Annotated in this window: 39 protein-coding genes and 1 riboswitch (1 of these 40 running past the window's edge); of the genes, 27 read left to right on the forward strand and 12 right to left on the reverse strand. The window is 65.2% G+C overall.

The window, feature by feature from the left end:
• Nucleotides 1-16: 16 nt before the first annotated feature.
• Together ACNEOT_RS15310 and ACNEOT_RS15315 are read right to left on the reverse strand one after the other, a co-directional pair.
• The gene (locus ACNEOT_RS15310; protein ID WP_415974873.1) at nt 17-829 is read right to left on the reverse strand and encodes a thioesterase family protein; all 813 of its coding nucleotides are present in this window, start codon (nt 827-829) and stop codon (nt 17-19) included.
• Complete coding sequence (locus ACNEOT_RS15315; RefSeq protein WP_415975216.1) at nt 826-1722, reverse strand: PD-(D/E)XK nuclease family protein; 897 nt, start codon at nt 1720-1722, stop codon at nt 826-828. The genes ACNEOT_RS15310 and ACNEOT_RS15315 overlap by 4 nt, the downstream gene beginning before the upstream one ends.
• A gap of 298 nt (nt 1723-2020) precedes the next feature.
• Between ACNEOT_RS15315 and ACNEOT_RS15320 the strand changes: the two genes are divergently transcribed.
• Nucleotides 2021-2905 (forward strand): tRNA (adenine-N1)-methyltransferase, encoded by an 885-nt coding sequence (locus ACNEOT_RS15320; RefSeq protein WP_415975218.1) that lies wholly within the window; start codon nt 2021-2023, stop codon nt 2903-2905.
• 37 nt (nt 2906-2942) lie between these two features.
• On the opposite strand, the gene ACNEOT_RS15325 is transcribed toward ACNEOT_RS15320, so the two are convergent.
• The gene (locus ACNEOT_RS15325) at nt 2943-3293 is read right to left on the reverse strand and encodes a hypothetical protein (RefSeq protein ID WP_415974874.1); all 351 of its coding nucleotides are present in this window, start codon (nt 3291-3293) and stop codon (nt 2943-2945) included.
• Between the two features lie 334 nt (nt 3294-3627).
• On the opposite strand from ACNEOT_RS15325, the gene arc reads away from it, so the two are divergent.
• The 5 genes from arc to prcA all read left to right on the forward strand — a co-directional run bounded on the left by arc (nt 3628) and on the right by prcA (nt 9067).
• Nucleotides 3628-5391: a proteasome ATPase gene (arc, locus tag ACNEOT_RS15330; protein ID WP_415974875.1), complete on the forward strand. Its 1764-nt coding sequence runs from the start codon at nt 3628-3630 to the stop codon at nt 5389-5391.
• 78 nt (nt 5392-5469) lie between these two features.
• Complete coding sequence (gene dop / locus ACNEOT_RS15335; protein WP_415974877.1) at nt 5470-6969, forward strand: depupylase/deamidase Dop; 1500 nt, start codon at nt 5470-5472, stop codon at nt 6967-6969.
• A gap of 195 nt (nt 6970-7164) precedes the next feature.
• Nucleotides 7165-7359, forward strand: coding sequence for a ubiquitin-like protein Pup (locus ACNEOT_RS15340; protein ID WP_415974878.1), 195 nt, complete (start codon nt 7165-7167; stop codon nt 7357-7359).
• Nucleotides 7356-8297: a proteasome subunit beta gene (gene prcB / locus ACNEOT_RS15345; protein WP_415974879.1), complete on the forward strand. Its 942-nt coding sequence runs from the start codon at nt 7356-7358 to the stop codon at nt 8295-8297. Before ACNEOT_RS15340 ends, prcB begins: the two co-directional genes overlap by 4 nt.
• A complete protein-coding gene (prcA, locus tag ACNEOT_RS15350; RefSeq protein WP_415974881.1) occupies nt 8294-9067 on the forward strand; it encodes a proteasome subunit alpha in 774 nt (257 codons plus the stop codon). The genes prcB and prcA overlap by 4 nt, the downstream gene beginning before the upstream one ends.
• A 30-nt stretch (nt 9068-9097) precedes the next feature.
• Here prcA and ACNEOT_RS15355 read toward each other — a convergent pair whose 3' ends face one another.
• A complete protein-coding gene (locus ACNEOT_RS15355) occupies nt 9098-10567 on the reverse strand; it encodes a bifunctional phosphatase PAP2/diacylglycerol kinase family protein (protein ID WP_415974882.1) in 1470 nt (489 codons plus the stop codon).
• 97 nt (nt 10568-10664) lie between these two features.
• Between ACNEOT_RS15355 and pafA the strand changes: the two genes are divergently transcribed.
• The 7 genes from pafA (at nt 10665) to ACNEOT_RS15390 (ending at nt 19395) form a co-directional block, all read left to right on the forward strand.
• The gene (gene pafA / locus ACNEOT_RS15360; protein WP_415974883.1) at nt 10665-12023 is read left to right on the forward strand and encodes a Pup--protein ligase; all 1359 of its coding nucleotides are present in this window, start codon (nt 10665-10667) and stop codon (nt 12021-12023) included.
• A 58-nt stretch (nt 12024-12081) separates the two neighbouring features.
• Nucleotides 12082-13074 carry a helix-turn-helix transcriptional regulator gene (locus tag ACNEOT_RS15365; RefSeq protein WP_415974884.1) on the forward strand — a complete coding sequence of 331 codons (993 nt, stop codon included), beginning with the start codon at nt 12082-12084 and terminating at the stop codon, nt 13072-13074.
• On the forward strand, nt 13071-14066 hold the full coding sequence (locus tag ACNEOT_RS15370) for a helix-turn-helix transcriptional regulator (protein WP_415974886.1): 996 nt from the start codon (nt 13071-13073) through the stop codon (nt 14064-14066). Before ACNEOT_RS15365 ends, ACNEOT_RS15370 begins: the two co-directional genes overlap by 4 nt.
• Nucleotides 14067-14152: 86 nt before the next feature.
• Complete coding sequence (gene tatA, locus ACNEOT_RS15375; protein WP_415974887.1) at nt 14153-14416, forward strand: Sec-independent protein translocase subunit TatA; 264 nt, start codon at nt 14153-14155, stop codon at nt 14414-14416.
• 107 nt (nt 14417-14523) lie between these two features.
• On the forward strand, nt 14524-15495 hold the full coding sequence (gene tatC / locus ACNEOT_RS15380) for a twin-arginine translocase subunit TatC (RefSeq protein WP_415974888.1): 972 nt from the start codon (nt 14524-14526) through the stop codon (nt 15493-15495).
• A 27-nt stretch (nt 15496-15522) separates the two neighbouring features.
• Entirely contained in the window at nt 15523-18336 is a 2814-nt protein-coding gene (locus ACNEOT_RS15385; RefSeq protein ID WP_415974889.1) for a DEAD/DEAH box helicase, read from the forward strand.
• 141 nt (nt 18337-18477) lie between these two features.
• Nucleotides 18478-19395 (forward strand): DUF4333 domain-containing protein, encoded by a 918-nt coding sequence (locus ACNEOT_RS15390; RefSeq protein ID WP_415974890.1) that lies wholly within the window; start codon nt 18478-18480, stop codon nt 19393-19395.
• A gap of 18 nt (nt 19396-19413) precedes the next feature.
• Here the strand turns inward: ACNEOT_RS15390 and ACNEOT_RS15395 are convergent, their stop codons facing one another.
• Complete coding sequence (locus ACNEOT_RS15395; RefSeq protein WP_415974891.1) at nt 19414-20391, reverse strand: 5'-3' exonuclease; 978 nt, start codon at nt 20389-20391, stop codon at nt 19414-19416.
• Nucleotides 20392-20418: 27 nt separating this feature from the next.
• On the opposite strand from ACNEOT_RS15395, the gene ACNEOT_RS15400 reads away from it, so the two are divergent.
• Nucleotides 20419-21558, forward strand: coding sequence for a M24 family metallopeptidase (locus ACNEOT_RS15400; RefSeq protein ID WP_415974893.1), 1140 nt, complete (start codon nt 20419-20421; stop codon nt 21556-21558).
• Nucleotides 21555-22139 (forward strand): nucleotidyltransferase family protein, encoded by a 585-nt coding sequence (locus tag ACNEOT_RS15405; RefSeq protein ID WP_415974895.1) that lies wholly within the window; start codon nt 21555-21557, stop codon nt 22137-22139. The genes ACNEOT_RS15400 and ACNEOT_RS15405 overlap by 4 nt, the downstream gene beginning before the upstream one ends.
• Here ACNEOT_RS15405 and ACNEOT_RS15410 read toward each other — a convergent pair.
• Nucleotides 22136-22552 carry a TIGR03618 family F420-dependent PPOX class oxidoreductase gene (locus tag ACNEOT_RS15410; protein WP_415974896.1) on the reverse strand — a complete coding sequence of 139 codons (417 nt, stop codon included), beginning with the start codon at nt 22550-22552 and terminating at the stop codon, nt 22136-22138. The two genes, ACNEOT_RS15405 and ACNEOT_RS15410, sit on opposite strands and share 4 nt — an antisense overlap.
• A 45-nt stretch (nt 22553-22597) precedes the next feature.
• Here ACNEOT_RS15410 and ACNEOT_RS15415 point away from each other — a divergent pair, with 45 nt between their 5' ends.
• From ACNEOT_RS15415 to ACNEOT_RS15425, 3 genes are read left to right on the forward strand one after another with little or no spacing between them, the layout of a single operon-like run.
• Complete coding sequence (locus tag ACNEOT_RS15415; RefSeq protein ID WP_415974897.1) at nt 22598-23356, forward strand: SDR family NAD(P)-dependent oxidoreductase; 759 nt, start codon at nt 22598-22600, stop codon at nt 23354-23356.
• The gene (cbiE, locus tag ACNEOT_RS15420; protein ID WP_415974898.1) at nt 23329-24621 is read left to right on the forward strand and encodes a precorrin-6y C5,15-methyltransferase (decarboxylating) subunit CbiE; all 1293 of its coding nucleotides are present in this window, start codon (nt 23329-23331) and stop codon (nt 24619-24621) included. Before ACNEOT_RS15415 ends, cbiE begins: the two co-directional genes overlap by 28 nt.
• Nucleotides 24564-25364 (forward strand): cobalt-precorrin-6A reductase, encoded by an 801-nt coding sequence (locus ACNEOT_RS15425; RefSeq protein ID WP_415975219.1) that lies wholly within the window; start codon nt 24564-24566, stop codon nt 25362-25364. Before cbiE ends, ACNEOT_RS15425 begins: the two co-directional genes overlap by 58 nt.
• Here the strand turns inward: ACNEOT_RS15425 and ACNEOT_RS15430 are convergent.
• Genes ACNEOT_RS15430 through cobG form a run of 3 tightly spaced genes read right to left on the reverse strand, consistent with a single transcriptional unit; the run spans nt 25347 to nt 28663 of the window.
• Entirely contained in the window at nt 25347-26855 is a 1509-nt protein-coding gene (locus tag ACNEOT_RS15430) for a precorrin-2 C(20)-methyltransferase (RefSeq protein ID WP_415974899.1), read from the reverse strand. The two genes, ACNEOT_RS15425 and ACNEOT_RS15430, sit on opposite strands and share 18 nt — an antisense overlap.
• Nucleotides 26852-27478 carry a precorrin-8X methylmutase gene (locus ACNEOT_RS15435; protein ID WP_415974900.1) on the reverse strand — a complete coding sequence of 209 codons (627 nt, stop codon included), beginning with the start codon at nt 27476-27478 and terminating at the stop codon, nt 26852-26854. Before ACNEOT_RS15435 ends, ACNEOT_RS15430 begins: the two co-directional genes overlap by 4 nt.
• 54 nt (nt 27479-27532) lie before the next feature.
• On the reverse strand, nt 27533-28663 hold the full coding sequence (gene cobG / locus ACNEOT_RS15440) for a precorrin-3B synthase (protein ID WP_415974901.1): 1131 nt from the start codon (nt 28661-28663) through the stop codon (nt 27533-27535).
• 82 nt (nt 28664-28745) lie between these two features.
• Nucleotides 28746-28824, forward strand: a riboswitch (cobalamin riboswitch).
• 73 nt (nt 28825-28897) lie between these two features.
• On the opposite strand from cobG, the gene cobN reads away from it, so the two are divergent.
• From cobN to ACNEOT_RS15455, 3 genes are all read left to right on the forward strand, one after another.
• A complete protein-coding gene (gene cobN, locus ACNEOT_RS15445; RefSeq protein ID WP_415974902.1) occupies nt 28898-32503 on the forward strand; it encodes a cobaltochelatase subunit CobN in 3606 nt (1201 codons plus the stop codon).
• Nucleotides 32504-32521: 18 nt separating this feature from the next.
• Nucleotides 32522-32902, forward strand: a complete 381-nt coding sequence (locus tag ACNEOT_RS15450; RefSeq protein WP_415974903.1) for a PPOX class F420-dependent oxidoreductase — start codon at nt 32522-32524, stop codon at nt 32900-32902.
• Nucleotides 32903-32984: 82 nt separating this feature from the next.
• Nucleotides 32985-33410, forward strand: coding sequence for a VOC family protein (locus ACNEOT_RS15455; RefSeq protein ID WP_415974904.1), 426 nt, complete (start codon nt 32985-32987; stop codon nt 33408-33410).
• 5 nt (nt 33411-33415) lie between these two features.
• Here the strand turns inward: ACNEOT_RS15455 and ACNEOT_RS15460 are convergent, their stop codons facing one another.
• Genes ACNEOT_RS15460 through ACNEOT_RS15470 form a run of 3 tightly spaced genes read right to left on the reverse strand, consistent with a single transcriptional unit; the run spans nt 33416 to nt 37130 of the window.
• The gene (locus ACNEOT_RS15460) at nt 33416-34828 is read right to left on the reverse strand and encodes a metallopeptidase TldD-related protein (protein ID WP_415974905.1); all 1413 of its coding nucleotides are present in this window, start codon (nt 34826-34828) and stop codon (nt 33416-33418) included.
• Nucleotides 34825-36351: a TldD/PmbA family protein gene (locus ACNEOT_RS15465; protein ID WP_415974906.1), complete on the reverse strand. Its 1527-nt coding sequence runs from the start codon at nt 36349-36351 to the stop codon at nt 34825-34827. Before ACNEOT_RS15465 ends, ACNEOT_RS15460 begins: the two co-directional genes overlap by 4 nt.
• A gap of 11 nt (nt 36352-36362) precedes the next feature.
• Nucleotides 36363-37130, reverse strand: a complete 768-nt coding sequence (locus ACNEOT_RS15470; RefSeq protein ID WP_415974907.1) for a TSUP family transporter — start codon at nt 37128-37130, stop codon at nt 36363-36365.
• A 17-nt stretch (nt 37131-37147) separates the two neighbouring features.
• On the opposite strand from ACNEOT_RS15470, the gene ACNEOT_RS15475 reads away from it, so the two are divergent.
• From ACNEOT_RS15475 to ACNEOT_RS15500, 6 genes are all read left to right on the forward strand, one after another.
• Nucleotides 37148-38308 carry a sensor histidine kinase gene (locus ACNEOT_RS15475; protein ID WP_415974908.1) on the forward strand — a complete coding sequence of 387 codons (1161 nt, stop codon included), beginning with the start codon at nt 37148-37150 and terminating at the stop codon, nt 38306-38308.
• A 16-nt stretch (nt 38309-38324) separates the two neighbouring features.
• Nucleotides 38325-38981 carry a response regulator gene (locus tag ACNEOT_RS15480; protein ID WP_415974909.1) on the forward strand — a complete coding sequence of 219 codons (657 nt, stop codon included), beginning with the start codon at nt 38325-38327 and terminating at the stop codon, nt 38979-38981.
• An 82-nt stretch (nt 38982-39063) separates the two neighbouring features.
• A complete protein-coding gene (locus ACNEOT_RS15485; protein WP_415974910.1) occupies nt 39064-39597 on the forward strand; it encodes an FxsA family protein in 534 nt (177 codons plus the stop codon).
• A gap of 59 nt (nt 39598-39656) precedes the next feature.
• A complete protein-coding gene (locus ACNEOT_RS15490; protein ID WP_415975220.1) occupies nt 39657-41210 on the forward strand; it encodes an amidohydrolase in 1554 nt (517 codons plus the stop codon).
• Complete coding sequence (gene lnt, locus ACNEOT_RS15495) at nt 41200-42792, forward strand: apolipoprotein N-acyltransferase (RefSeq protein WP_415974912.1); 1593 nt, start codon at nt 41200-41202, stop codon at nt 42790-42792. Before ACNEOT_RS15490 ends, lnt begins: the two co-directional genes overlap by 11 nt.
• 659 nt (nt 42793-43451) lie before the next feature.
• Nucleotides 43452-57671, forward strand: partial view of a non-ribosomal peptide synthase/polyketide synthase gene (locus ACNEOT_RS15500; RefSeq protein WP_415974913.1) — the 5' portion only. Its footprint extends 12540 nt past the window's final position; the window shows 14220 of its 26760 coding nt (coding positions 1-14220); its start codon is at nt 43452-43454; its stop codon lies beyond the right edge, outside the window.

Raw genomic sequence — 57671 nt, forward strand, 5'->3', positions numbered from 1 at the left:
CTCCTGCCCTGACTCGTCAGCTGCGACGCCGCACCAACACCGTCTGAGCGATGCGTCCGACCGGGCCCAGTTCGTCGCTGAGCGTGCCCGCACACATGGCGATGCCGTCCGGGCCGGTGGAGGTCTCGGCCGACACCCCGATCCATTCCCCCTGCGGCACTCTGAACACGTGCACCGTCAGATCGGTGTTGAGGAAGGTCCATTCGTCGATCGGAAGTTTCGCGCCGATTCCGTTTGCGATGTCGGCAATCGAGAACAGTCGCTCGAGCGGCGTCATCGATTCACCGTGCACCAGAGCAGGTTTCGGCCTTGCCCACACCTGCCCCGGGCCCGGTGCACCGAGTTCGGTGAGGAACTTGAACGCGACCGCATCGAGGTAGCCGGACGCCCACAGCCCGCCGAAGGTGTTGTCGACACCGTCGCTCACCGGTTGCATCACAGGATCGCCGGACTGCGCAACGTCCTCGGTCGGTGTGGTGCGCATCCGCCATGCGCTGCCGCGGGCCACCGCCCGCGCCACACCCGACGTGCCGTCCGCCCAGAGTTCCGCGACCACCAGTTCGATGTTGGCACCGGGACGCTCGGTCCACGCCCGAATCTCGATGTCCGCCACCGGAACCGGGCCTAGAATGTCGACCGCGACGCGGCTGATGCGGGTGTCCTCTCTGGCGTCGACCCGCTCGAGCGCGCGGACGAGCAGGGCGGACGGCGGAGCGCCGTGCTGCATCGTCGGTGCCCACAGGCTGACGGTGTGCTCGGTGGCGGTCACCCTCTCGTGGCCGTTGCTGCTCACACCGGCGGGCACGAAGAATGCGTCGGGAACGGTCACAGCTCGGCCTCCGGTTGTTCTGCAGCGCTTTTCGGCCAACCCGGGTACGGCGGGGGAGTACCACCGAATTCTGGGCACAGTGCCTGATGGTCGCACCACTTGCACAACGCACCACGCTTGGCTCGAAAGTCGCCGGTCTCACCGGCTGCAAGAATTGCTTTCCAGATGGCCGAGAGCATGCGCTCGAATCTGCGCAGTTCCCCCTCGTCGGGAGCGTAGGTCAATTGTTGTTTGTCGGCCAGATACATCAACTTCAGTTGTGCTGGAACGACTCCGCGCATGCGCATGATCATCAGGGCGTAGAACTTCATCTGGAACAGCGCCTTGGATTCGGTGAACTCGCGGGGCGCGCGACCGGTCTTGTAGTCGACGACGCGAATCATGCCGTTGGGCGCGACGTCGATGCGATCGATGAAGCCGCGAAGCGGGGTGCCGTCGTCCAGATCGATCTCCACCCGCTGCTCGCACGACTCGGGGTCGAAGTGAGTGGGGTCTTCGAGCTCGTAGTATCCGGCAACCAGGGCTCGTGCTCGGTCGAGAAAAGCCTGCCGATCCTCGGGCGGAACCAACGACTCGACTGCGGGCGACTGCGCAACCACCCGCTCCCACGCCGGATCCACCAAGTCGCGCGCAGTGTCCGGCACCCGATCCTGTGCGGGTAACGCATACAGGGCTTCGAGTGCGGCATGCACCACAGTTCCTTTGACCTGAGCTTCGGTGGAGACCTCGGGAATTCGGTCGACTGCACGGAAGCGATAGAGAAGGGGGCACTGCTTGAAATCGCCTGCGCGCGAGGGCGACAACGCCGGTGTGCTGCGGGCGACGGAAGACGAGCGCGGCGGCTGCACACTCTCGCCGAGATCGAGTAGAGGCAAGTCGATGGGTGTCGACACGGAAATACTCACGACTGCGAGACTATGCCGCCGGTCCGACATCTTCGGTCAAGGCCGTAGTCTGGCACGTCGAGTCGTCCCAGACACCGAACCGAACAGGTCGGGCGTCGAACAAGCAACGAAAGCAGGTTCCGCTGTGCCGTCCGGTGATGCTGTGTCCTTCGGTGATTCCGCGTCCGAGTCGACCGACGGGTCCGAGGTCGACGCGCTCGTCGATGGCCTGGTTCCCAGCGCGGACGTTCCCAGCGCGGACGAGGTGGTCACCGCAGCCGTCGACGAGATCGAACTCGACGAAGCCCTGACGACGGATGCCGACGTCCCCGTCGACCCACTGCCGACCGGGCCCGCTCGCAGCGGACCGTTCCGCGTCGGAGACCGGGTGCAGCTCACCGACGGCAAGGGCCGCCACTACACGGTGGTGCTCGAGGCGGGCAAGGAATTTCACACCCACCGGGGCGGAATCACCCACGACAAACTGCTCGGTGCCGACGAGGGCAGCGTCGTCACATCCGTCAACGGCACCCCGTACCTCGCCCTCCGACCGCTGCTGACCGACTACGTGCTCTCGATGCCACGCGGAGCGCAGGTCATCTACCCCAAGGATGCAGCCCAGATCGTGCACGAGGGCGACATGTTTCCCGGGGCTCGCGTACTCGAGGCCGGTGCCGGATCGGGCGCACTGACGTGTTCGCTCCTACGCGCCGTCGGTACCACCGGAACGGTCATCTCGTACGAGATTCGCCAGGATCATGCCGACTACGCGATCAAGAACGTCGAGACGTTCTTCGGTGAGCGGCCGTCCAACTGGCACCTGACGGTCGCAGATGTCGATCGGTTCGGTGTGGATCGCCCGGGCGAGCAGGTCGATCGGGTCGTCCTCGACATGCTCGCGCCGTGGGACGCACTGCCTGCTGTCTCGAAGGCTCTGGTTCCCGGCGGCGTGCTGCTGGTCTACGTCGCCACGGTGACGCAGCTGTCCAAGGTCGTCGAAGCGCTACGGGCACAGGAGTGCTGGACCGAACCCCGCTCGTGGGAGTCGATGGTCCGCGGTTGGCATGTCGTCGGATTGGCCGTCCGCCCCGAGCACCGCATGCAGGGCCACACGGCATTTCTCGTCAGTGTCCGACGCCTCGCCGAGGGCACCGTCACGCCGAAGCCGCAGCGCCGGTCCGGCAAGGGCTGACTCGACGCGAGTGCGCTCCGACTCGGTCACACTCGGTTCAGGAGCAGGGCGCCTGGCCCATGGCGAGAATCTGGCAGGTGCTGGCGTCGGAAAGCTTCCACGTGCCGTCGATGAGCACCCAGGTCTGCGGTGACGGAGCAGCTGTACCCCTCGGAGTGGCGATCGCGACGTCCGCGGTGGATGTCTGACCCTCGACGGTCGGGTCGGCAACCTCGAAGGTGATCGCGCCGTAGTTCGCCAGAGCCGCGGTCATGGTTTCGAGGTTGGTCAGGCGCGCCTGACCGTTCTCCACGGTGGCCGCCTTCGTCGCTGCGTCGACATTCGGCGCCACCAACTGCTGCAGCGATGCCTCCAGTTCGGTGACGGTCGGTGCCGCGACAGCGGGCACGTCGGTTGTCGTACCGGAGGTTGCCGTGCCGGTGTTTTCGGAGGCCGACGTCGAATTGTGATCGGCGTGATCGGATTCATCGGACGAGCTGCACCCAGCCAACGAAATCGCTGCTGCAACAACTGCGACACCTACCGAAAAACTGCGCATATTCACTGGTGGAGCCCCTGATTCCGTCGTCTGGCCACTGCCTGGTCAGGTGAGGCTAACATGAACTGCATCGGCGCAAGGGTGGGGTCGAGACAGGCAGGCGCCGGTCCCGATCGTGGTGTCGGTCCACACTTCCGGGCCGGTGCCGGTAGCGTTGATAGATCGTCACTGGGAGGAGTCGCTCATGAGCTCAACAGACAATCCGGATGTGGCCGCGGCCAGAGCCGAACTGGACGCCGTGCGAGCCGAAGCTGCTTCACTGCGCCGTCAACTGGGGGAGTCCCCCGAACAAGTACGCGAACTCGAAGGTCGCGTCGACTCTCTTGCACTGCGCAACGCGAAGTTGATGGACACCCTCAAAGAGGCTCGACAACAGCTCATCGCACTCCGTGAAGAAGTGGACCGCCTCGGCCAGCCGCCCAGCGGGTACGGCGTTCTGTTGAGCGTCTTCGAGGACGGAACGGTCGATGTGTTCACCTCGGGGCGCAAGATGCGACTGACGTGCTCACCCAACATCGAGGCGGACTCGTTGTCACCGGGACAGACGGTGCGGTTGAACGAGGCCTTGACCATCGTCGAGGGATGCACATTCGACCAGGTCGGCGAGATCAGCACTCTGCGTGAGCTTCTGGGCGACGGATCGCGTGCACTCGTAGTCGGACACGCCGACGAGGAGCGCGTCGTGTGGCTGGCCAAGCCGTTGATCGACATGGTCAACGACGACGGGCCCATCGACCCCGACGAACCGTCTCGCAAACTCCGACCCGGCGATTCCCTCCTGGTCGACACCAAGGCCGGCTACGCCTTCGAGCGAGTCCCCAAGGCCGAGGTGGAAGACCTGGTTCTGGAGGAGGTCCCGGACGTCGGCTACGAGGACATCGGCGGCCTCGGTCGCCAGATCGAGCAGATACGCGACGCCGTCGAACTGCCGTTCCTGCACAAGGATCTGTTCCGTGAGTACTCGTTGCGTCCACCGAAGGGTGTGCTGCTCTACGGCCCTCCCGGTTGCGGAAAGACGTTGATCGCCAAGGCCGTCGCCAACTCGCTGGCCAAGAAGATCGCCGAGGCTCGCGGGCAGGATGCCAAGGAAGCCAAGTCGTTCTTCCTCAACATCAAGGGTCCCGAGCTGCTCAACAAGTTCGTCGGTGAGACCGAGCGTCACATCCGCATGATCTTCCAGCGCGCCAGGGAGAAGGCGTCCGAGGGCACGCCGGTCATCGTGTTCTTCGACGAGATGGACTCGATCTTCCGCACCCGAGGCTCGGGTGTGTCGTCCGACGTCGAGACCACGGTCGTTCCGCAGCTGCTCGCCGAGATCGACGGAGTCGAAGGACTCGAGAACGTCATCGTGATCGGTGCATCGAACCGCGAGGACATGATCGACCCCGCGATCCTGCGCCCCGGTCGCCTCGACGTCAAGATCAAGATCGAGCGTCCCGACGCCGAATCGGCTCAGGACATCTTCTTGAAGTACCTGACCGACTCGCTTCCGGTCAACGCCGACGACGTCGCAGAGTTCGGCGGCGACCGTGCGGCGTGCATCCGAGGGATGATCGACCGCGTCGTCGAGCGCATGTACGCCGAGAGCGACGACAATCGATTCCTCGAAGTGACGTATGCCAACGGAGACAAGGAGATTCTGTACTTCAAGGATTTCAACTCCGGTGCCATGATCCAGAACATCGTGGACCGCGCGAAGAAGTACGCGATCAAGTCGGTCTTGGAAACGGGCAACGGCGGTTTGCGAATTCAACACCTCTTCGACTCCATCGTCGACGAGTTCGCCGAGAACGAGGATCTGCCGAACACCACGAACCCGGACGACTGGGCTCGCATCTCCGGCAAGAAGGGCGAGCGGATCGTCTACATCCGCACGCTGGTCACCGGTAAGAACGCCAGCGCAAGCCGGGCAATCGACACCGAGACCAACACCGGCCAGTACCTGTAGGACATTCACAGACGGTTCGGGGCGCGTCCGCACAGGGCGCGCCCCGAACCGTCTGCGTCCGCCGTCTAGGCTCGGGATATGCAGCGCATCATCGGTATCGAGGTCGAGTACGGCATTTCTTCGCCCACCGAACCCACCGCCAACCCGATCCTGACGTCGACCCAGGCGGTTCTGGCCTACGCCGCAGCAGCCGGGGTGCCGCGCGCCAAGCGCACCCGATGGGACTACGAGGTCGAGTCGCCCCTGCGCGATGCTCGCGGATTCGACCTCGGACGGTTCAGCGGCCCGGCCCCGGTCATCGATGCCGACGAAATCGGCGCGGCCAACATGATTCTCACCAACGGTGCGCGCTTGTACGTCGATCACGCTCACCCCGAGTACTCGGCTCCCGAGGTCCGTGACCCGTTGGACGCGGTGATCTGGGACAAAGCAGGCGAGCGCGTGATGGAAGCTGCCGCCCGCCACGCCTCCAGCGTGCCGGGAGCGCCCCGCCTGCAGCTGTACAAGAACAACGTCGACGGCAAAGGCGCGTCGTACGGCACCCACGAGAACTACCTCATGTCCCGCGAGACGCCGTTCTCTGCGGTCGTTGCCGGCCTGTCGCCCTTCTTCGCATCGAGGCAGGTCATCACGGGATCAGGACGCGTCGGGATCGGCCAGTCGGGCGACGACGCAGGGTTCCAGCTCTCGCAGCGAGCAGACTACATCGAGGTGGAGGTCGGGCTGGAGACCACACTCAAGCGCGGAATCATCAACACGCGCGACGAACCCCACGCGGACGCCGACAAATATCGACGACTGCACTGCATCATCGGCGATGCCAACCTCGCCGAGATGTCGACCTACCTCAAGGTCGGCACCACCGCCCTCGTGCTCGACCTCATCGAAGCCGGAGTCGACCTCTCGGATCTGCAGCTGGCTCGGCCGGTCACCGCCGTCCACCAGATCAGCCACGATCCGACTCTGCGCAAGGCCGTCGCTCTCGCCGACGGCCGCGAATTGACCGGGCTTGCGCTGCAGCGGATCTACCACCAGCGTGTCGCCAAATTCGTGGCCGCCGAGGGCAGTGACGACGCGCGGGCCCTGGATGTACTCGACAAGTGGGCAATGGTGCTCGATCTACTCGAACGCGATCCGATGGAGTGTGCCCACCTGTTGGACTGGCCGGCCAAACTGCGGCTGCTCGAAGGTTTCCGACAGCGGGAGGGGCTCGGTTGGTCCGCACCGAGGCTGCATCTGGTCGATCTGCAGTACTCCGATGTGCGGCTGGACAAGGGCCTCTACAACCGACTGGTCGCTCGTGGGTCCATGGACCGCCTGGTGACCGAGCAGCAGGTTCTCGATGCCGTCGGCAACCCGCCGGAGGACACGAGGGCGTACTTCCGCGGCGAGTGCCTGCGAAAGTTCGGTGCCGACATCGCCGCAGCGAGCTGGGATTCCGTCATCTTCGACCTCGGCGGCGACTCGCTCGTTCGGATCCCGACCCTCGAGCCGCTCCGAGGAACCAAATCGCACGTCGGTGCTCTGCTCGAGTCGGTCGACAGTGCCGCGGAACTCGTCGATCAGCTCACCAACTGACGCACTCGATGACCGATGCCTTCACGTTCGCGGTGTCTTGCCAACCGGCAGGCCCGGTCTGTCGGTAGGGTAAAGGTCCGTGCACTTTCGGCGGAACGTTCGGTTGCACTTGCACATCCACGTCGGTGCACCTCGGATGGATCGGTGAGCGTGCAGTAGATCTGTTTTCTCGAAACACGGAGGAGGTCGGCGACTATGGCACAGGAGCAGACACGGCGCTCTGGCGGCGGCGACGACGATGAAGGCCAAGGCGACACCGGAGCCGGTGGCCAGGAACGGCGCGAGAAGCTGGCCGAGGAGACCGACGACCTTCTCGACGAGATAGACGACGTGCTCGAGGAAAACGCCGAGGACTTCGTCCGCGCCTACGTTCAGAAGGGCGGCCAGTGACGGTGGATCGTTCGGACCCACGGTCGGTCGGCGACGCGATGGCGATCCCACTCGGGTCGAGCAGCTCGTCGTTCTCCGATTACCTCCGTCAGCACGCCCCTCATCTGCTGCCCGAGAGCGGTATCGCCGCCGATCTGGCGTCGCATGCTGCGGGCGGTGCCTCGGACAAGTCCGGAATCGCTCCGCACGGGACCACGATCGTCGCCCTGACCTACGCCGGCGGCGTGCTCATCGCCGGTGATCGGCGTGCCACTCAGGGCAACCTGATCGCGAACCGCGACATGCAGAAGGTCTACGTCACCGACGAGTACTCCGCGGCCGGTATCGCCGGAACCGCAGGTATCGCGATCGAGTTGGTACGGCTCTTCGCCGTCGAGCTCGAGCATTACGAGAAGATCGAAGGCGTCCCGCTCACCTTCAACGGCAAGGCCAACAAGCTGTCGTCGATGGTGCGGAGCAATCTCGGTGCCGCGATGCAAGGACTCGCCGCCGTCCCGCTGCTGGTCGGATTCGACATCGACATCTCGGATCCGGATCGTGCCGGACGCATCGTGTCCTACGACGTGGTCGGTGGACGGTACGAGGAACGTTCGGGCTACCACGCCGTGGGGTCGGGATCGCTGTTCGCCAAGTCCGCACTCAAGAAGCTCTATCGCCCCGGCATGTCCGAGGACGAGGCAATTCGTGCCGCGGTCGAGTCGCTGTACGACGCCGCCGACGACGATTCGGCGACCGGCGGACCCGATGTCACCCGCGGGATCTACCCGACGGCTGTCGCCATCACCAGTGTCGGTGCGGACGACGTTGCGCACGAACGGATCTCGGCAGCAGCACGGTCCGTTCTCACGGAACGGACCGAGAGCGCCGCGCACACCGGCGGGGCCGAGCATCACACCAGGGCCGGCCAGCAAGTGAGCGAAGGGGGTAGCGCGCTATGACGATGCCGTACTACGCATCCGCCGAACAGATCATGCGCGATCGTTCGGAGTTGGCGCGCAAAGGAATCGGCCGCGGCCGCAGCGTCATCGTGTTGACGTACGCGGGCGGGGTCCTCTTCGTGGCCGAGAACCGTTCGACAGCGTTGCACAAGGTGAGCGAGCTCTACGACCGCATCGGCTTCGCGGCCGTGGGCAAGTACAACGAGTTCGAGAACCTGCGCAAGGCCGGCATCCAGCACGCCGACATCAAGGGGTACACCTACGACCGACGTGATGTGACCGGCCGTTCGCTCGCGAAAACGTATGCGCAGGCACTCGGAACGATCTTCACCGAGCAGCTCAAGCCCTACGAGGTCGAGATCTGCGTCGCGGAAGTGTCACACCAGGACGAGCCGATTGCGACGCAGCTCTACCGCATCACCTACGACGGGTCCATCGTCGACGAACAGGACTTCGTCGTCATGGGCGGAACGACCGAGCCGATCGTGGCAGCGCTCAAGGACACCTACCGTTCCGGTCTCGACCTGGCCGACGCCGTTCGTATCGCAGTCGACGCGCTCACGGCGGGCCCGGCCACACCGTCCGCTGCGGGCGGCGAGACGGAGAAGAAGGTCCTCGAGGTCTCGGCGCTCGAAGTTGCCGTGCTGGACCAGGGACGGCCGCGACGGGCGTTTCGACGCATCGCCGGAGCAGCCTTGGAAGACATGCTCCCGGCTTCGGCTCCAGCGGCGGAGCCGGCGTCCGACTCCGATGGGGCAACGCCCTCGTAGCAGGTCGGCCTGAGGCACGTGCCTCGTGCTCTACCGCTTTCGGTAAAGCACGAGGCCGTTCTTGTCACTGGCGAACTGGAACCACGTTCCGTCGCCCACCACTTCACCGTCGGCTGCAAGAGCAACGGGGGCACCCTCCACCTCGACGGTCAGTTCCTTCACCTCTCGACGGACGTACACCGGCGACGAGCCGAGGGTGCCGGTCAACGTTGCCCACAACAGTCTCGTTCTGGACGCCTTCGGCTTTGACGGAAGGAACCGCACATCGAGGGTCCCGGTGTGAATACTGCTGCGCGACATGGGAACCTGGTCGGCCGGTACGTAGGTTCCGTTGCCGACGAACAACATCCACACCGAGTGCGCGGTGCCGTCGAGTCCGATGTTCAGTGGTGCCGCGGCTGCGAGCACTCTTGTCATGGCGATGGCGGCGGCCGGCCACTTGCCGATTCGGCGCTGCAGCTTCTGACGCAGGCGTACCGAGTCGGGATAGCCACCGAACGTGGCGGTGTTGACGAACGACACGCTGCGTCCGTCGACCGACACCTCGGCGATGTCGACGAGTTCGGCGGTGCCCGCCTCGATGGCGGCGGCGGTGTCCGCCACCACGGTCAGGCCGGTGTCTCGGGCGAAGTGGTTGAGGGTGCCGCCTGGGAATGCAGCGAGCGGTAAGCCGTTGCGCGCTGCCGATGCGGCGACGCTCACCACCGTTCCGTCGCCGCCACACACGCCGAGAGCACGCGGGGACGTGTCCCGGATTCGCTGCTCCAGTTGCTCGTTGAAGTCCTGGTCGGGGACCGGTACGAACAGTTCGGCATCGGGCAGAGCTCGACGGATCGCGTCGGGCACCGATTCCGAGCTGTCGCCCGATGCTGGATTGACGAGCACCAGCAGTCCTCGACCGCTCGGGAGGGGCTCGACGTCGACCGGTGAACCGAGCTCGGCAGGCTTGTCCGATCGCACAGCCCACCAACGGCGAGTGGACATCGCGATCGCCGAGCCGAGGGCGGCGCCGGCGAGAACGTCGGTGGGCCAGTGCACGCCCACGTGAACTCTGGAGTAGCAGACTGCGGCCGCAACGGGTGCCAGAAGAATTCCTGCTACCGGAGATTCGATCGCCACTGCCGTGACGAACGCGGCCGCCGACGCCGAATGACCGGAGGGAAACGACGAGGACACCGGGGGAGCGAGCACCTGGCGCAGCACAGGAACGGACTCCGAATCCGGCCGAGTCCGCGGGAACAACGGTTTGAGCAGCCCGTTGGCCGCCGCGCTGGCGCCGGCCAACGCGACGAGCCCGCGAACTCCGCCGCGTCGGGATGGCCCACCTGCGGCAATCAGAAAGGCGGCAGCACCGAGCCACAGACGACTGTGATCGGCCGCCGTACTCAACGCACGTAGGCCTGCGTCCGCTCTGCTCTGTCGCAGAGCCGCGCTCCGTGCCACCAGCGACAGGTCCCACGCATGAACGGCAGTCGAGATCGAAGTTCGCGTGGATGTCATGACGCCACCTTATGCACGGGCGACGGCATCTTCACGGACGGACGACATCGGGGCGCTCCGACGCATCGATACGTGGGTTGCGTTGTAGTGTCGAAGTGTGCAGCGACGAATTATGGGCATCGAGACAGAGTTCGGTGTCACATGTACTTTCCACGGACATCGACGCCTCAGTCCGGACGAAGTGGCTCGTTATCTGTTTCGCCGAGTGGTGTCGTGGGGACGCAGCTCGAATGTGTTCCTTCGCAACGGCGCTCGCCTGTACCTCGACGTCGGCTCACATCCCGAGTACGCCACCGCCGAGTGCGACTCTCTGCTGCAGTTGGTCACCCACGATCGCGCAGGCGAACGGGTACTCGAAGACCTGCTGATCGACGCCGAACAGCGCCTGGCCGAAGAGGGCATCGGCGGCGACATCTACCTGTTCAAGAACAACACCGACTCGGCGGGCAACTCCTACGGCTGCCACGAGAACTTTCTCGTTCAGCGTGCGGGCGAATTCTCTCGGATCTCGGACGTGCTGTTGCCGTTCCTGGTCACCCGTCAATTGATCTGTGGCGCAGGCAAGGTGCTCCAGACTCCGAAAGCTGCGACGTTCTGCCTGTCGCAGCGCGCCGAGCACATCTGGGAAGGCGTCTCTTCTGCCACCACCCGGTCGCGGCCGATCATCAACACTCGCGACGAACCGCACGCCGATGCCGAGAAGTACCGCCGGTTGCACGTCATCGTCGGTGACTCCAACATGGCCGAGACCTCGACGATGCTCAAGGTCGGGACTGCTGCGCTGGTGCTCGAAATGATCGAGGCCGGTGTCTCCTTCCGAGATTTCGCGTTGGACAACCCGATTCGGGCCATCCGAGAGGTGAGTCACGATCTGACCGGACGACGTCCGGTCCGGCTGGCCGGAGGTCGCCAGGCCAGCGCCCTCGACATCCAGCGCGAGTACTACTCCCGAGCCGTCGAGCATCTCCGGACACGCGAGCCGAACGCGCAGGTCGAGCAGGTCGTCGACCTCTGGGGCCGAACGCTCGACGCGATCGAGTCGCAGGATTTCGCGAAGGTGGACACCGAGATCGACTGGGTCATCAAGCGCAAGCTGTTCCAGCGCTACCAGGACCGATACTCGATGGAGCTCTCCGATCCCAAGATCGCTCAACTGGATCTGGCCTACCACGACATCAAGCGCGGTCGAGGGGTGTTCGATCTGTTGCAGCGCAAGGGTTTGGCCAAGCGGGTCACCGAGGACGAGCAGATCGACGAGGCAGTCGACCTACCGCCCCAGACCACCCGTGCCAAGCTCCGAGGCGAGTTCATCACCGCTGCCCAGGAGGCAGGTCGCGATTTCACCGTCGACTGGGTACACCTCAAGCTCAACGACCAGGCGCAGCGAACCGTGTTGTGCAAGGACCCGTTCCGCTCCGTCGACGAGCGCGTGGAACGACTGATCGCGTCGATGTAGGCCGCGTACTCGGGTCGCTACCGCTCCGGCCACCGAGAAGCAACTAGGCTCGACTGTCGTGGCCACCACCAAAGTCGAGCGCTTGATGAATCTGGTCATCTGCCTGCTGTCGACGCGTCAGTTCCTGACCGCGGAATGGATCCGCGAGAGCGTTGCCGGATACGACGACTCCACCAGTCACGAAGCGTTCAGCCGAATGTTCGAGCGGGACAAGAACGAATTGCGTGACCTCGGCGTCCCGCTGGAGACCGGAACCGCCACCAGGTTCGGTGGCGTCGAGGGGTACCGCATCAATCGCGATGCCTACGAACTGCCCGACATCGAGCTCAGCAGCGAGGAATCGGCCGCCGTCGCAGTAGCGGTCAAACTCTGGGAATCGCCGGAGCTCACCTCTGCAGCACAAAGTGCACTGCTCAAACTTCGAGCCGCGGGAATTCAGGTCGATCAGAACGATGCTGCTACGTCGGTGACCGCGGTTCCCGCGCGAACCCGAGGCTCCGAACCCGCACTGGGCGCTCTGCTGGCCGCCATCGACGAGGGCAAGTCGGTTCGATTCGAGCACCGACCGTCGTTGACCGATCCCTTCACCACCAGAACCGTCCAACCGTGGGGCGTCGTGACGTTCCGCGGCCGCTGGTACCTGGTGGGGCACGACGTGGACCGTGACGACACCCGGACGTTTCGCCTGTCCCGGATCGGCGACGAGGTCAAGGCCTTCGGCCCACCGCAGAGCGTCCGCAGGCCCGACGGTGTCGATCTGCAGGACATCGTTCGCCGTGTCGCGGGGACGTCCTCGGTGTCGGGCACGGCAAGAGTGTGGCTGCACGATGGAAGGGCACTCGAATTGCGAAGGATGGGAACGGTCGTGGGTGCGCAGAGTCTGGGTGACCGCAGCGGCAGCGTCGTCGAGGTTCCTGTGCGGTCCTGGGATTGGGTCTCGCGACTGATCGCGGGTCACGGCGCCGATGCGGTGGTGCTCGAGCCCGCTGAACTGCGGGCCGACGTCATCTCGACCCTGCAGACAGCGGCCGGCGTGGAGAACGAGCAGTGAGCGCGCGACTGTCGGTTCGGCTTGCCAGGTTGCTCAACATGGTGCCGTTCTTCATGGCCAATCCCGGGTTGAGCGCCGAGGAGGCCGCGCGTGAGCTGGGAGTGTCGACGGCAACGCTGATGGCCGATCTCAACCAGCTCTGGATGTGCGGCCTGCCCGGCTACGGTCCGGGTGATCTCATCGATCTGTCCTTCTCCGAGGAGAGCATCGACGTGACGTTCTCGGCCGGGATCGACAGGCCCCTGCGACTGACGTCGACCGAGGCGACTGCGTTGTTGGTTGCGCTTCGATCACTGACGTCGATGCCCGGCATGGTCGATCCCTCGGCCGCTCAACGCGCGATCGCGAAGATCGAGACCGCGGCGGGCTCGGCGGCGGCCAATGTTCCGCTCTCGTCCGATCACGACGGCGCAGGTGCCGAGGAGGGTCCGGTCCCCGGCACCGTCCGGTCTGCGCTACGTCACCGGCACGCGCTGGACCTGACCTACTACTCGGCGTCGCGAGATGTCGTCACCGAGCGGACCGTCGATCCGATCAGGACGGTGGTCGTCGACGACAACAGCTATCTCCAGGCATGGTGCAGGAGCGCCGAGGGTGTTCGCCTGTTCAGGTTCGACCGTATCGACTCGGCAACCGAACTCGACGAGCCGACTGCGCCACCGGAATCGGTCCGCGGGGAGGACGCCTTCGAGATCTTCAACGACGATCCCTCGCTGTCGCAGGCCCGACTGAAGGTGTCGCCTGCCTTCACCTGGATCCTGGACTACTACCCCATGACGCAGGTCGCGGCGGATGCGGACGGGTCGATCGTGGTCACGATGCGGTTCGCGACGCTGCAGTGGATGACGCGATTGACGTTGGGCTTCGGCGGCGGCGTGGCGGTACTGGCGCCTGAATCCTTGGTGAACTCCGTCCGTGACCGGGCTCGTTCGGCCCTGGACGCATACGCCGAGCTCGACGCCACCAGCACGGACGGCACCGTCGGCACATGAACGCGGGGTAAACCCTCACCCGCCGCTGCCGGGGACGGCCCCCGCGGTCGGGTACGCTCGATTCATCTGATCTGGAGGAGGTTCCCATGGGCTTCACAAGTCCCTGGCACTGGGCCATCGTTGCGGTGGTTGTCATCATCTTGTTCGGTTCCAAGAAGCTGCCCGAGGCCGCTCGCGGACTCGGTCGCTCGTTGCGCATCTTCAAGAGCGAGGTGAAGGAAATGCAGAACGACGGCAAGGCCGACACCGATACTGCGACGGCGCAGCCGGCCGCACCCGCCCAGCTGGCCTCGCCTGCTCCCGTCGTGCAGCCGAGCACCGAGGTACAGCACGACGCGAAGTCTGCCTGAGCGACGCCGCTCAGCACACCGGGGTGCCACGTGGGCACCCCGGTTCACTGCTGTCGGTAACGGCCCTGTGCCGCCGGCCGACCGAAGAAGGCTGACCGTAGAACACCATGCGCATACCGTTCGATCCGCGGCGTAGCAAGCGCCGAGCAAATCCCGACGGCACCATGTCGTTGGTCGATCACCTGTACGAGCTTCGAACTCGGCTTCTGTGGTCGTTGTTCGCGGTTGCCGTGACGACGGCCTTCGGGTTCTTCTGGTACTCGCACACGATCCTGGGCGTCGAAAGCCTCGGCGACCTCCTGCGGGGTCCGTACTGCACACTCGATCCCAGTCTCCGTGCGGATCTGAGCAACGACAACCAGTGTCGCCTGCTGGCCACCGGACCGTTCGATCAGTTCCTGTTGCGGTTCAAGGTCGCCTTCACCGCCGGTGTGGTGCTGGCCTGCCCCATTTGGCTGTACCAGATCTGGGCGTTCATCACCCCAGGTCTCTACGCCAACGAACGGCGGTATGCGGTCTCGTTCGTCACCGGGGCCGCTGCCCTGTTCGTCGCCGGAGCCGTGCTGGCGTACTACGTGGTCGCGAAGGGCCTGCACTTCTTGCTCTCGATCGGCGACAACGTGCAGATCACTGCGCTCAGTGGTGATCAGTATTTCGGATTCCTGATCAACCTCCTCATCATCTTCGGCGTCAGCTTCGAGATTCCACTGCTGGTGGTTGCCCTGAACTTCGTCGGAGTACTCACCTACGAGCGGCTCAAGGCGTGGCGTCGTGGTCTGATCTTCGGCCTGTTCGTCTTCGCGGCCATCGCAACTCCGGGGCAGGACCCGTTCTCGATGTTGGCGTTGGCGTTGGCGTTGACGGTGCTCTTCGAGATGGCAGTGCAGATTGCGCGAATTCACGACAAGCGTAAGTTGCGCAAGAGAAGAGACGAATGGGGTGATGTGTCAGATGACGAAGCAACGCGCATCGACGGCGCAGGTTCGATCGAGTCACCGGATGCCGTCGCTCCGACGCCGCCGCTGCGCGGCCTCGATGCCACGACCCGCGCACATGCGGAGTACGACGACACGATCTGACCTGTGCTCGTCCCTCGGGGCCTGCGCATGACCGATCCTGATCTTCCGGTCGTTCCTGCAGGCTCCACTCCTGCGACGACGGTCGACGTGGCATCGAGTCCACGGCCTACCGAGCTGCAGCGCTTCTCGGCAGAACTCGGTTTCCCGCTCGACCGGTTCCAGGTGGACGCGTGCACGGCGCTGGAGCAAAGGCACGGCGTCCTGGTGTGTGCTCCCACCGGTGCCGGAAAGACCGTGATCGGCGAGTTCGCGGTGCACCTGGCCCTCGCCGCGGGACGCAAGTGTTTCTACACCACCCCGATCAAAGCACTGAGCAATCAGAAGTTCGCCGAGCTCACCGCGCGGTACGGGCGTGACACGGTCGGACTGCTGACCGGAGATTCGTCGATCAACCCCGACGCACCGATCGTCATCATGACGACCGAGGTGCTGCGCAACATGCTCTACGCGTCCTCGGACGCCTTGCGGGGGCTCTCGCACGTCGTGATGGACGAGGTGCACTACCTCGCCGACCGATTCCGTGGGGCGGTGTGGGAGGAGGTAATTCTGCACCTGTCCGACGACGTGCGTCTGGTGAGTCTGTCGGCCACGGTGAGCAACGCCGAGGAGTTCGGTGCCTGGATGAGCACGGTCCGCGGTGACACCTCGGTCGTGGTGGACGAGAACCGTCCGGTGCCCCTCTCGCAGCACATCATGGTGGGCCGCCGGTTGTTCGATCTGTTCGACACCCGAGCGCAGTCGGCCGACGGTAGCCAGAAGATCGTCGTCGACCGAGAACTCGTCCGACACGTCAAACAACGTCAGTCCCTCGACACGATGGACCGTTGGCAGGCTCCTCACAGCAGAGGCCGCGGCGGTCGGGGAGGCGGCGGGGGTCGCGGGGGCGGTCAAGGCAGCGGCGCGAACAACCGCCCTCTGGCACGTCCCGACGTCATCGCCAAGCTCGACGAAGAGGGCTTGCTCCCCGCCATCACGTTCATCTTCAGCCGCGCCGGATGCGACGGTGCACTCACCCAGTGCATGCGCTCTCGACTGGTGTTGACCACACCCGAGCAGGCGGAGGAGATCCGATACATCGTCGAGAAGCACACCTCGGAGCTGCCGCGCGAGGACCTGGAAGTTCTGGGCTTCTGGGAATGGCGCGATGCGCTCGAGCGCGGCTTCGCCGCCCATCACGCCGGGATGCTGCCGGTCTTTCGGCACACCGTGGAGGAATTGTTCGTCAAAGGTCTGGTCAGAGCGGTATTCGCTACCGAGACTCTGGCGCTCGGAATCAACATGCCTGCCCGGACCGTCGTGCTCGAGAAGCTCGTCAAGTTCAACGGTGAGACGCACGCAGAGCTGACGCCGGGGGAGTACACCCAGCTGACCGGTAGAGCGGGACGCCGCGGCATCGATGTCGAGGGCCACGCCGTCGTGCTGTGGCAGCCGGGCACCGAGCCGACCGAGGTCGCGGGGCTCGCATCGACCCGTACGTTCCCTCTGCGCAGTTCGTTCGCTCCGGCCTACAACATGTCGATCAACTTGATCGAACAGTTCGGAGCGGCGGATTCTCGCCTCCTGCTCGAGCGGTCCTTCGCGCAGTTCCAGGCCGATCGATCCGTCGTCGGGATGGTCCGCGGTATCGAGAAGAACATGCAGACGTTGGAGGCGCTCGGGGCACGCCTCGGTGGCCCCGACGGGGAGTACTTCGAGTACGCGCGGCTGCGCGAGCGACTCAAGGATCGTGAGAAGACTCTCGAACGCCAGAGCAGGTCCGATCGTCGGGACAACGCCGTCGACTCACTGCGCGCCCTGCGCCGCGGCGATGTGATCTCGGTGCCCACCGGTCGGCGCAGTGGTCTCGCAGTGGTCCTGGAGCCGGACGACGACCGGGCCGATCCGCGTCCACTCGTGTTGACCGAGGACAAGTGGGCCGGCCGACTATCGGCAGCGGATTTCCCCTCTCCAGCAACACCTCTCGGCACGATGCGGCTTCCGCGCTTCGTAGACCATCGCACCGCGAAGACCCGGCGTGATCTTGCGACCGCCCTGGTCACCCGCGGAATCTCACAGCCTTCGGACCGCATCCGACGCAAATCGACCGCAGCGGACGACAAAGAGCTGGCCACCCTTCGACGAGCCATCCGATCGCATCCGGTCCACGCTCGGCCCGATCGCGACGAGCTCGGCCGCACAGGTGAGCGCTACAACCGCCTGGCACGTGAAACGGAGACGATGCGCCAGAAGGTATCGGCTACGACGAACTCACTCGCCCGCACCTTCGATCGCATTCTGGCGTTGCTCGCCGACCGGGGTTACGTCACGGCAGGCAGGGATCCGAAGGTGACCGACGACGGTGCCAGGCTCAGTCGGATCTACTCCGAATCCGATCTCCTCGTGGCCGAATGCTTGCGAGGGGGCCTGTGGCAGGGGCTTTCTCCCGCTGAGTTGGCGGCTGTGGTCTCGGCCGTCGTATTCGAATCGAGGTCCGAGGGAGACATCACCCCGCACGGCCCGACGGCGCCCATCAGGCATGCGTTGACCGAGACCGTTCGGGTGTGGCACGAACTGCGATCCGACGAGGTTCGACACAAGCTCCCGCCGACGAGAGAACCCGACATGGGCTTCGTCAAGGCGATCTACAAGTGGGCGTCCGACCATTCGTTGGTCGACGCGCTCGTCACCGCCGGTGACAATGGCAAAGCGCTCTCCGGCGGAGACTTCGTTCGCTGGTGTCGGCAGGTGATCGACCTGCTCGATCAGGTTCGACTCGCGGCCCCGGAACCGGAACTGTCGAGGACTGCGGCGCGCGCGATTGCTGCGTTACGACGCGGCGTTGTCGCCGTCGATGCCGCGTGAGGAGGCCCGTGTGATGGGGACGTTCGATCGGTACGAGCCGCACCCGGCGGGAGCGAACCGGACTGTCGGGTCGGTACAGCAGGAAGTCGCATGGTCGGGATACCCTACCTCCGACGTAACCGAATTTTCAGTGGAGGCGAGATGAGCGGCCCATACGGTCCGACCGATCCGGACAACAGTTGGTCACGCAAGCCCGACCAGCAGGACGGTGCCGCGAAAGACTCGCCGGAGACGCAGCCCGGCGGTTCCTCGGCCGAGTCGCAAACCCCCACGCCATCGGCGTGGGGTCAGTACGGGCAACCTCCCACCACGCCCACTGCCCCGTACGGAGAATCCACTCCCGGCGCGTACGGGCAGACTCCACCACAGCCCGGCGGACAGTATCCGCAGGGCCAGTACCCACCTGCCGGCTATCCGCAGGGGCAATACCCCCAGGGTCAGTACCCGCAGGGCGGTTACCCGCAAGGGCAATACCCCCAGGGCCAGAACCCCACGACGCAGTATCCGGCAGGGCAGCAATACGGCGCACCCTATGCCGGTGCCGGCACGCCTGCACCGGGCGATTCGGCGTACCAGAATCCCTACGCACCACAGCAATTCGGCCCCGGTCAGAGCGGCCCCGGCCAGTACGGTGCAGGTCAGTACGGCCAGCAGCCGCAGCAGCCCTGGAATCCCAACCAGCAATATCCCAACCAGCAATTTCCCGGCCAGCAGTATCCGAATCGGCCGGGGCCCGGGCAGGCCGGATCGCAGTCCAAGAAGCCCCTGATCATTGCAGGGGCGGTCATCGCAATCGTCGCGGTGCTGGCAGCCGTGGCGTTCTTTGCCTTCGGTCGCACGAAGACGCTCGACACCACGGCGGCCGAAGAAGGCATCCGCACCGTCGTCACCGAGTCCTACGGCGCGTCCGACGTCTCCGGAGTGCTGTGCCCCCAGGACATCGAGGTGAAGAAGGGGGCAAGCGTCGATTGCACCTTGACGGTCGACGGGGCGTTCAAGAAGGTGACGTTGACTTTCCTCGACGACAACGCAAACTACGAGGTCTCGCTACCCAAATAGGTTTCTCGGACCGTCGTTTCAGTTCTTCGACGCCGTGGCCGCCATCGCAGAGACGAGGCGGTTCACGGCGTTCTCGATTCCGAGGGTCTCGGCCAGGACGTTCAGGGCGTCGGTGTCGGCGGGGTGGGGCGGAATCTCGTCGGATTTCGACAGGACGACGTCGGCGTCGGTGACGACACGCACGACGGGCAGAGCCGCGTCTAGGTAGTCGCTCGCGTTGGCCAGTTTCGCCCGGATGCCCTTGGCCATGTCCGAGGACGGGTCGAGGGCCGCAGCGCGCAGTGCCGCAACGGATTCGTACTGCAGCATCAGCGTCGACGCCGTCTTCTCGCCGATACCCTTCACCCCGGGCAGGCCGTCGGAGGCATCGCCTCGTAGCAGCGCGAGTTCCGCATACGCCTCGCCCGCGCGGTGCAGCGGAACTCCGTAGCGCTCGGAAACCAATGCGGGATCGAACAATTCGGCTTTCGCCAACCCGCGACCCACGTACAGGACACGCACCTCGTTCGGCTCGTCGGCAGCAACCTGCAGCAGGTCTCGGTCTCCGCTGACCACCACCACGGGGTCCCGACGCTCGCGCGCGGCCAGGGTTCCGAGCACATCGTCCGCCTCGAGACCCTCCGCGCCTGCTGTCGCGATCCCCAATGCGGCGAGAACATCCATGATCATGTCCACCTGCGGAGTCAGCGTCTCGGGAACCTCTTCGCTCTCGGCAACCTCCGGCGCGGCCTCGGCAACGCGATGCGCCTTGTAGGACGGCACGAGGTCCACTCGAAACTGCGGCCGCCAGTCGAGATCGAGGCACACTGCGAGTCGACCCGGTTCGGTACGAGCGATCAACGCCGAGATCATGTCGAGGAATCCACGGACGGCGTTGACGGGTCTGCCATCCGGGGCCGTAATCGATTCGGGCAGTGCGTAGTAGGCCCTGAACCACAGGCTTGCGCCGTCGAGGAGCAGCAGCGGCGACTTTCCGGGGGCGGTCATGGGGCTCATCTTGCCAAACGGCACTAGCCTGAGGGCATGAGTGTCGATTCTTCGGTCGGTTCCCGGTTCCCCAGCGATGTCTACGCATCCAGGCTCGCCCGCGCAGCACGTCTGACGTCGGACGCGGGCCTCGATGCCCTGCTGATCACTCCGGGACCGGATCTGCAGTACCTGATCGGCTCGAAGGCCAGTTCGTTCGAGCGGCTCATCGCCCTGGTCGTCCCGGCCGACGGCAGCACACCCAGCGTCGTTGTCCCGAGGCTCGAGCTTGCCGCACTGGGCGATTCCGCGGCTCAGGAGCTGTCTCTGGCGCTCGTCGATTGGGTGGACGGCGTCGATCCGTATGCACTGGTGGCCGCGGCAGTTCCGAACGGAACGAAGACGGCCGTCGCCGACGCCACGCCTGCCCTGCACTTCGTACCGCTGGCTGCGGTGTTCGGCACCATGCCGGTGCTCGCGACGGACGTACTCCGCGAACTTCGGATGATCAAGGACGAGGCCGAGATCGAGGCGTTGCGGCGAGCCGGCTATGCCATCGACCGCGTCCACGCCCGCATGGGTGAATGGCTTCGCGTGGGCCGCACCGAAGCGGACATTGCGGCGGACATAGCAGCAGCGATCGTCGAAGAAGGCCACACCGCACCCGAATTCATCATCGTCGGATCCGGCCCGCACGGTGCCGACCCGCACCACGAGGTGTCCGATCGCGTCGTCGAGGCGGGAGACATCGTCGTGATCGACATCGGGGGTCCCGTCGCTCCGGGATACAACTCCGACTCGACCCGGACCTACAGCCTCGGCGAGCCCTCGGCAGAGATCGCCGAGCAGTACGCGGTGCTGGAGCGGGCTCAGCAGGCCGCGGTCGATGCGGTGATTCCTGGCGTCACGGCGCAGTCCATCGATGCGGCCGCTCGCGACGTCCTGGTCGATGCCGGTCTGGGCGAGGCGTTTCTGCACCGCACCGGCCACGGGATCGGTCTGTCGGTGCATGAGGAGCCGTACATCGTTGCCGGTAACGACATCACGCTGACCGAAGGGATGGCCTTCAGCATCGAGCCGGGAATCTACTTCCGCGGCCAGTGGGGTGCGCGTATCGAGGACATCGTCGTCGTCACAGCCGACGGCTGCGAATCGCTCAACCTCAGGCCGCACTCTCTCGCCGTCCTGCCGGTGTGACCGACCCCGGCGAGGCCGAATTCGTCACGGCCGTTCGGTCCAATCCCGCTGTCGCCGAGATACTTTCACGCGCACCGCAGCTCGGGCTTCCCGGGTGGTACCTGACGGCGGGTGGCCTGTTCCAAACGGTGTGGAACCGCCTGGCCGGTCGGGACCCACAGGCCGGCATCCGGGACTACGACTTCTTCTACTTCGACGACTCCGATCTGTCCTACGACGCGGAGAACGCGGTGATCGAGTCCGCGGCCTCGGTGTTCGCCGACCTCGGGGTGGACGTCGAAGTACGCAACGAAGCGCGCGTACATCTGTGGTACGAGCAGCATTTCGGCAGCCCGATCGCGCCGTACCGAAGTACCGAGGATGCGATCGACCACTTCGTCTCCACCACGTGCTGCTTCGGTATCACCACCGATGCGAACGGAACCGACTCGGTGTACGCACCACACGGATTCGACGATCTCTTCGCGGGAATCGTGCGGCCCAACCCGCGTCTACCGATGCGGCACGTGTACGAGGCCAAAGCTGCCCGATGGACGACGGAATGGCCGAACCTGACCGTACTGCCGTGGCCGGAGCGCTAAGGACGTCGAAGCAGCGACCGGCTGCCCAGAACTCGCTGCACCTCGATCGCGATGACGACGCGCGTGGGGTTCTCTCGAGGCTCGCGGTAGCGCTGTGCGTAGCGATTCTCGGCGTCGACAACCGAGTCGCGATCGCTCCTGACCGAAGCCGGGCCCTCCAACGTCAGCCAGCGGGCACCGTCGATCTGGGTGACGGCTGCATAGGCACCGCGGCCTGCGTTGATGGCCTTCTGCGACACATCGTTGGTGATGACGCGGGCAACGTGCGTCTCGGCGTCGTAGGTGAACCCGACGGCGACGACATGTGGAGTGCCGTCCGGTCGCAGTGTCGTCAGAGTGGCCAGGTGCCGCTCGGTCAAGAATTCGATCGCGTCGTCTGTCAGAGCAGTCGCGTCTGCGGGGATGGCGGCCATAACCCGACTGTAGTGAATGCCGCTCGATCAGCCAGACTGATCGCTGTGAGCACACGAGCAGAACCCGCAGCCGGAACCCTGTTGCTGCTGGGCGGAAGAAGCGAAATCGGGCTCGAAGTCGCCACCCGACTCGCCCCGGGTCGAACCGTCGTACTGGCCGCTCGGCGCAGCACCGAACTGGACGCCGAGCGACGGCGAGTGCAGCAGGCAGGCGCGGACGCTGTGCACACCGTCGAGTTCGACGCGAACGCGATGGACTCCCACGCGGAGCTTCTGAAAGAGGTCGCCCGGCAGCACGGTCCGTTGGGGATCGTGGTTCTCGCGTTCGGGATTCTCGGGAATCAAGCACGCGCCGAGGACGACGCTCAGCATGCCCTCGACGTCATCACCACCGACTTTCTGGCTCAGGTCTCGGTGCTGACGCATGCCTCGAAGCTTCTTCGGGCGCAGGGGAGCGGCGACCTGGTCGTGTTCTCGTCGGTCGCGGGTGTTCGAGTGCGACGCACCAACTACGTGTATGGATCCGCGAAAGCCGGCCTCGACGGGTTCGCCAGTGGACTGAGCGACTCGCTGCACGGTAGCGGGGTGCATCTCCTGCTCGCTCGTCCCGGATTCGTCATCGGTTCCATGACCGAGGGCATGACTCCGGCACCCATGTCGAGTACACCCGATAAGGTCGCCGAGGGTGTCGTGAAAGCACTGCGTACGCGACGCGCCACCGTGGCTGTTCCGAGCATTCTGCGACCGGTGTTTTTCGCCATGCACCTACTGCCACAATGGCTCTGGCGCAGGATGCCGCGCTGATGGAGACGCCGGCACCGAGTCCGATCGTGGTCGTGGGAATCGGCGCGGACGGCTGGGACGGACTGTCCCGAACGTCCCGCACGGCAATAGAACGGGCCGAGGTGGTGTTCGGCTCGTCTCGGCAGGTTGCGGGGGTCCGAGAACACTGCGCCGCGACCGAAACCTGGCCGAGTCCGTTGCTGCCGAATCTGCGGCCGATGATCGACGCCCATGCAGGCTCGCGAGTGTGCGTGCTGGCCAGTGGCGATCCGATGTTCCACGGCATCGGAGTGACGTTGGTGCGGGAGTTCGGTGCCCAACGGCTACGAGTGCATCCGGCACCGTCCTCGGTGTCGCTGGCGTGCGCTCGGTTGGGGTGGGCACTTCAGCACACCACGACCGTGTCGTTGGTGAACAGCCCGGTCGAGACGATGTTGCCCGAACTGGCCGAGGGTCGTCGGATTCTCGTACTGAGCCAGGGGAGCAGCACTCCGGGCCGAATCGCGGCAGTGTTGTCCGCCAACGGCTTCGGAGCGAGCGGGATGACGGTGCTCGAGCAGCTCGGCGGTCCCGCCGAGAGGGTCGCTTCAGGAATCGCCCGCGAGTCGGTGTTCGAGAGCGTAGACCCGCTCAATATCGTTGCGCTGGAGTGCGTTCGAGATCCCGATGCAGCCCGGCACAGTCGCATTCCAGGCCTGGCCGATTCCGCCTACATCGGAGACGGTCAGATGACCAAGCAGGAGATTCGAGCACTGACCCTGAGTGCATTGGCACCGGCACCCGGAGAGTTGTTGTGGGACATCGGGGGTGGCTCGGGCACCATCGCCATCGAGTGGATGCGAACCGACAGCTCCTGCCGCGCAGTGACGTTCGAGAGTTCGCGGGCGCGCCGTGAGCAGATCGAGAGCAATGCAGTACGGCTGGGAGTTCCGGGCCTCATGGTGCACGGCGGAGCGCCCGAGAGCTTCACGACCGTCTCGGACGAGGCCGCAGTACCCGACGCAGTGTTCATCGGTGGCGGGCTGACCGGCTCCGGCATGCTCGAGGCGTGCTGGGACGCGGTACGCGCCGGTGGTCGGGTGGTGGCGAACTCGGTGACCGCAGAATCGGATTCGATATTGGTGGCCGCAGCGGCGATGTACGGCGGAGAGCTCCGCAGGTTCCAGATCTATCGCGGTGAACCGCTCGGCGCGTTCACCACGTGGAGACCACAGCTGCCGGTCACGCAATGGTGTGCGACAAAACAGTGGTGTGCGACAAAACAGTGGAGTGCGACCACACGGTGAAGGTCCTGATTCTCGGCGGTACGACGGAGTCGCGGGCACTCGCGTCGGCTCTGGACACGGTGCAGGGCATCGACACGATCACCTCGCTGGCCGGACGCGTCACGAGGCCGATACTGCCCGTCGGACAGACCCGAATCGGTGGTTTCGGTGGGCCGGAAGCCCTTGCGGTGTGGCTGCGAGACAACGCAATCGACGTGGTGGTGGATGCGACGCACCCATTCGCCTCCACCATCGGAGCACACGCCGAGCAGGCCACTCGGGCATCGGGAGTCGCGCTCCTCGTTCTGACACGGCCACCGTGGACCGCGGGCGAGGGTGATCGATGGACCTCGGTTGCGTCGTTGCCCGACGCGGCGTCGGCGATCACCCCGGGCAGCAGGGTGTTCCTCACGACAGGCAGGCAGGGTGTTCGCTATTTCGCGTGTGTCGACCACTCGTGGTTTCTGGTCAGATCGATCGACCCTCCGACCGGCCCGGTGCCGCCGCACATGACGCTGCACCTGAGCCGCGGGCCATTCGACATCGACCACGAGTCGACACTGCTCGCCGACAACAGAATCGACCTGTTGATCACCAAGAACAGCGGCGGCGACATGACGCGAGCCAAGCTCGATGCCGCCCGAGTGACATCGATCCCGGTGCTCGTTGTCGACCGCCCTGTGCGAACCGGCTCGGCACCGACGGTGTTCGACGTCGCGGCTGCCGTGGACTGGTTGGCGAACCGGTCAAGCGCCGCTTCCTGACGACCTGCCCTCTGACGGGTACCGCCGAGAGGTGAACACCTTCGGCCCGCTTCCCGTGTCGACCACCGTGGTCATCGAGGATCCGATGATGAGCAGGCACCGCATGTCGATCGTGTCGGGGTCGAGTCGGCCGAGGGGCACGGTCCGAACGGATTCCTCCGGACTGCCCACTGCGCGTCCGATGACCACCGGCGTCTGCGACGAACGGTGCTCGAGCAGAATCTCTTTCATCGCGGCAACCTGCCAGGTCCGCGACTTCGAGGCCGGGTTGTAGATCGCGATCGCCATATCGGCTCCGGCCACCGCCGCGAGTCGGGCTGCCACGACGTCCCAGGGCTTGAGGCGGTCCGAGAGCGAGACGACTGCGTAGTCGTGTCCCAACGGCGCACCGACGCGACTGGCAACGGCGTTGGCGGCCGTCATTCCGGGTACCACCCGCACCGGCACGGAGTTCCATTGCTGTTCCGCCGCAACCTCGATCACCGCCGTAGCCATCGCGAACACCCCCGGATCGCCCGAGGACACCACGGCTACTCGGCGACCTTGTTTGGCGAGATCGAGTGCGAATGCCGCACGTTCGGACTCGACCTTGTTGTCACTCGAGTGCCGAATCTGTCCGGGCCTGAGCGGTACCCGGTCGATGTAGGTGACGTAACCGACGAGATCGGTGGCGGCGGCCAACTCGGCGCGCACCTCGTCGGTCGTCCAGGCGTCGTCACCGGGACCGAGGCCGACGACAACCACTTCGCCCGTGCGGATGGGTGTTCCGGTTCGGTTGGACGGGCTCGGCACGACGATCATCGAGAAGTACGGCACGTCGTCGGCGTCGGCGGCGTCGAGTACTCGCTGCCGGGGTGTGCTGGCGCGTTCGACGTAGCGTGCCTCGTCCAGCCGGCCCGACCGCTCCAGGGCCTCGAGCACTGTGGGGTATGTCCGGCCCAGTTTCATGATGACGGCGGCGTCGGTGCCGCGCAGCCGCCGCGTGAGTTCGTCGGCGGGCAGCGTGCCGGGAAGCACGGTGAACACCTCGTCACGCTCGACGAGCGGAGTTGCCAGCGCAGCCGAGGCGGCACTGACCGAGGTCACGCCGGGCACAACCTCGACCTCGAAGCGATCGGCCAACCGCTTGTGCATGTGCATGTACGAGCTGTAGAACAGCGGATCGCCCTCGGCGAGAAGCACTACGGACCGCCCGGCGTCGAGGTGCGCTGCCAGCCGGGCGGCAGCGGATTCGTAGAACTCGTCGATTGCACCCTGGTATCCACCGGGGTGCGCCGTGGTCTCGGTGGTGACCGGATAGACGAGATGTTCCTCGAGCTGCCCGTCGCGCATGTATCCGGCAGCGAGTCCGCGGGAAATGCTGCGGCCGTGCTGTGCGCTGTGGAAAGCGATCACGTCGGCCTCGGCGATCACGCGAGCGGCCTTGACGGTCAACAACTCCGGATCGCCGGGTCCGACACCGACTCCCCACAGTTTTCCGGCACCGGTCATTCTTGTTCGCTCGCAATGGCATTGACCGCGGCGACGGTGATAGGGCTGCCGCCACGTCTGCCTCTGACGACCAGATACTCCACGCCGAGGTCGGCCGCGATCAGGTCCTCCTTCGACTCCGCTGCGCCGATGAACCCGACCGGGCCGCCGACGATGGCCGCCGGTTTCGGGGCCCCGGCCGCGAGCATTTCCATCAGGTGGAACAGTGCGGTCGGCGCGTTTCCGATGGCGACGACGGCTCCGCCGAGCTTGTCGCCCCACAACTCCAGTGCAGCAGCCGTTCTCGTGGTTCCCATCCTCTTCGCCAGCTCCGGCACCCGTGGATCGGACAGGGTGCACAGCACCTCGTTGTCGGCGGGAAGTCGGCGACGAGTGATGCCGGCGGCCACCATGTTCGCGTCACACAGAATCGGCGCGCCCGAGTTCAGTGCCGCGCGAGCGGAGGTCACGACGGCTGGGGTGTAGCCGATGGTCTCGGTCAGATCGATCTCTCCGACCGCGTGAATCATGCGCACGACGACCTGTGCGACGTCCGGTGCGAACCGAGACAGATCTGCTTCGGCTCGGATGGTCGCAAACGATTGTCGGTAGATCTCCGCGCCGTCGCGGACGTAGTCGTGCATGCGTTTCACGATAGGGGAGAGGGACACCTCAGCCGGAAGCCGGTCTGGGTCACCTCACGAGACGCGGTAGCCGATTCCCGTCGCGATGACGTCGGTCACCTCGCCCTTGGGCCGTCCGCAACGCCGTTCGCACCCGGACCAATGTTGCCGCTCGTCGCGCGGAGTCATCCGGGCATCGACTGCCGCGGAGAGGTCGGCTCGTACGTCGGCCAACGACTTCTCGCATCCCGGCGATCCGGTGCACGCGCTCACCCGGATCCACGGCGACGCCGCGTCGAAGATCAGTCCCATCGGGGCCAGAACTCGAACGACTTCCTCGGCGGGTTTCTCGTCCAGATCGCACACGATCAGCGACCGCCACGGGGTCATGATCAGTGGGCGGTCGATGGCAGCGAGGAACTCGGCGAGCCGCGCCCCCAATACACCGTTGGCCAACCCAGCAGCCAACGCCACCAGGCCGTCGTCCTGGTCGAGCCACCCGATCGGTGGCACCTCGACCGGGGCAGGCACGGGCAGCGAGGGGCCCGCCGTGAGTCCGAGGCGGTCGACGATTCGGGCCGGTCCGTCGTCCAGTTCGGCTACCCGCCACTGCGATTGCCGCAGTTCGACGAACGCACCGGCGCAGTTCAGCAGCGTCGACACCACGCCGTCGCGGTCCACGCGAACGCCGCTGTCCCGGCCGGCCAACAGCACCGCGTACGACCCGTCGGCCTGGGCGTAGGCTCCGAAATCCGGTTCGAGTCCGCACAGGTCGCCCCGTCCGTCGTCGAGGGCGAACAGCGTCCGACCCGGCAGTTCCGCCAGATCGGCTCGCCCACGCAAGCCCTCGTCCAGCGCACCGACCAGCGTGCGGACATCGGTGAGGCCGCCCACCCGGCCCGACAGAGGTGAGGCCAGGATGTTGCGCACCCGCTCGTGAGTCGAGGACGGAAGCAACCCGACATCGGCCAATCTTGTCGCGAAGCCGTCCGGATCCGACACCGAGCGAACCTGAATATTGCCCCGCGAGGTCAGCTCCAACGTGCCGTCGCCCAGCTCGGCCGCGGCCTGCGCCAGTACGTGCATCTGTCCCGGCAGCACGATTCCGCCAGGCAGCCGGACCCGCGCCAGCGGCCCATCCGCGGCCAGGTGTGTCGTCAGCGCTCCGGGGCAGCCGTCGGGCACCGACCTCTCTGGCGAACTCATGTTCCCCAGGCTACAAGCGCAACGGGTGACCCGATTCCACGCTCGCCCCGGTAGCATTCGATGTTCACGGCTTAGGCCGAGAGGAAACCGGTGAGAATCCGGTACGGTCGCGCCACTGTGACGCCCCTTCGCATCCTTGTCAGACGGGGCCGGAGTCAGACCCTCTCGCCGACGAGCCGAAGAGAAGATCCACCGATTTCAGGGGCGCGAAAACCCCCGAGGAGGGCGTTACCCGTGTTCTTGCTGCTGTCCACGTCGGACACCGATCTGCTCAGCGCCCGTGCCAGTGGAGCCGACTTCACCTGGGGCAACCCCTCGCGACTGCTCGCCGAGGACATCCCGGCGATGGCCGAGTCGGCCGAGTTGATCATCGTCCGGATCCTGGGATCACGGCGGTCGTGGGAGTCCGGCATCGACGCCGTTCTCGCCACCGGACTGCCCGTCGTCGTTCTCGGCGGTGAACAGGCTCCGGATGCGGACCTGATGGAGATCTCGACCGTCCCCGCGAACGTCGCCGCGCAGGCACACAACTACCTGGCCGAGGGCGGTTCCGAGAATCTGCGCCAGCTGTACAACTTCCTCTCCGACACCGTGTTGTTGACCGGTCACGGTTTCGAGGCTCCGCGGCATCTGCCGACATGGGGCCACCTCGAGCGCGACTCGGCGCCGAACCCAGACGGTCCGACGGTGGCGATCCTGTACTACCGCGCTCAGCATCTGGCCGGAAACACCACGTACATCGATGCGCTTGCCACAGCAGTGGAGAACGCCGGAGCCACCGCGCTCCCGATCTACTGCGCCTCGCTCCGCACCGCGGAAGCCGACCTGCTCGACACCCTGAAATCCGCGGACGCTCTGATCGTCACCGTCCTGGCTGCAGGAGGAACCAAACCGGCCGGAGCGTCGGCCGGCGGGGACGACGAATCCTGGAACGTCGCCGAGTTGGCCGCCCTCGACGTGCCGATTCTGCAGGGTCTGTGCCTGACGAGTTCTCGAGCCACGTGGGCCGAGAACGATGACGGACTCTCCCCGCTGGACGTGGCGACTCAGGTCGCGGTACCGGAATTCGACGGCCGTCTCATCACGGTCCCGTTCTCGTTCAAGGAGATCGACGACGACGGCTTGACCACGTACGTCCCGGATCACGAGCGCGCAGCTCGGGTGGCAGGCATCGCCGTACGGCATGCACGGCTGCGGCACATCCCGGCTGCCGATCGCCGCATCGCCCTGATGTTCTCGGCCTATCCCACCAAACATGCACGGATCGGCAACGCCGTCGGACTCGACACTCCGGCCAGCGCGATCGCGTTGATGACCGACATGCGCACTGCCGGCTACGACCTGGGGCCGCTCGACGGTCCGGATTCGGTACCCGGCCTTGCTGCTCGTGACGGTGACGCGCTCATCCATGCTCTGATCGCCCGCGGCGGCCAGGATCCCAACTGGCTCACCGACGCCCAGCTCGAGGGCAACCCCATTCGCATCTCCGCCGCGCAGTACGGCCGGTGGTTCGAGCAGCTTCCCGCGGATCTGCGCGACGGGGTGGTCGAGCACTGGGGCCCCGCTCCGGGTGATCTCTACGTCGACCGGTCTGCCGATCCCGACGGTGAGATCGTCATCGCCGCAATGCAATTCGGCAATGTGGTGATCATGGTGCAGCCGCCGCGCGGATTCGGCGAGAAGCCGGTCGCGATCTATCACGACCCGGATCTGCCACCGAGCCACCACTATCTGGCGGCATATCGCTGGATCTCGGCCGCCCAGGCCGACGGCGGCTTCGGTGCCGACGCGATGGTGCACCTGGGCAAGCACGGCAACCTGGAGTGGCTGCCGGGCAAGACGCTCGGCATGTCCGCGTCTTGCGGAACCGATGCGGCCCTGGGAGATCTGCCGTTGATCTATCCCTTCCTCGTCAACGATCCGGGGGAGGGGACCCAGGCCAAGCGTCGAGCGCACGCCACTCTGGTGGATCACCTGATTCCGCCGATGGCGCGTGCAGAGAGCTACGGAGACATATCTCGGCTCGAGCAACTGCTGGACGAGCACGCGAACATCTCGGCACTCGATCCGGCCAAGCTGCCCGCGATCCGGCAGCAGATCTGGACCCTGATGACGGCCGCGCAGATGCACAAGGACCTCGGCCTCGAGGAGCGCCCCGACGAGGAAGTGTTCGACGACATGCTGCTCAATGTCGACGGATGGCTGTGCGAGATCAAGGACGTGCAGATCCGCGACGGACTGCACATCCTGGGCCAGGAGCCCGTCGGAGACGCCGAGGTCGAACTGGTGCTGGCGATGCTCCGCGCTCGGCAGATGTGGGGCGGCGAGCAGACGGTCCCCGGTCTGCGAGAAGCACTCGGTCTGAGCGAGGACGGCGACGAGGACCGCACCCGTGTCGACAGCATCGAGGCCGTGGCCCACGGACTCGTCGCGGCCATGCAGGCAAGCCAATGGGATCCTGCAGCGGCCGCGCGGGTGGCGGGAGAGCACGGCGCAGTGGTTGCGCAGATTCTGGAGTTCGCCGCGGCCGAGGTCGTACCGCGGCTGCGGGGGACCTCGCGCGAGATCGCCCAGGTGTTGCACGCACTCGACGGCGGTTTCATCGCAGCAGGGCCGAGTGGTTCACCTCTGCGAGGGCTGATCAACGTGCTGCCGACGGGCCGCAATTTCTATTCCGTCGATCCCAAGGCCGTGCCGTCGAAACTGGCGTGGGAGACCGGGCAGGCGATGGCGGAGTCCCTGCTCGCTCGGTACCGCCAGGATCACGGCGAGTGGCCGAAGTCTGTCGGGCTGTCGGTATGGGGCACGTCGGCCATGCGCACCTCCGGCGACGACATCGCCGAGGTGTTCGCCCTGCTGGGCGTCTCGCCGGTATGGGACGAGGCGTCCCGACGGGTCACGCGACTCGAAGTAATCGACCTCGAAGAACTCGGCCGTCCCCGCATCGACGTGACGGTGCGTATCAGCGGCTTCTTCCGTGACGCGTTCCCCCACGTGCTGGCACTGCTCGACGATGCGGTCCGGATGGTCGCCGCGTTGGACGAGCCGGCCGAGCAGAACTTCGTGCGGGCGCACGCGCAGGCCGATCTGGCCGAGCACGGCGACGAACGACGTTCCACCACAAGAATTTTCGGATCCAAACCGGGCACGTACGGTGCGGGTCTGCTGCAGTTGATCGACAGCAAGACCTGGCGCAGCGACGACGACCTGGCGCAGGTCTACACCACGTGGGGCGGCTTCGCGTACGGTCGCGGTCTCGACGGCGTTCCTGCCTCGGACGACATGCGCACCGCCTACAAGCGCATTGCCGTCGCCGCGAAGAACACCGACACGCGTGAGCACGACATCGCCGATTCCGACGACTACTTCCAGTATCACGGCGGCATGGTCGCAACGGTGCGTGCGTTGACCGGGAAGTCGCCCGAGGCGTACATCGGCGACAGCACACGACCGGAATCGGTTCGTACCCGCACCCTTTCGGAAGAAACCGCACGGGTGTTCCGGGCCCGCGTGGTGAACCCCAAGTGGCTCGAAGCGATGCGTAGGCACGGCTACAAGGGCGCGTTCGAGATGGCGGCGACGGTGGACTACCTGTTCGGCTACGACGCGACAACCGATGTGGTGCAGGACTGGATGTACGAGAAGCTGGCCGAGACGTATGTGCTCGACGAGCAGAACCAGAAGTTCATGCAGCAGTCCAATCCGTGGGCGCTGCACGGCATTGCGGAGCGGTTGCTCGAGGCAGCGGAGCGAAAGATGTGGGCCGAGCCGGACAAGCAGATTCTCGACGGGTTGCGCCAGGTGTATCTGGAAACCGAGGGCGAGCTCGAAGGGGACTAGCGACGTACTCTGAGCGGTATGGCTGCCACCTTCGAAGATATTGCCAAGGGCAAATACGTACTGCTGACGACGTTCAAGAAAGACGGCACCGGGGTGCCGACGCCGCTGTGGGGTGCCCTCGACGGAGATCGGCTGCTCGTCTGGACGGTGGCCGATTCGTGGAAGGTCAAGCGCATTCGCCGCAACTCGGCAGTCACCCTTGCCCCGTGCGACATGCGCGGTAACCCCCAGGGCGACGCGGTCGACGCGCGGGCCGAGATTCTCGACGCGACCGAGACCGAGAGGGCCCGTGCAGCGATTGCGTCCAAATACGGCATCCTCGGATGGCTCACCGTCAAGGGCAGCGTGCTGCGTCGGGGCAAGAGCGGCTCGGTCGGGCTGGCGATCACCGCAGCCTGAGTCGCGATGGACACCATCGATCGCATGCGTGGTTCCGAATGCTTCATGATGCAGCTTCCCTGCTGCCGGAATGGAGCACCACGTGCCTATCGCTGTGACCGATTACAACCATGTTCGCCTCACCGTCAGTGACATCGACCGCTCTCGGTCGTTCTACGACTCGGTGTTCGGCTTCGACGTCGCGTACTCCTGGGATCCCGACGCGGACGAGGAGACCAAAAAGGCACTGTGGTTCCTGTTCGGCGGTGTCATCTACAAGTTCGGCGGCGGGCTGCTCGGTCTACGACCGGTCGCACCGAGCGACGACACCTTCGCAGAAGACCGCTGCGGCCTCGATCACCTGAGTTTCACCGTCGACACCCGGGCTGCACTCGAGGATGCCGTGAAGACGCTCGACGAGTTGGGCATCGCGCACGAGGGCATCAAGGACGCAGGCCCAGGTTTGTCGATCGTCGAGTTCCGCGATCCCGACAACATCGCTCTCGAACTCTCAGGTCCCGACAAGTAAACCCACTACTGCGCTGCGCTCACCGAGGACATGTGAAAGTCGGGGATGCGCAGCGGCGGCATGGCCGTGCGAGTGAACCAGTCCTTCCACTCGCGCGGCAGTGTTGCCTCGGTCGTGCCCGCCTCGGTGACGCGTCGTAACAGGTCGATCGGGCTCTCGTTGAAGCGGAAGTTGTTCACCGCGCCGGTGATTCGACCGTCCTCGATCAGGTAGACGCCGTCTCTGGTCAGTCCGGTGAGCAACAGCGAGGTCGGATCGACCTCGCGGATGTACCAGAGCGTGGTCAGCAGCAGGCCGCGCTCTGTTGCGGCCACCATCTCGTCCAGACGGGTATCGGTGCCGCCGGTCATGACGAGATTGTTTCCCGGTACCGCGACGGGTGCGCCGAATTTCTGCGCCGCGGCACGGGGATAGGACAAGGCCGCGACCGAACCGTCGCGCACCCAGTCGACGCGCTCGATGTCCAGGCCGTTGTCGAACACCGACACCGAATCACTCGACGATCCGGCGACCACGAACGGCGCGTACTCGAGTCCAACTGCGCGTGGATCGGAGTACAGCGTGAGCGGCAGATCGGTGAGCTTCTCGCCCACACGCGTTCCGCCTGCCCGCGAAAGCGCGGTGCGGCCCTCCTGCGCTCCGCGTCCTTCCATGGTCCACATCAGGTAGATCATCAGATCGGCCACGGCCGACGGCGGCAGCACGGTCTCGTAGCGACCGGCGGGCAGTTCGATCGTGTTCCGAGCCCAGCCGAGACGGGTGGACAACTCGGCCAACATCGTTTCGACGGACACGTCCTGGAAGTCGGTCGTCCCGGCGCCAACCCAGGCGCTCGCCCCGGAGCGCTTGCCGTTGATCTCCACCGATCCGGTCGGTTGGGTGAAGGTGCGGCGCAGGCCGGTGGAAGTTCCGAGCCAGACGTTGTCGACGGTGTGCTGGGCGAATCCGTACAGCGTGTCGTCACCGTCGAACCCGACGTTCAATTCCGTTGCCAGCGTGCCGAACACGTCGATCGACGTGTGCTGTGCACCGCGGTCCCAACCGTCCTGGCCGGAGGCTGCACCGACCGGATCGTCGTGCAGAAGCGGCATCGCGTCGTCGGCGGGCTGCGCCGATCGGGCTGCCGCTTCGCTTGCACGCACGACGGCCTCGATGTCGTCCGGGTCGACACTCGTCGACGACACGGTGCCTACGCGAGAGACGGTGCCCACGCGAGAGACAGTGCCCACGCGAGAGGTGTCCGCCTCTCGCACGATCGAGATCACTTCCCACCGCCTGGAGGTGGCAATGCCGTTGGTGGTCATGGAGTTTCCGGCCCACCGCAGTGTTGCGTCACTGGAGTCGGTGACGATGACGATGGTGTCGTCCACGCTCGCGCAGGCGAGCGCGCGTTCGATCACCTGCTGCGGCGCGATCATCGACCTGCCTCCGATCGGGTGTTGAGTACGTTGACGCCGCGAAAGAGCGCGACGGGGCAGCCGTGGCTGACGGCGGCCACCTGGCCTGGCTGAGCTTTCCCGCAGTTGAATGCGCCGCCGAGCCGCCAGGTGGACTGTCCGCCGAGCAGTTCCATCGAGCCCCAGAATTCGGTGGTCGTCGCCTGGTACGCCACGTCACGCACCTGGCCGTCGAGCACGCCGTTGCGGATCCGGTAGAAGCGTTGGCCGGTGAACTGGAAGTTGTAGCGCTGCATGTCTATCGACCAGGATTTGTCACCGACGACATAGATGCCGTCCTCGACCTCACCGATGACGTCGGCGGTGGATCGGTCGGTGTCGGGATCGGCCTGCAGCGATACGTTCGCCATCCGCTGGATCGGAACGTGGTGCGGGGAGTCGGCGTACGAACACCCATTGGACCGCTCCAGCCCGAGCTTGGGGGCGAAGACGCGATCGAGTTGGTAACCGACCAGCGTTCCGTCGCGGACCAGATCCCATTTCTGCGAGGCCACTCCGTCGTCGTCCCAACCGATGCTGGCCAGTCCGTTGGTCTCGGTTCGGTCGGCGGTGACGTGCATGATGGGCGATCCGTATCGCAACGTACCCAGCTGGTCCGGGGTAGCGAACGAGGTGCCGGCGTAGGCGGCCTCGTAGCCGATTGCCCGATCGTATTCCGTTGCGTGCCCGATGGATTCGTGAATGGTGAGCCACAGATTGGTCGGATCGATGACCAGGTCGGTCGGTCCGGCCACCACGGACGGTGCCTTCACCTTCTCGGCCAACCATTCGGGGATGCGGGCCAATTCGTCGGCCCAGTCCCACGTGCTGTGCTCACCCAGGTATTCCCAGCCGCGTCCGACGGGTGGTGCGAGCGTGCGCATGGTCTCGAACGCACCGGCGGATCGATCCACCGTGGTGGCCTCGAACTGCGGATGAAGTCGCACCCGCTGCTGAGTGATGCTGCTGCCTGCCAGATCCGCGTAGAACGACTGCTCCTTGACCTGCAGAACCGAGGCGGTGACGTGGTCGACGCCGTCCGAAGCGGCCAGTCGAGACGAATACTCTGCCAGCAGAGCCACCTTCTCTCCGGTCGGTACCTCGAACGGGTCGACGTCGTACTCGGAGACCCAAGTCGCATTCGCGTACACCGGCTCGGCAGCAAGCTCGACGCGTTCGCGGTTGAGTGCGCGCAGCGCTGTCGCCACCTCGACTGCACTCCGAGCGGTGGTTGCGGCTGCGTCGATGCCGAGTTCGGCGTGAGAGGCGAAACCCCAGGTGCCGTCGACCACGACCCGCACGGCGAGACCGATCTCACCGGCATCGATTGCCGACTGAACGGAGCCGTCGCGCAACGAGAGCGACTGCGTCGTCAACCGCTGCACGCGAACATCGGCGTGGGTCGCCCCTGCCGCCCGTGCCGTACTCAGTGCGGCGTCCGCAATGGCCCGCAAGGGCAGAGCGAGGAAGTCTGCATCGACCGACCGATCCGATTGTCTCGTCACAGATGCTGACGCTAGCCGAACTGTTGCCAACCGAGCCGAACGACCATCCCCACCACCACGACGAGCAGAACGATTCGGACGAATCCGGCTCCTCGTGCGACCGCTGTCCTCGACCCGAGAACGGCACCGAACACGTTGCACACAGCCATGGCCGCGCCCAGCTGCCAGTAGACGCTGCCGGTGACGGCGAAGAAGGCCAGGGCGCCGATGTTGGACCCGACGTTGATCACCTTGGCCATCGCAGCACTGCGCACGAACTCCGTTCCGAGCATCGTGGCGAAGACGATGATGAGAAACGTCCCGGTGCCCGGCCCGAGGATGCCGTCGTAGAAGCCGATTCCCGCCGCTGCGAGCGCGACGACGATCAGAACCTTGCGATGGGTCGGCGGCGACGGCGCTGCCGTTCGACCGATGGTCGGACGGCACGTCACGAGAACGGCCACGCCGACGAGCACGACCATGATGATCGGGACGAACAGTTCGCGGTCGATCAGAGACACCGCAGCGGCTCCGGCCGCCGAGGTCACGGCCGCGAGGACACCTGCCGGGATCAACACCGTCCAGTTCAGCGTGACTTTCCGCGCGAAGGTGACGACGGCGGCGACGGTACCGAACACAGCGGTCGCCTTGTTGGTCGCCAGCGCTGCCTGCTGAGTGAGCTGAGGTGCCACGAGGAGGATCGCTGGCAGCAGGATGAGACCGCCTCCGCCCACCACGGCATCGACCCAGCCTGCTGCCGTCGCGGCCACCATCAGCAGTCCCCAGTCGGCAGCAGTCATACGGCAAACTCAATCACATGCGTCGATTCAGTCTGTGGCTCCGTGGGCAACCCTTCGTGGCCGATGCACTGCTGGCGCTCGGACTGTTCGTCGTCGAGATCCTGGTGTTCGTCAGCTCGGTCGACGGGCTGAACGGACCGTTGTTCCTGGTTTTCTCGGTGGTGCTGACGGTTCCCGTCGCGTGGCGGCGCCGACTACCTCGCTCCATCGCCGCGCTGGCACTCGCGACGACGCTGACCTCCGACATCGCAGGACGCATGGCGGGCGACGCCTACAACGGTCATCCGGCCGCCCTGGCGCTGCCGATCATGCTCTACACCCTGGTCGCGTACGTGGGTCGAGCGCAGGGAGCCGTCTATGCCGTCGCGCTGGCCGCATACACCGTCGGCTCACTGTTCCTGTTCGACCAGCCGGTGCTGACGACCTTGCTGTTCGGCGCACTGCTGTACGCACTGTCGTGGGTCGCCGCCGAGTTCCTCGGAGCGCGCAGGGCCTACGACGAAGCGATGCAGGCCCGTCTGATCGTGGCCGAGTACGACCGCGACCGTCGAGCCGAAGATGCTGTGCACATGGAGCGCACGCGTATCGCTCGCGAACTGCACGACGTCATCGCCCACGGTGTCAGTGTCATGGTGGTCCAGGCCGACGGCGCCTCGTACGCGATCAGGCGCAATCCCGAACGTGCGGAGCAGGCAGTCGCGAACATCTCCGCCACCGGTCGGCTGGCGCTGGCGGAGTTGCGTCGAACCGTCGCACTGCTGCGCACGTCACCGGAATCGGACGACATGCCTCAGTACGGCACCGCAGGCCTTGCTCGCGTCGTCGAGATGATGGGTCGTGCCGGACTGAACGTCGAACTCGAACAGACCGGGAACCTCGACGACATCAGCCCGGCGATCAGCCTCGGAGTCCACCGCCTGGTGCAGGAATCGCTCACCAACGTCCTGCGGCATGCAGGACATGCTCCACGTGCAGTCGTGAAGGTCGTGCGCGAGGACGAGGTGGTCACCGTCGAGATCTCCGACAACGGTTCGGGCGGCGGAACGTCGTCGACGGGGGGCGGCGGACACGGTCTGCTCGGGATGCGCGAACGAGTCGCTGTACTGCAGGGCACTCTGCAAGCCGGTCGAACTCCACACGGTAATTGGCTCGTGCGGGCAACGCTTCCGATCGAGTGAGGGCTAGGTTGGATCGGTGCCGATCACCGTTGTCGTCGTGGACGACCAGGAACTGATGCGCATGGGATTGAACATGGTGCTCGAGGCACAGGACGACATCGAGGTGGTCGGGGAGGCCTCCGACGGCGCAGGTGCCGTCGAGGCCGTCGCCCGACTGGCACCTGCTGTGGTGCTGATGGATGTTCGCATGCCCGGCATCGACGGGGTGGCCGCAACCCGAACCATCACCGAATCCGGTTCCGAGGCAAGGGTTCTGGTGATGACGACCTTCGATCTCGACGAACACGTTCTGGGTGCTCTACGTGCCGGTGCAAGCGGATTCCTGCTCAAGGACACACCACCGGAGGACTTGGTCTCGGCAATTCGCAGCGTGGCCGCAGGCGATGCCGTCGTGTCGCCGAAGGTCACCAAACGTTTGCTCTCGCGGTTCGTTGCCCAGTCTTCGCCGAGCACCGATGCGTCGATTCTCGACGCGCTCACCGCACGTGAGCGCGAGGTACTGATTCATCTGGCGACCGGTTTGTCCAACGCCGAGATCGCGGCGGTGCTGCATCTGTCGGAGGCGACGATCAAGACTCACATCGGCCGAATTCTGACGAAGCTGAGTGTCCGAGATCGAGTCCAGGCCGTCGTTCTGGCGTACGAGACCGGTCTCGTCCGACCGGGTTCGTAGAGAACTTCCCGGCAAGCTGGACGAGTCGGGAGCGATTTCGACGCCCCGTGCGTTGTACGAATGAAGCGAAGAAAGGACCGTCATGCTCGCTCTGTTCGTACTCTATGTCGTGGTCGAGGTTGCAGCGCTTGTTGCCGTGGGAAATGCGCTCGGTGTGCTCTGGACCGTCGTGCTGTTGATCGGCGGATCCCTGGTCGGCTCTGTGCTGGTGCGCTCGCAGGGCAGGCGCGTGTTGGACGGTCTGCGGAGGGCGTCGCGAGGCGAGCGGTCGGCGGGCGGTGCGGTGGCCGATGGTGCCCTGTTCGCAGCAGGGTCGGTTGCAATGTTCGTGCCCGGACTGGTCACCACCGTGATCGGCCTGCTGTTGTTGATCCCCCCGACGCGCTGGCTGCTGCGTCCCGCAGTGATGTGGGCCGCCGCGCGCTGGCTGCCTCAGGTTGCGACCGCGACACGACGCATGCGTCCCACCGTCATCGACGGCGAGATCCTCGACGATCGAGTGGACGGCAGTACGCAAGCGTCGACGGCATCCGGATCGCTGATCCTGAAAGGACAGGTGATCGAGGCCGACCGGATCGATCTCACGCCAGGGGATTTCCGAAAGCGCAACCCGTAGGGGCACACTGGTAATCCGTGACCACCGAATTGTTCTGCGGCGGACGGATCTACAGTCCGATGGCGTCGGACGCCACCGCGATGGCCGTGACCGATGGGATAGTCAGTTGGATCGGTGAGGATCGCACCGGGCGAGCGCTTCATCCAGGAGTCGACGTCACCGACCTGGCCGGTGCCTTCGTGGCACCGGCATTCGTCGACACTCACGTGCACGTCACCGATCTGGGACTGTCGCTGATCGGACTCGACCTGTCCGACTGCTCGTCACTCGTCCAGTGCATGAGGATGCTCGCCGAGCATGCATCGGAGTCACCGACCGCACTCGTCTGGGGCCACGGCTGGGACGAATCCGAGTGGCCCGAACGCCGCGCACCGTCGACAGCCGATCTCGATACAGCGGCTCCGGGTCGCCCGGTGTATCTCACTCGCATCGATTCGCACTCGGCCGCGGCCTCCACACCGTTGCGAGTCGCCGCGACCGGCATCGAATCTGCCGGCGGTTTCTCGCCGCAGGCTCCGCTCACCGCCGACGCACACCACCTCGCGCGGACGGTGGCTCGCTCCATGCTCACCACCGACACCCGTACCCGGGCTCGCATGGCAGCGCTCGACCACGCCGCCGCGCAGGGAATTGTCGCCGTTCACGAATGCGCCGGTCCGATCATCTCGGGTGTCGACGATTTCCGTGAACTGATGGCGACCGAGCACGGGGTGGAAGTTCGCGGCTACTGGGGGGAGCTGGTGGAGACGGCCGAGCAGGCACAGCAGTTGCTCGGCGACACCGGAGCCCATGGGCTGGCCGGTGACATCTTCGTCGACGGCTCGCTCGGATCGCGCACCGCGTGGTTGTCGTCGCCGTATGCGGACGGCCCAGGATCGGGTGTGTCGTACGAGGACGTCGACGCGATAGCCGCGCACATCTCGGCCTGCACCACGGCCGGAGTTCAAGCAGGGTTCCACGTCATCGGTGATGCTGCGGTGTCGGCTGCTGTTCTCGCGTTCGAGCGGGTGGTGGCCGAGCTCGGAACTCCTGCTGTCGCTGCGCGCGGGCACCGGCTCGAGCACTTGGCGATGGTGACACCGGACCAGGCCGATCGATTGGCCTCGTGGGGTGTGATCGCCAGCATGCAACCGATGTTCGACGCGATGTGGGGAGGTTCGGACGGACTGTACGCACAGCGGCTCGGTGCGGATCGAGCCGCCGCGCTCCATCCGTTCGCCCGCCTGGCGTCGGCGGGGGTTTCCCTCGCTTTCGGTTCGGATGCACCGGTCACCCGACTCGATCCGTGGGCAACGGTCGGAGCTGCCGTCAACCACCACACCCCGGGCAGTGCCATCTCGCCGAGGGCAGCCTTCTCGGCCGCCACGCGCGGCGCGTGGCGCGCGGGCGGAGTCCGAGACGGTCTCGCCGGCACCCTGGTGCCCGGCGCACCCGCGTCGTTCGCGGTGTGGAACGTCGACGAACTCGTCGTGCGTGCTCCGAAGGACAGCGTCCAACGGTGGTCCACGGACCCTCGCGCGGGAGTAGCGCCCTTGCCCGGTCTCGACCCGTCGTCCGAGCGCCCTCGGTGCTCCATGACCGTCCACCGTGGACAGGTCATCCATGAGCAGTGACAAGGGCTCGCTTCCCGGAACGGTGTTCACCCGAGGGGAGCGGTTGCGCCGGACGGCTGTGTCCACGCTGCTGTCCGTCGCCGGCGGCGCGCTGATATTCGGCAGCTTTCCTCCGCGAACCCTGTGGTTCCTGGCACCGCTCGGTATTGCGCTGCTGGCCCTCGTTCTGACCGGCTTCGGCGGGCGAAGGTCGGTGCCACTGAAAGCGGGATTCGGCTACGGGTTCGCCGCCGGACTCGGATTCTTCGTTCCGCTGCTTCCGTGGATCGGGGTGTACGTGGGACCGATGCCCTGGCTGGCACTCGCTGCAGCCGAATCCGTGTTCGTCGGCTTGTTCGGCGTACTCGGTGTGCTGGCAGCACGCAGTTCCTGGTGGCCTCTGGCGATGGCGTTGGCGTGGAGCCTGACCGAATGGCTGCGATCGAGCGTCCCCTTCGGGGGCTTCCCCTGGGGCCGGTTGGCTTTCGGACAACCCGAGGGCTGGCTGCTGCCCTTGGCGAGCATCGGCGGGGCACCGTTGCTCAGTTTCGGTGTGGCACTGACCGGAACCGGAACGGCGGCGCTGCTGGTTACGGTCGGTCGGCGAGACGGAATGCGTTCGTACCTCGGACCGGTCGCCGCAACGACCGTCGCGTCCATCGTGGCGCTCGCATTGCTACCGACGCTGCACACCGACGACACACCCGAGGGGAACGAACGGACGGTGACCGTGGCAGCCGTCCAGGGAAGCGTTCCGCGACTCGGCCTGGACTTCAATGCACAGCGGCGAGCGGTTCTGGACAATCATGTCAGGGAGACGATGGCGCTGGCCGCCGATGTCGAAGCAGGTAGGCAGCCCGCCCCTGATCTCGTCGTGTGGCCCGAGAACGCATCCGATATCGATCCGTTGAGGAATTCCGATGCTGCAACGCTCATCACACAGGCATCGGTGGCTGTCGGTGCTCCGATTCTCGTCGGCACGGTGCTGGTCAATGCCGATGGCACGAACACGAATTCGGTGATTGCGTGGAACGGTACGAATGGGCCGGGTGAACGGCACGACAAGAAGATCATTCAACCGTTCGGCGAATACTTGCCTTTCCGAAGCTTTTTTCGATTGTTTTCGGAATATGCCGACCGAGCGGGTTATTTCGTTCCCGGTACCGGAAACGGAGTGGTACGCACTGCGGGAATAGCCGCCGGAATAGCCACGTGCTATGAGGTCGCATTCGATCGCGCCCTCGAAGAATCGGTCCGCGCGGGCGCGGAGTTCATCGCGATTCCCACCAACAACGCGACCTTCGGCGACACCGAAATGACCTATCAACAACTCGCGATGTCCAGAGTGCGGGCCGTCGAGCACGGCAGAACTGTCGTGGTGGCCGCTACGAGCGGCGTCAGCGCGATCGTCTCGCCGAGCGGTGACGTCCTGCAACAGACGCCGCTCTTCACCGCTGACGTGCTGGTGTCCAGAGTTGTACTGCGACAATCGCAGACCGTTGCCACTCGCCTCGGCTCCGGATCCGAGCTGGTGTTGTGCCTGGCCGCGGTCGTAGCTCTCGGCGCGGCACTCGTGACCGGCCGGCGGCGCCCGTCCTCCTGAAACAATCGACGAGTCGGTAATTTCCTCGTGTTTCACATCTCGGAGTTCGAAAACGACGGCCGACGTCATGCGACTCGCCGTGCCGAGTCATTCGTTCGACCGAATAGCATCTGTTCGAGTGGCACTGGAGGTCACTTCTGTAACAGGCTGAAGGCGGCAATCGATGGTTCTTATGATTACTGCACAAAAGAATCCGATCGATGTTGTATCTTTGAGGGCCGCTGAAGGTGCTTCACACCGAACTTCGAGTGCGACTTCAGCGGGCGGTCGACGATCTCGCGTCGATGTGAAAGTCCGTATCGACGCGAACTTTCGAGAGTGTCGTACGCCTGGCGGGGAGGGGATGTTCGTGTTGTACGAGTTGTCGAAACCGACGGAGCCCAGTCGCTCGATTCACAAACCGGCGGTCTGGTTCCCAGCATAGAACCAGGACTCCGCCCTGTTTCAATCCTGTCGGCAGTGTGCGACGAATCGATACAGAGCTCTATCACCACCGAACGTGTGTGAATCGACACGAACGCAGACCAGAACGGAAACCAGAATTGCTCAATCGCGCGCACAGGCCGCCGCGGCTCGACAGTCCGAACCGAACCGACTCCGGGTCGACCAACCTGGCGTCGGGTCTCGCGACCGCGACCGTGCCGCCGAAAGGCAAGTGAATGCGCGCAGCAATTACCGGGGGCTCTCAGACGCCTCCGACAGGCTCCGGTTTCGAGAACGGCTTCCCGCTGTCGTCTGCGCAGCGAGGCATGTGGTTCGCCCAGCAACTGGCCCCTGACGTCCCGGTTTGCATCGCTCAGTACGTCGACCTTCGCGGCAACCTCGACATCGCCGTTCTGCAGGACGCGACGGCTCTCGCCGCACACGAATTCCAATCCGCTTACCTGCGCCTGGCCGAGGTGGACGGCGAACCCGTTCAGATGGTCGATCACTCCATCGACCAATCCGTGCACTATCTGGACCTGCGGGGCCAGGACGATCCCATGGCAGCCGCGTTGCGATGGATCGACGAGAACTACGTCGAACCGGTCGACATGGAGAACGATCCCCTCGTCGAGAGCTGGATCATTCAGGTCGAGGACGATCGCAACCTCTGGTACAGCAAGATCCACCACGTCGCTCTCGACGGCTACGGGGCAATGACGCTCGTCAATCGCACCGCAGCGCTCTACACGGCTGCGGTCGAGCACACCGACCCTGCCCCCAACAAGGCTGCCGAGCTACGCAGACTGTACGAGCTCGATCAGGAGTACCGGACGTCGACTCGTTTCGAGTCCGACAAGGAGTACTGGACGGCGCGTGCCGTAGACATCCGCGACGGCGCGTCTCTGTCCAATACGTCCGGCCGCACGGTCGCAGCGAGCAAGTTGCGCAGTGTCGCGCTGCCCGAGGACGTCGTCACCGCACTCGAAGGATCGGACGCGAGCAAGGGCGGAACCGCTGCGGCGGTGTTCATCGCCGCCTTCGGCTGCTACCTGTCCCGAATGACCGGGCGCGAGGACGTCCTCGTCAACATTCCGGTGTCCGCCCGCACGACAGCACTGCTGCGCCGATCCGGGGGAATGCTCGTCAACGTCGCACCCATCCCGATCCACGTGTCCCCGGACGCCACCGTCGGCGACCTCGTGCAGCAGGTGCAGCTCGAGCTGATGGGAGCTCTGCGCCATCAGCGCTTCAGCATCGAGGACATCCGGCGGGAACTGGCCGCCTCCGGTAGTGACAAGCAGCTTGCCGGCCCGATGGTCAACATGATGCTGTTCCATCAGCAGATCAATTTGGGTTCGATAGTCGGCGAGTTCAACATCGTCACCTCGGGTCCGGTCGAGGACCTGTTGGTCAATGTCTACCAGAGCGGTTCCCCGGCAAGGACATTCGTCGACTTCAGAGCCAACCCGAATCGGTACGACGACGGTGATCTCACCGCACACCATACGAGCTTCGTCGAGATGGCCGAGGCGTTCATCGCGGCGGGACCCGAAGTCGCCGTCGTCGATGTACATCCGGACAGCGCCCGGGAAGGCCGGCGACGTCGCCGTGTCGCCGACCAGCTCGAGTACTGGACGGAGCGGCTGGCCGATGCCCCGGAACTTCTCGATATTCCCAGCGATCGTCCACGCCCCTCTCGAATCGGTCACGTTCGCGCGTCCCACCAGGTCACGATTGCATCCTCATCCTGGTCCTCGGTGGCTCGACTGGCGGCCGACCGGTCCACGACGGCGTTCGTGGTGCTCGAAGCCGCTGTCGCCGTGCTGCTTTCACGGCTGGCCAACACCGACGACGTGTCGATTGCCGTGCCGACGGCTGCAGGCGACACCGTGGTGCTGCGAACCCGTCCCGATGCTCGGCAGACGTTCGCCGACTTCGTCGAAACGACGGGAACCGATTTCGACGCAGCCATGGCGCACGCCGAGGTGTCGTTCGACGCCATCGTCGACGCTCTCGGTCTGTCCCGATCGGAATCGCACAACCCCCTCGCCCAGGTTGCGCTCCGATTCGGCCCTGCCGCGCTGCCGCGTGATGGAGTCGACCTGGACCTCGTCGTCACGGTCGACGAGTCCGATTCTCCGACAGTCGATTTCGATTACGCCACAGAACTGTTCGATGCCGCGAGCATGGCGCAACTCGGTCGCCGTGTCGTGCGGATCCTCGACGCGCTGACGAGCGAGCCCGATCTGCTGATCGGTGACGTGGACATTCTCTCCGCTGCCGAACGAACTCGCCTGGCTCCGGTTCGTGGTCCGCGGTCTGTGGTGGGTGTGGTGTTGCCGGAGTTGTTGGCTGGTGCGGTGGGTGTTGCTGGTGTCGGTGGTGTTGCGGTGGTGTCGGGGTCGCGGTCTGTTTCTTATGGTGAGTTGGATGCGGCGTCGTCGCGGTTGGCGCGGATGTTGATGTCGAGTGGTGTGGGTCCGGGGTCGTTCGTGGCGTTGGCGTTGTCGCGGTCGGTGGAGTCGGTGGTGGCGGTGTGGGCGGTGGCGAAGGCCGGTGGTGCGTTCTTGCCGGTGGATCCGAATTATCCGGTGGATCGGATCGAGCACATGTTGGTCGATTCCGGTGCTGTGGTGGGTGTGACGTTGGCTGCGCATCTGGGTGCGGTGTCGGGTGTCGGTGGGGTGTCGTGGGTGGTGCTCGATGATTCCGATGTGGTGGCGGATCTGGCGTTTCGGTCGTCTGCTCCGGTGTTGGATGCCGAGCGTTCGGGTGTGTTGCGGCTCGATGATGCGGCGTATCTGATTTATACGTCGGGTTCGACGGGTGTGCCCAAGGGTGTGGTGGTCACGCATCGTGGTGTGGGCAATCTTGCTGCGGAGGAGCGGGTTCGGTTCGGTGTGGGGCCGTCGTCGCGGGTGTTGGCGTTTGCGTCGCCGAGTTTCGATGCTTCGATTCTCGAGTTCGTGTTGGCGTTTTCCGGTGGGGCGACGATGGTGATTGCGCCGCCGTTGGTGTTCGGTGGGGTGGAGTTGGCGTCGTTGCTTGCTGCCGAGCGGGTTTCTCATGCGTTCGTCACGCCTGCGGCGTTGGCGTCGGTGGATCCGGTGGGGTTGGATTCGGTGCAGGTGGTGGTGACCGGTGGTGATGTGTGTGCGCCGGAGTTGGTGGCGCGGTGGGCTCCGGGTCGGCGGATGTTCAATGCGTACGGTCCGACGGAGGCGACGATTTTCTCGTCGATTTCGTCGGTGTTGGTGGTGGGGGAGTCGGTCGATATCGGTTCGCCGACGATCGGTTTCGCGGAGGTGGTGTTGGATGCGCGGTTGAATCCGGTGCCGGTGGGTGTGGTGGGTGAGTTGTATCTGGCGGGTCCGGCGTTGGCTCGTGGGTATCACGCGCGGTTGGGTTTGACGGCGGAGCGGTTCGTGGCCAATCCGTTCGGTGGTGCCGGTTCGCGGATGTATCGCACCGGTGATGTGGTGCGGTGGAATGCTTCGGGTGCGTTGGAGTATGTGGGGCGTAGCGATTTTCAGGTGAAGGTGCGTGGTTTCCGGATCGAGTTGGGTGAGATCGATTCGGTGTTGGCTGCGGTGCCGGGTGTCGATTTCGTGGTCACCATCGGGCGTGAGTCTGCTGCCGGGTCGACGGTGTTGGTGTCGTATGTGTTGCCGGTGGCCGGTACGACGGTCGAGGCCGATGCGTTGCGTGAGCATGCCGGTTCGGTACTGCCTGCGCATATGGTTCCGTCGGCGTTCGTGATGTTGGAGTCCATTCCGCTCACTCCTGCAGGCAAACTCGACCGCACCGCACTCCCCGAACCGAATCTCGGTTCACAGGGCGCGTTCGAGGCGGCGAATACGGAATACGAGGCGGCGGTTGCCGCTGTGTTCTGCGATGTTCTCGAGGTCGATCGGGTCGGCGTAACCGACAGCTTCTTCGATCTCGGCGGAAACTCGCTCGTGGCAACGCGTTTGATCGCGCGGGTCAATTCGGCCCTGGGAACCGATCTGAAAGTTCTCGATCTGTTCGAGGCGTCGACGGTTCGGACTCTCGCAGAGCGTGCCGAGGCCAAGGGTGCATCGCTGCATCGACGTCCTGCGCTCGTCCCCGTCGACCGGCCCGATTCCGTCCCGCTGTCTCTCGCGCAGCAGCGGATGTGGTTCATCAACCAGTTCGACGTGTCCTCGCCGGCCTACAACATCCCGCTCACCGTCCGCTTGACGGGCCGCCTGGACGTGAACGCGATGGCTGCGGCCGTCGGCGACGTCCTGTCTCGGCACGAGTCGCTCCGCACGGTGTTCCCGACGGTCGGTGATCTCCCCAACCAGGTGATCGCGCCCGTCGAGGCCGTCACCGGCTCGAAGCTTCCGCTCGAGGTGGTCGATGTCGACGCCGCTTCGGTCGACGCGCTGGTCCGAGCCGCTGCGACAACAGGTTTCGACGTCACGGTCGATCTGCCTTTCCGGGCGGTGTTGTACCGGACCGGACCGGACACTTTCGTCCTCTCGATCGTCGTCCACCACATCGCGGCAGACGGTGCCTCGATGGCACCACTGGCCCGAGACGTGATGGTCGCTTACGGTGCCAGGTCCGCGGGCTCGGTTCCGGCCTGGGAACCACTGGCCGTGCAGTACGCGGACTTCGCCCTGTGGCAGCACGCCGTTCTCGGCGACGAGAACGACGCCACCTCCGTCGCATCGCGGCAGATCGACTTCTGGCAGTCGGCTCTGGCAGATCTGCCCGACGTGCTGCCGATGCCGCTCGATCGGCCACGCCCCACCCGACAGTCGATGCGCGGCAGCGTCACCCCGTTCACGATCCCCGCCGATGTCGCAGCTCGGTTGACTTCGGTTGCCGCCGAACACGAGTCGACACTCTTCATGGTCGTGCATTCTGCACTTGCCGTGCTGCTTGCGCGCCTGAGCGGCACCCAGGACATCGCAATCGGCACTCCGATCGCTGGTCGAGGCGACGCGGCGCTCGACGACCTCGTCGGAATGTTCGTCGGGACCCTCGTGCTGCGGACTCAGGTCGAGCCGCAAGCGACCTTCACCGATCTGCTGGCCCGCACTCGTACGTCCGATCTCGCTGCCTTCGACAACACCGATATCCCGTTCGAGCGTCTGGTCGACGTGCTCGATCCGGCGAGGTCGACCGATCGTTCACCGCTGTTCCAGGTCCTCCTCGAGTTCCAGAACAATGCCTCGGTCACGTTGGAACTTCCCGATCTCACCGTCGCGTTCGAGGAGATCAGTACCGACACAGCCAAATTCGACCTGCAGCTGCGCGTGGATCAGGAGCCGGTCGACGAGTCCGGTGCGCTGTCGGCTGCGTTCACCTACGCCACCGATCTGTTCGACCCCGAGACCATCGACCGATTCGTCGATCGCTTCTTGAGAATCGTGTCGAGCATCGGAACATCGACGGACATTCGCACCGGCGACATCGATATTCTCTCCGCCGCCGAGCGCGAACTGGTTCTGTTCGAGTGGAACGACACCGCGCGACTGATCGAACCCGCTGTCCACCAGCAGATCCCGGCCGGGCACGTCGACATGACGCTCAGCAGCCTGTTCGACCGTCAGGTGCAGCGCAGTCCGTACTCGACCGCGCTCGTGTTCGAGGACGAACACATCACCTATCTCGAACTGGACGAACGCGCCAACCAACTCGCAAGACACCTCATCTCGCTCGGCGTGTCATCCGAATCCCATGTCGGCCTTGCAATCCGACGGTCGATCGACCTACTCGTCGGCATGTACGCCATCGTCAAGGCCGGTGGTGCCTATGTGCCGATCGATCCGGACCATCCCGTCGAGCGCTCGTCCTACGTACTGTCCAGCGCCCAACCGGTGTGCATCCTCACCACCAGCCGCGATTGGATCAACATCCCGGTCGCAACGCCGGTCCTCGCCGTCGACCTGCTCGACGTGTCCGATCGCGATCGCTCCTCGGTCACCGACTCGGACCGTCTCGGAACGCTCCGTGGCTCGAACACCGCATACGTGATCTATACATCCGGTTCCACCGGACGGCCCAAGGGTGTCGCAGTGACGCACTCGGCCATCGTGAACCGGTTGCTGTGGATGCAGCACGAGTACCACCTCGAGCCCGCCGACACGGTTCTGCAGAAGACACCCGCAACGTTCGACGTCTCGGTCTGGGAGTTCTTCTGGCCCTTGCAGGTCGGTGCCAAGCTCGTGATCGCAGAGCCGGACGGGCACCGCGATCCCGTGTACCTTTCCCGCATCATCGCGGACGAGCACATCACCACTGCACACTTCGTGCCGTCGATGCTTGCGGTTTTCGCAGCAGGCGCACGGGCCTCCGACTGTGTCTCGCTGCGGTTGGTCTTCTGCAGTGGCGAGGCTCTTCCTCCTGCCACCGCCGCGCAGTTCGCACAGTTCTCCCGTGCTGAGCTGCACAACCTCTACGGTCCCACCGAAGCGGCCGTCGACGTCAGCTACTACCACGTGACCGGCCGCGACGCCGTCTCCATCCCCATCGGCGCACCGGTGTGGAACACCCGCCTGTACGTGCTCGACGCCTCGTTGCGACCGGCTCCGATCGGCGCTCCCGGTGAGCTGTATCTCGCCGGTGTGCAGCTCGCTCGGGGGTACGTCGGCCGCGGCGATCTCACGGCAGATCGCTTCGTCGCCGATCCGTTCGGCGAGCCGGGCGAGCGTCTCTATCGCACAGGCGATCTGGTGCGTTGGCGCTCGGATGGGGAGCTCGAGTACATCGGCCGCACCGACTTCCAGGTCAAGTTGCGGGGCCTGCGCATCGAACTACCGGAGATCGAAGCGGTACTCCTGCGATCCGAGGCCGTCGCGCAGGCGATCGCGTTGGTGCACAAGGACCCGAACACCGGTGAGACACTGGTGGCCTACGTGGTGGGTACACCCGGTTCTGCGGTCGACCCCACACAGCTGACGGCCGAGGCCGCTCGGCGGCTTCCGGGATACATGGTGCCCTCCCACGTGGTGCTACTGGAGTCGCTTCCGGTCAACGCCAGCGGCAAACTCGACCGAAAAGCTCTGCCCGCACCCGAGTACACCGTCGCCGCTTCGGACTTCGTCGGTCCGGAGAACCCGATAGAAGAAATCGTTGCAGGCATATTCGGCGATCTGCTCGGTATGGCTCAGGTCGGAGTCACGTCGAGCTTCTTCGAGATCGGCGGCAATTCGCTGATCGCCATGCGTCTGGTCGCGCGCGTCAACGCGGCACTCGGAACCGACATCGGCATCAGGGATCTGTTCGACGCCCCGACCGTGCGCGCGTTGTCTGCAGGCATCGACATTCGCGAACACGACGTCGCCGCAGCCCCGCGACTGGTTCCGCAGGAGCGGCCGGATGTCGTGCCGCTGTCGCTCGCTCAGCAGCGCATGTGGTTCATCAACCAGTACGACACCGAGTCGGCTGCGTACAACGTCGCATTCGCCATGCGTCTGAGCGGTGTGCTCGATGTCGACGCGATGCACTCGGCCATCGGTGACGTGTTGACCCGACACGAGTCGCTGCGCACGATGTTCCCGCTGACCGACGACGTTCCCGTTCAGTCGATTCTCGACGCGGCGTCGGCGCTGCCGGATCTGACCCCGGTCCTCGCGGACGACGAGCGACACGTCCTCGAGTTGATCGGTGACGTCGCCGGCTCGGGCTTCGACGTGGTGGCAGACGTTCCGCTGCGCGTGCGATTGATTCGGATTCAGGACAACGAGCACGTGCTCGTCATGGTGGTGCACCACATCTCCTCGGACGGGTTCTCGAGCGCCCCGCTGGCCCGTGACCTGATGGTCGCCTACAGCGCCCGAGCCGCAGGTCACGCGCCGAATCAGGAACCGTTGCCGGTGCAGTACGCCGACTACGCACTGTGGCAGCGCAGGTTCCTCGGCGCGGAGTCCGATCCCGAGTCGCTGATGGCTCAGCAGCTCGCCTACTGGGTCGACACGCTGACGGGCAGCCCAGAGGTTCTGACGTTGCCGACCGACCGCCCACGCCCCGCGGTGGCGTCGCTGCGGGGCGACACCGTCCCGTTCGAGATCGACGCAGCCGTTCATTCTCGCCTCGCTGCTGTTGCGGCCGAGCATAATTCGAGTTCGTTCATGATCGTGCACGCTGCTCTGGCGGTCCTACTTGGCCGTCTGTCGGGTACCGAGGACATTTCGGTCGGAACGCCGATCTCGGGCCGCGGCGACGCCGCACTCGACGAACTCGTGGGCATGTTCGTCAACACGCTCGTACTCCGTACCCAGGTGCCCGGCTCCATGCGGTTCGAGGACCTCCTCTCCGACGTTCGCGCCGTCGACCTCGCCGCGTTCACGCATTCGGATGTGCCGTTCGAGCGTGTGGTCGATGCCGTCGATCCTGCGAGATCGACGGCCCATGCGCCGTTGTTCCAGGTCATGCTCGAGTTCCAGCAGACCGACCGGCCGACGGTGACGTTGCCCGGATTGTCGATCGAGGGCATCGAACTCCCCAACGACATCTCGAACTTCGACCTGCAGTTGACGATTTCGGAAGAGTTCGACAAGTCCGGCGCGCCGGCCGGGGTCGTTGCCGGATTCCGTTACGCCACAGAACTGTTCGATGCTGACACCATCAGGGTTCTCGCCGATCGCCTCGTGCGGATCCTCGATGCCGTGACGGCCACGCCGTCCATCCGAGTCGGCGACATCGAAATTCTGTCGGCCAACGAGTACGACTCACTGGCTCCGGTTCGTGGTCCGCGGTCTGTGGTGGGTGTGGTGTTGCCGGAGTTGTTGGCTGGTGCGGTGGGTGTTGCTGGTGTCGGTGGTGTTGCGGTGGTGTCGGGGTCGCGGTCTGTTTCTTATGGTGAGTTGGATGCGGCGTCGTCGCGGTTGGCGCGGATGTTGATGTCGAGTGGTGTGGGTCCGGGGTCGTTCGTGGCGTTGGCGTTGTCGCGGTCGGTGGAGTCGGTGGTGGCGGTGTGGGCGGTGGCGAAGGCCGGTGGTGCGTTCTTGCCGGTGGATCCGAATTATCCGGTGGATCGGATCGAGCACATGTTGGTCGATTCCGGTGCTGTGGTGGGTGTGACGTTGGCTGCGCATCTGGGTGCGGTGTCGGGTGTCGGTGGGGTGTCGTGGGTGGTGCTCGATGATTCCGATGTGGTGGCGGATCTGGCGTTTCGGTCGTCTGCTCCGGTGTTGGATGCCGAGCGTTCGGGTGTGTTGCGGCTCGATGATGCGGCGTATCTGATTTATACGTCGGGTTCGACGGGTGTGCCCAAGGGTGTGGTGGTCACGCATCGTGGTGTGGGCAATCTTGCTGCGGAGGAGCGGGTTCGGTTCGGTGTGGGGCCGTCGTCGCGGGTGTTGGCGTTTGCGTCGCCGAGTTTCGATGCTTCGATTCTCGAGTTCGTGTTGGCGTTTTCCGGTGGGGCGACGATGGTGATTGCGCCGCCGTTGGTGTTCGGTGGGGTGGAGTTGGCGTCGTTGCTTGCTGCCGAGCGGGTTTCTCATGCGTTCGTCACGCCTGCGGCGTTGGCGTCGGTGGATCCGGTGGGGTTGGATTCGGTGCAGGTGGTGGTGACCGGTGGTGATGTGTGTGCGCCGGAGTTGGTGGCGCGGTGGGCTCCGGGTCGGCGGATGTTCAATGCGTACGGTCCGACGGAGGCGACGATTTTCTCGTCGATTTCGTCGGTGTTGGTGGTGGGGGAGTCGGTCGATATCGGTTCGCCGACGATCGGTTTCGCGGAGGTGGTGTTGGATGCGCGGTTGAATCCGGTGCCGGTGGGTGTGGTGGGTGAGTTGTATCTGGCGGGTCCGGCGTTGGCTCGTGGGTATCACGCGCGGTTGGGTTTGACGGCGGAGCGGTTCGTGGCCAATCCGTTCGGTGGTGCCGGTTCGCGGATGTATCGCACCGGTGATGTGGTGCGGTGGAATGCTTCGGGTGCGTTGGAGTATGTGGGGCGTAGCGATTTTCAGGTGAAGGTGCGTGGTTTCCGGATCGAGTTGGGTGAGATCGATTCGGTGTTGGCTGCGGTGCCGGGTGTCGATTTCGTGGTCACCATCGGGCGTGAGTCTGCTGCCGGGTCGACGGTGTTGGTGTCGTATGTGTTGCCGGTGGCCGGTACGACGGTCGAGGCCGATGCGTTGCGTGAGCATGCCGGTTCGGTACTGCCTGCGCATATGGTTCCGTCGGCGTTCGTGATGTTGGAGTCCATTCCGCTCACTCCTGCAGGCAAACTCGACCGCACCGCACTCCCCGAACCGGATTGGTCCGCTCAGGTCACGTCCGGTCGAGATGCCGAGAATGCGGTCGAGAAGACGCTGGCCGGATTGTTCGCCGAGGTCCTTCGGCTCGATCGCGTCGGCGTCGACGATTCGTTCTTCGCTCTCGGCGGCGACAGCATCATGTCGATTCAGCTGGTCTCACGCGCGAAGGCGGCCGGACTCGCTCTGTCGCCACGAGATGTGTTCGAGCACAAGACCGTTGCTGCGCTCGCCGAGGTGGTCGCGGCCGGCGACGGTATCGCTCCTCTCGTGCTCGAGGAGCTGCCCGGTGGCGGTGTCGGCGACGTACCGCTGACCCCGATCGTCGCGTGGATGCTCGAGCGCACCGCAGTACTCGACAAGCACACACAGACCGCAGTACTCACGCTTCCGGTCGACATCGAGCTGGATGTTCTCGAGTCCACCGTCCAGACGGTTCTCGATCACCACGACATGCTCCGAGGCGTCCTGCACCGCGGTGAGCACCCCGCGATGGAGGTCCTGCCTGCCGGATCGGTCACGGCGCAGTCGGTCGTGCATCGGGTGTCGTCGACAACCGTTCGAGGACAAGAGTTCTCGGATCAGGCCACGGCCGAGGCAGAGGCAGCGGTAGGTCGCTTGGCACCCGATGCCGGTGTCATGATCCAGATGGTGTGGTTCGATGCGGGCTCCGAGGGGAGCCGTCTGCTCGTCGTCGCCCACCACCTCGTCGTCGACGGAGTGTCCTGGAGAATTCTGGTTCCCGACCTCGCTTCGGCGTGGGCCCAGATCATCGGCGGCAACACTCCGGAGCTGGCTCCGGTCGGCACCTCCATGCGTCGTTGGGCGCACGGGTTGCGTGAGGTCACGGCAACTCGCGGCGAGGAGCTCGAGGTGTGGCGTGACGTTCTGGCGCAACCGGATCCACTCATCGGTTCGCGCGCGCTCGACCGCGATATCGACGTGTACCGGACAGTGGACAAAGTCGAATTGACGCTGTCCACCGACGTCACCGAAGGGCTGCTGACAGCACTACCCGAGGCATTCCACGGCAGCGTCAACGACGGACTGCTCGCTGCTCTCGCACTGGCCACGGCGGTGTGGCGGCGTGAGAGGGGAGTGGCCGTCGACGACGCTCTCATCTCGCTCGAAGGTCACGGCCGCGAGGACCACGTGGTACCGGGCGCCGATCTCGGCCGCACCGTCGGGTGGTTCACCACGATCTACCCGCTCAGGCTGACTCTCGCGGGCATCGATCTGGACGACGCTCTCGCCGGCGGTGCCGACGCAGCGCGTCTGATCAAATCGGTCAAGGAGCAGCTGCTGGCTGTTCCCGACCACGGTATCGGGTACGGCATGCTGCGCTACCTGGACGAGGACGGTGCCGCTGCCCTGCGCGACTTCCCGTCTCCTCAGGTCAGTTTCAACTACCTCGGGCGCTACAGCACCGATGTTCCCGACGAGCTCCGCGGCCACGGCTGGTTGCCGGTCGACGATTCCGGTGTCGGCGATTCGCAGGACGAGAATCTGCCCGTCTCCGCCGTGCTCGACATCAACGCCGTCACCACCGCAACCCCCACCGGTCCCCGGCTCGAGGCGACATTCGCCTTCCCCACCGGCGTCCTCGACGCACGCGACGTGGCGGAACTGGCCGAACTGTGGCGACAAGCTCTCACCGCGCTGACGCAGCTTTCCCAGCGGCCGGGGGCGGGGGGATTCACGCCGTCCGATCTGGACCTGGTGCGCCTCGATCAGAGTTCGATCGACGACCTCGAGCGGGTCTATCCCACGCTCGACGACATCTGGTCGATGACTCCGCTGCAGGCCGGTCTGCTGTTCCACGCAGAGCTCTCCGATCAGTCCGTCGACGCCTACATCGTTCAACTGGTGCTCGAGCTGCGCGGCGACGTCGACGAGGCACGGATGCGACGTTCCGCGCAGGCGTTGTTGCGTAGGCACGCGAACCTGCGGACTGCCTTCGTGCACAACAGCGACGGTGAGTCGATCCAGATCGTGCATCACGATGTGGATGTCCCGTGGACGTCGGTCGATCTGTCGGGACTGAGCGCCGAAGACAGGGCTGCCGAGCTCGAGCGCATCGAGCACGAGGACAGGGCCACTCGATTCAACATGGCTCAGGCCCCGCTGCTGCGCTTCATGCTCGTCACGGCGGCACCGGGCGAGTGGCGTCTGGTGATGACCAATCACCACATCCTGCTCGACGGCTGGTCCACACCGCTGCTCATCAAGGACCTGCTGACGCTGTATGTGGTGGACGGCGACGACACCGTGTTGCCGCGCGTGCCTGCCTACCGCGAGTACCTGTCCTGGTTGGCCGAACGCGATCGCTCGACCGCACTCGCTGCGTGGACGGATGCGCTCGCGGGACTGTCCGAGCCGACACTGTTGACCCCGGTCGAGAGCCGGCGCCAGGAGTCGACGCTGGCCGGCAGAACTCAGATCTCGTTGGACGCCGAGCGGACAGGCCGCCTGAGGGCAGTCGCCCGTGCGCGCGGCGTCACGATGAACTCGATGGTGCAGGCGTCGTGGGCCCTGGTCCTCGGCACTCTCACCGGACGCTCCGACGTCGTGTTCGGGGCCACGGTCTCCGGACGCCCGCCGGAGGTTTCGGACATCGAGTCGATGGTCGGTTTGTTCATCAACACACTGCCGGTCAGGATCGTGCTCGACCCGTCCGAAACACTCGGTGAGTACCTGGAGCGGGTACAGGCAGAACAGGCCGCTCTACTCGATCACCACTACCTCGGCCTCACCGACATTCAGCGGGCAGTGGGACCGGCCGTCGCCTTCGACACCCTGACGGTGTTCGAGTCGTATCCGATGGACCGCGCAGGCCTGTCGGCGGAAACCGATCTCGCGGGTATGCAGGTGCACGACGTGCACGACGGCAGCGACACTGCGCAGTACCCGCTGACCTTGGTAGCCATGGTCGACGATCGGCTGCACATCGAGGCCAAGTACCTGCCGGAGCTGTTCGAGCACAGCGTCGTCGCGGCGACGGTCGACCGAATCGTGCGGGTGCTCGACGCCATTGCCACCGACACCGACCGACGCGTCGGGTCGCTGTCGCTGCTGTCCGAGGACGAGCTGGACCGCCTGGCTCCCGTTCGGGGACCGGAATCGTCGAATGTTCGACTGCTTCCGGATATCCTCACCGACGCTGCCGCGAAGAACGCGCACGGCACAGCTCTGTGGAGCGAAGGTCGCACCGTCGACTACGCAGAACTCGACGCACTGTCGTCTGCTCTCGCCCGCACCCTGATCGCACGCGGCGCGGGCCCGGAAACTGTTGTCGCGCTTGCCCTGCCGCGCTCCATCGAGTCCATTCTCGGCATCTGGGCCGTGGCGAAGACCGGTGCGGCATTCCTGCCGATCGATCCGAGCTACCCGCGCGATCGCGTCGAGCACATGCTGGTCGACTCGAACGCGTCCATCGGTCTGACCGTGTCCGCACACACCGACGCAGTCGAGGGTCTCGGCTCTGCCCGGTGGACCGTCCTCGACCACGACGGCACACGCGCCGACCTACTGGATCGTTCGACCACGCCGGTCGGCGACGTCGACCGCATCGGGCCGATGCACATCGATCAAGTGGCGTACCTCATCTACACCTCGGGTTCGACCGGTGTACCCAAGGGCGTCACCGTCACCCACCGCGGACTGGCGAATCTCGCCGAGGAGGAGCGGACTCGTTTCGAGGTGACCCCGAACGCTCGGGTTCTCGCGTTCGCGTCTCCGAGCTTCGACGCTTCCATCCTCGAATTGCTCATGGTGATCTCCGGTGCCGCGACCACGGTCATCGCACCGACCTCGGTCTACGGTGGTACCGAGCTCGCAGCCTTGCTGGCCGAACAGCACGTCACCCATGCGTTCGTCACTCCCGCTGCGTTGGCTTCGGTCGATCCGAACGGCCTGACCGAGCTGCGAGTCGTCGCCACCGGTGGCGACGTCTGTCCGCCCGAGCTCGTGGCCCGCTGGGCACCGGGCCGTCGAATGTTCAATGCGTACGGTCCGACCGAGGCGACGATCTTCTCGTCCGTCAGCGATCAGCTGCACGTCGACTCTGCCATCGACATCGGTTCTCCGACAATCGGTTCGAGTCAACTCGTTCTCGACGCACGGCTGCATCCCGTTCCGGTCGGCGTTGCGGGTGAGCTCTATCTCGCCGGACCGGCGCTGGCGCGTGGCTACCATCGCCGATTCGGCTTCACGGCAGAC

This window comes from Rhodococcus sp. 077-4 (assembly GCF_047782425.1).
Classification (GTDB): Bacteria; Actinomycetota; Actinomycetes; order Mycobacteriales; family Mycobacteriaceae; genus Rhodococcoides.

Excerpts from the sequence above, each read along its gene's own strand:
- cobG (WP_415974901.1), bottom strand. The coding sequence starts at position 28,663 with ATGAGTTCGCCAGAGAGGTCGGTGCCCGACGGCTGCCCCGGAGCGCTG.
- ACNEOT_RS15400 (WP_415974893.1), top strand. The coding sequence starts at position 20,419 with ATGAGTGTCGATTCTTCGGTCGGTTCCCGGTTCCCCAGCGATGTCTAC.
- ACNEOT_RS15485 (WP_415974910.1), top strand. The coding sequence starts at position 39,064 with ATGCTCGCTCTGTTCGTACTCTATGTCGTGGTCGAGGTTGCAGCGCTT.
- ACNEOT_RS15390 (WP_415974890.1), top strand. The coding sequence starts at position 18,478 with ATGAGCGGCCCATACGGTCCGACCGATCCGGACAACAGTTGGTCACGC.
- ACNEOT_RS15355 (WP_415974882.1), bottom strand. The coding sequence starts at position 10,567 with ATGACATCCACGCGAACTTCGATCTCGACTGCCGTTCATGCGTGGGAC.
- ACNEOT_RS15430 (WP_415974899.1), bottom strand. The coding sequence starts at position 26,855 with ATGACCGGTGCCGGAAAACTGTGGGGAGTCGGTGTCGGACCCGGCGAT.
- ACNEOT_RS15435 (WP_415974900.1), bottom strand. The coding sequence starts at position 27,478 with ATGCACGACTACGTCCGCGACGGCGCGGAGATCTACCGACAATCGTTT.
- ACNEOT_RS15410 (WP_415974896.1), bottom strand. The coding sequence starts at position 22,552 with ATGGCCGCCATCCCCGCAGACGCGACTGCTCTGACAGACGACGCGATC.
- arc (WP_415974875.1), top strand. The coding sequence starts at position 3,628 with ATGAGCTCAACAGACAATCCGGATGTGGCCGCGGCCAGAGCCGAACTG.
- tatC (WP_415974888.1), top strand. The coding sequence starts at position 14,524 with ATGCGCATACCGTTCGATCCGCGGCGTAGCAAGCGCCGAGCAAATCCC.
- cbiE (WP_415974898.1), top strand. The coding sequence starts at position 23,329 with ATGGCTCTGGCGCAGGATGCCGCGCTGATGGAGACGCCGGCACCGAGT.
- ACNEOT_RS15490 (WP_415975220.1), top strand. The coding sequence starts at position 39,657 with ATGGCGTCGGACGCCACCGCGATGGCCGTGACCGATGGGATAGTCAGT.
- ACNEOT_RS15340 (WP_415974878.1), top strand. The coding sequence starts at position 7,165 with ATGGCACAGGAGCAGACACGGCGCTCTGGCGGCGGCGACGACGATGAA.
- ACNEOT_RS15470 (WP_415974907.1), bottom strand. The coding sequence starts at position 37,130 with ATGACTGCTGCCGACTGGGGACTGCTGATGGTGGCCGCGACGGCAGCA.
- ACNEOT_RS15450 (WP_415974903.1), top strand. The coding sequence starts at position 32,522 with ATGGCTGCCACCTTCGAAGATATTGCCAAGGGCAAATACGTACTGCTG.
- ACNEOT_RS15385 (WP_415974889.1), top strand. The coding sequence starts at position 15,523 with ATGACCGATCCTGATCTTCCGGTCGTTCCTGCAGGCTCCACTCCTGCG.
- tatA (WP_415974887.1), top strand. The coding sequence starts at position 14,153 with ATGGGCTTCACAAGTCCCTGGCACTGGGCCATCGTTGCGGTGGTTGTC.
- ACNEOT_RS15475 (WP_415974908.1), top strand. The coding sequence starts at position 37,148 with ATGCGTCGATTCAGTCTGTGGCTCCGTGGGCAACCCTTCGTGGCCGAT.
- ACNEOT_RS15460 (WP_415974905.1), bottom strand. The coding sequence starts at position 34,828 with ATGATCGCGCCGCAGCAGGTGATCGAACGCGCGCTCGCCTGCGCGAGC.
- prcA (WP_415974881.1), top strand. The coding sequence starts at position 8,294 with ATGACGATGCCGTACTACGCATCCGCCGAACAGATCATGCGCGATCGT.
- ACNEOT_RS15425 (WP_415975219.1), top strand. The coding sequence starts at position 24,564 with ATGGTGTGCGACAAAACAGTGGTGTGCGACAAAACAGTGGAGTGCGAC.
- ACNEOT_RS15395 (WP_415974891.1), bottom strand. The coding sequence starts at position 20,391 with ATGAGCCCCATGACCGCCCCCGGAAAGTCGCCGCTGCTGCTCCTCGAC.
- lnt (WP_415974912.1), top strand. The coding sequence starts at position 41,200 with ATGAGCAGTGACAAGGGCTCGCTTCCCGGAACGGTGTTCACCCGAGGG.
- dop (WP_415974877.1), top strand. The coding sequence starts at position 5,470 with ATGCAGCGCATCATCGGTATCGAGGTCGAGTACGGCATTTCTTCGCCC.